The organism is Opitutus sp. sgz309028 (assembly GCF_059821195.1).
On the sequence record NZ_JCAMRR010000002.1, the window covers coordinates 632,046 to 688,623 of the forward strand.

Annotated in this window: 52 protein-coding genes and 1 tRNA gene (2 of these 53 only partly in view); 24 read left to right on the forward strand and 29 right to left on the reverse strand. The window is 64.3% G+C overall.

Annotated elements, in window-relative coordinates:
• On the forward strand, window positions 1–354 hold the 3' portion of the coding sequence (locus tag AC6RV7_RS08390) for a hypothetical protein (RefSeq protein ID WP_500093519.1). It extends 300 nt beyond the left edge of the window; only the last 354 of its 654 coding nucleotides appear in the window; its start codon lies off the left edge, out of view; its stop codon occupies window positions 352–354.
• 19 nt (window positions 355–373) lie between these two features.
• Here AC6RV7_RS08390 and dtd read toward each other — a convergent pair whose 3' ends face one another.
• From dtd to AC6RV7_RS08415, 5 genes are all read right to left on the reverse strand, one after another.
• Entirely contained in the window at window positions 374–838 is a 465-nt protein-coding gene (gene dtd / locus AC6RV7_RS08395; RefSeq protein ID WP_500093520.1) for a D-aminoacyl-tRNA deacylase, read from the reverse strand.
• Between the two features lie 76 nt (window positions 839–914).
• Entirely contained in the window at window positions 915–2,102 is a 1,188-nt protein-coding gene (fabV, locus tag AC6RV7_RS08400; protein WP_500093521.1) for an enoyl-ACP reductase FabV, read from the reverse strand.
• A 42-nt stretch (window positions 2,103–2,144) separates the two neighbouring features.
• Window positions 2,145–2,402, reverse strand: coding sequence for a hypothetical protein (locus AC6RV7_RS08405; RefSeq protein ID WP_500093522.1), 258 nt, complete (start codon window positions 2,400–2,402; stop codon window positions 2,145–2,147).
• 142 nt (window positions 2,403–2,544) lie between these two features.
• Window positions 2,545–4,173, reverse strand: coding sequence for an exosortase/archaeosortase family protein (locus AC6RV7_RS08410; RefSeq protein ID WP_500093523.1), 1,629 nt, complete (start codon window positions 4,171–4,173; stop codon window positions 2,545–2,547).
• Window positions 4,170–5,678, reverse strand: a complete 1,509-nt coding sequence (locus tag AC6RV7_RS08415; RefSeq protein ID WP_500093524.1) for a tetratricopeptide repeat protein — start codon at window positions 5,676–5,678, stop codon at window positions 4,170–4,172. Before AC6RV7_RS08415 ends, AC6RV7_RS08410 begins: the two co-directional genes overlap by 4 nt.
• A 119-nt stretch (window positions 5,679–5,797) precedes the next feature.
• Between AC6RV7_RS08415 and AC6RV7_RS08420 the strand changes: the two genes are divergently transcribed.
• Both AC6RV7_RS08420 and AC6RV7_RS08425 read left to right on the forward strand, forming a co-directional pair.
• Window positions 5,798–6,406: a redoxin domain-containing protein gene (locus tag AC6RV7_RS08420; RefSeq protein WP_500093525.1), complete on the forward strand. Its 609-nt coding sequence runs from the start codon at window positions 5,798–5,800 to the stop codon at window positions 6,404–6,406.
• A gap of 102 nt (window positions 6,407–6,508) precedes the next feature.
• On the forward strand, window positions 6,509–7,378 hold the full coding sequence (locus AC6RV7_RS08425) for a hypothetical protein (protein ID WP_500093526.1): 870 nt from the start codon (window positions 6,509–6,511) through the stop codon (window positions 7,376–7,378).
• Window positions 7,379–7,451: 73 nt separating this feature from the next.
• On the opposite strand, the gene dapF is transcribed toward AC6RV7_RS08425, so the two are convergent.
• On the reverse strand, window positions 7,452–8,312 hold the full coding sequence (dapF, locus tag AC6RV7_RS08430; RefSeq protein ID WP_500093527.1) for a diaminopimelate epimerase: 861 nt from the start codon (window positions 8,310–8,312) through the stop codon (window positions 7,452–7,454).
• A gap of 105 nt (window positions 8,313–8,417) precedes the next feature.
• Window positions 8,418–9,920 (reverse strand): TonB-dependent receptor, encoded by a 1,503-nt coding sequence (locus AC6RV7_RS08435; protein WP_500093528.1) that lies wholly within the window; start codon window positions 9,918–9,920, stop codon window positions 8,418–8,420.
• Window positions 9,921–10,080: 160 nt separating this feature from the next.
• Here AC6RV7_RS08435 and sppA point away from each other — a divergent pair, with 160 nt between their 5' ends.
• Together sppA and sufT are read left to right on the forward strand one after the other, a co-directional pair.
• Window positions 10,081–11,934: a signal peptide peptidase SppA gene (sppA, locus tag AC6RV7_RS08440; RefSeq protein ID WP_500093529.1), complete on the forward strand. Its 1,854-nt coding sequence runs from the start codon at window positions 10,081–10,083 to the stop codon at window positions 11,932–11,934.
• A gap of 1 nt (window position 11,935) precedes the next feature.
• A complete protein-coding gene (gene sufT / locus AC6RV7_RS08445) occupies window positions 11,936–12,478 on the forward strand; it encodes a putative Fe-S cluster assembly protein SufT (protein ID WP_500093530.1) in 543 nt (180 codons plus the stop codon).
• 164 nt (window positions 12,479–12,642) lie between these two features.
• Here the strand turns inward: sufT and AC6RV7_RS08450 are convergent, their stop codons facing one another.
• The 8 genes from AC6RV7_RS08450 to leuS all read right to left on the reverse strand — a co-directional run bounded on the left by AC6RV7_RS08450 (window position 12,643) and on the right by leuS (window position 24,643).
• Window positions 12,643–13,746 carry a tRNA dihydrouridine synthase gene (locus tag AC6RV7_RS08450; RefSeq protein ID WP_500093531.1) on the reverse strand — a complete coding sequence of 368 codons (1,104 nt, stop codon included), beginning with the start codon at window positions 13,744–13,746 and terminating at the stop codon, window positions 12,643–12,645.
• A gap of 13 nt (window positions 13,747–13,759) precedes the next feature.
• On the reverse strand, window positions 13,760–14,227 hold the full coding sequence (locus tag AC6RV7_RS08455) for a bifunctional nuclease family protein (protein WP_500093532.1): 468 nt from the start codon (window positions 14,225–14,227) through the stop codon (window positions 13,760–13,762).
• A gap of 86 nt (window positions 14,228–14,313) precedes the next feature.
• Window positions 14,314–15,156 carry an LpxI family protein gene (locus AC6RV7_RS08460; protein ID WP_500093533.1) on the reverse strand — a complete coding sequence of 281 codons (843 nt, stop codon included), beginning with the start codon at window positions 15,154–15,156 and terminating at the stop codon, window positions 14,314–14,316.
• Between the two features lie 116 nt (window positions 15,157–15,272).
• Window positions 15,273–17,441, reverse strand: a complete 2,169-nt coding sequence (locus AC6RV7_RS08465) for a GumC family protein (protein WP_500093534.1) — start codon at window positions 17,439–17,441, stop codon at window positions 15,273–15,275.
• A gap of 4 nt (window positions 17,442–17,445) precedes the next feature.
• The gene (locus AC6RV7_RS08470) at window positions 17,446–18,093 is read right to left on the reverse strand and encodes a polysaccharide biosynthesis/export family protein (RefSeq protein WP_500093535.1); all 648 of its coding nucleotides are present in this window, start codon (window positions 18,091–18,093) and stop codon (window positions 17,446–17,448) included.
• Between the two features lie 13 nt (window positions 18,094–18,106).
• Window positions 18,107–19,240 (reverse strand): hypothetical protein, encoded by a 1,134-nt coding sequence (locus AC6RV7_RS08475; RefSeq protein WP_500093536.1) that lies wholly within the window; start codon window positions 19,238–19,240, stop codon window positions 18,107–18,109.
• A 28-nt stretch (window positions 19,241–19,268) separates the two neighbouring features.
• Window positions 19,269–22,001: a FecR domain-containing protein gene (locus tag AC6RV7_RS08480; protein WP_500093537.1), complete on the reverse strand. Its 2,733-nt coding sequence runs from the start codon at window positions 21,999–22,001 to the stop codon at window positions 19,269–19,271.
• A 68-nt stretch (window positions 22,002–22,069) separates the two neighbouring features.
• The gene (leuS, locus tag AC6RV7_RS08485) at window positions 22,070–24,643 is read right to left on the reverse strand and encodes a leucine--tRNA ligase (RefSeq protein WP_500093538.1); all 2,574 of its coding nucleotides are present in this window, start codon (window positions 24,641–24,643) and stop codon (window positions 22,070–22,072) included.
• Window positions 24,644–24,661: 18 nt separating this feature from the next.
• Here leuS and AC6RV7_RS08490 point away from each other — a divergent pair, with 18 nt between their 5' ends.
• Genes AC6RV7_RS08490 through mdoH form a run of 7 tightly spaced genes read left to right on the forward strand, consistent with a single transcriptional unit; the run spans window position 24,662 to window position 33,357 of the window.
• The gene (locus AC6RV7_RS08490) at window positions 24,662–26,005 is read left to right on the forward strand and encodes a trypsin-like peptidase domain-containing protein (protein WP_500093539.1); all 1,344 of its coding nucleotides are present in this window, start codon (window positions 24,662–24,664) and stop codon (window positions 26,003–26,005) included.
• A complete protein-coding gene (locus tag AC6RV7_RS08495) occupies window positions 26,002–27,444 on the forward strand; it encodes a PDZ domain-containing protein (RefSeq protein ID WP_500093540.1) in 1,443 nt (480 codons plus the stop codon). The genes AC6RV7_RS08490 and AC6RV7_RS08495 overlap by 4 nt, the downstream gene beginning before the upstream one ends.
• Window positions 27,445–27,480: 36 nt before the next feature.
• Complete coding sequence (locus AC6RV7_RS08500; RefSeq protein ID WP_500093541.1) at window positions 27,481–28,074, forward strand: riboflavin synthase; 594 nt, start codon at window positions 27,481–27,483, stop codon at window positions 28,072–28,074.
• 8 nt (window positions 28,075–28,082) lie between these two features.
• Window positions 28,083–29,060 (forward strand): uracil-DNA glycosylase, encoded by a 978-nt coding sequence (locus AC6RV7_RS08505; protein ID WP_500093542.1) that lies wholly within the window; start codon window positions 28,083–28,085, stop codon window positions 29,058–29,060.
• Window positions 29,057–30,595: an OpgD/OpgG family glucan biosynthesis protein gene (locus tag AC6RV7_RS08510; RefSeq protein WP_500093543.1), complete on the forward strand. Its 1,539-nt coding sequence runs from the start codon at window positions 29,057–29,059 to the stop codon at window positions 30,593–30,595. Before AC6RV7_RS08505 ends, AC6RV7_RS08510 begins: the two co-directional genes overlap by 4 nt.
• A gap of 13 nt (window positions 30,596–30,608) precedes the next feature.
• Window positions 30,609–31,202: a hypothetical protein gene (locus AC6RV7_RS08515; protein WP_500093544.1), complete on the forward strand. Its 594-nt coding sequence runs from the start codon at window positions 30,609–30,611 to the stop codon at window positions 31,200–31,202.
• 7 nt (window positions 31,203–31,209) lie between these two features.
• Entirely contained in the window at window positions 31,210–33,357 is a 2,148-nt protein-coding gene (gene mdoH / locus AC6RV7_RS08520) for a glucans biosynthesis glucosyltransferase MdoH (RefSeq protein WP_500093545.1), read from the forward strand.
• Window positions 33,358–33,406: 49 nt separating this feature from the next.
• On the opposite strand, the gene AC6RV7_RS08525 is transcribed toward mdoH, so the two are convergent.
• The 5 genes from AC6RV7_RS08525 to AC6RV7_RS08545 form a co-directional block, all read right to left on the reverse strand.
• A complete protein-coding gene (locus tag AC6RV7_RS08525) occupies window positions 33,407–33,769 on the reverse strand; it encodes an Hpt domain-containing protein (RefSeq protein ID WP_500093546.1) in 363 nt (120 codons plus the stop codon).
• Window positions 33,770–33,839: 70 nt separating this feature from the next.
• Window positions 33,840–35,546, reverse strand: a complete 1,707-nt coding sequence (locus AC6RV7_RS08530) for a GspE/PulE family protein (RefSeq protein ID WP_500093547.1) — start codon at window positions 35,544–35,546, stop codon at window positions 33,840–33,842.
• A complete protein-coding gene (locus tag AC6RV7_RS08535; protein ID WP_500093548.1) occupies window positions 35,527–35,718 on the reverse strand; it encodes a hypothetical protein in 192 nt (63 codons plus the stop codon). Before AC6RV7_RS08535 ends, AC6RV7_RS08530 begins: the two co-directional genes overlap by 20 nt.
• Window positions 35,719–35,724: 6 nt before the next feature.
• On the reverse strand, window positions 35,725–36,111 hold the full coding sequence (locus AC6RV7_RS08540) for a response regulator transcription factor (protein ID WP_500093549.1): 387 nt from the start codon (window positions 36,109–36,111) through the stop codon (window positions 35,725–35,727).
• Window positions 36,108–37,250, reverse strand: a complete 1,143-nt coding sequence (locus AC6RV7_RS08545) for a hybrid sensor histidine kinase/response regulator (RefSeq protein WP_500093550.1) — start codon at window positions 37,248–37,250, stop codon at window positions 36,108–36,110. The genes AC6RV7_RS08540 and AC6RV7_RS08545 overlap by 4 nt, the downstream gene beginning before the upstream one ends.
• A gap of 184 nt (window positions 37,251–37,434) precedes the next feature.
• Between AC6RV7_RS08545 and metK the strand changes: the two genes are divergently transcribed.
• Both metK and ahcY read left to right on the forward strand, forming a co-directional pair.
• On the forward strand, window positions 37,435–38,601 hold the full coding sequence (metK, locus tag AC6RV7_RS08550) for a methionine adenosyltransferase (protein WP_500093551.1): 1,167 nt from the start codon (window positions 37,435–37,437) through the stop codon (window positions 38,599–38,601).
• 41 nt (window positions 38,602–38,642) lie between these two features.
• Window positions 38,643–40,067, forward strand: coding sequence for an adenosylhomocysteinase (ahcY, locus tag AC6RV7_RS08555; protein ID WP_500093552.1), 1,425 nt, complete (start codon window positions 38,643–38,645; stop codon window positions 40,065–40,067).
• 115 nt (window positions 40,068–40,182) lie between these two features.
• On the opposite strand, the gene AC6RV7_RS08560 is transcribed toward ahcY, so the two are convergent.
• Window positions 40,183–40,274 (reverse strand) — tRNA-Ser (locus AC6RV7_RS08560).
• 89 nt (window positions 40,275–40,363) lie between these two features.
• Window positions 40,364–41,050 carry a hypothetical protein gene (locus AC6RV7_RS08565; protein WP_500093553.1) on the reverse strand — a complete coding sequence of 229 codons (687 nt, stop codon included), beginning with the start codon at window positions 41,048–41,050 and terminating at the stop codon, window positions 40,364–40,366.
• A gap of 158 nt (window positions 41,051–41,208) precedes the next feature.
• Between AC6RV7_RS08565 and AC6RV7_RS08570 the strand changes: the two genes are divergently transcribed.
• Genes AC6RV7_RS08570 through AC6RV7_RS08595 form a run of 6 tightly spaced genes read left to right on the forward strand, consistent with a single transcriptional unit; the run spans window position 41,209 to window position 45,329 of the window.
• Window positions 41,209–41,484: an acylphosphatase gene (locus AC6RV7_RS08570; protein ID WP_500093554.1), complete on the forward strand. Its 276-nt coding sequence runs from the start codon at window positions 41,209–41,211 to the stop codon at window positions 41,482–41,484.
• Window positions 41,481–42,239, forward strand: a complete 759-nt coding sequence (locus tag AC6RV7_RS08575; protein WP_500093555.1) for an ABC transporter ATP-binding protein — start codon at window positions 41,481–41,483, stop codon at window positions 42,237–42,239. Before AC6RV7_RS08570 ends, AC6RV7_RS08575 begins: the two co-directional genes overlap by 4 nt.
• Entirely contained in the window at window positions 42,215–43,033 is an 819-nt protein-coding gene (locus AC6RV7_RS08580) for an ABC transporter permease (protein ID WP_500093556.1), read from the forward strand. Before AC6RV7_RS08575 ends, AC6RV7_RS08580 begins: the two co-directional genes overlap by 25 nt.
• Entirely contained in the window at window positions 43,023–43,778 is a 756-nt protein-coding gene (locus AC6RV7_RS08585) for a hypothetical protein (RefSeq protein WP_500093557.1), read from the forward strand. Before AC6RV7_RS08580 ends, AC6RV7_RS08585 begins: the two co-directional genes overlap by 11 nt.
• A gap of 22 nt (window positions 43,779–43,800) precedes the next feature.
• Window positions 43,801–44,451: a hypothetical protein gene (locus AC6RV7_RS08590; RefSeq protein ID WP_500093558.1), complete on the forward strand. Its 651-nt coding sequence runs from the start codon at window positions 43,801–43,803 to the stop codon at window positions 44,449–44,451.
• Entirely contained in the window at window positions 44,448–45,329 is an 882-nt protein-coding gene (locus AC6RV7_RS08595; protein ID WP_500093559.1) for a 1,4-dihydroxy-2-naphthoate polyprenyltransferase, read from the forward strand. Before AC6RV7_RS08590 ends, AC6RV7_RS08595 begins: the two co-directional genes overlap by 4 nt.
• A gap of 55 nt (window positions 45,330–45,384) precedes the next feature.
• Here the strand turns inward: AC6RV7_RS08595 and trxA are convergent, their stop codons facing one another.
• The 5 genes from trxA to AC6RV7_RS08620 all read right to left on the reverse strand — a co-directional run bounded on the left by trxA (window position 45,385) and on the right by AC6RV7_RS08620 (window position 50,248).
• Window positions 45,385–45,714 (reverse strand): thioredoxin, encoded by a 330-nt coding sequence (trxA, locus tag AC6RV7_RS08600; protein ID WP_500093560.1) that lies wholly within the window; start codon window positions 45,712–45,714, stop codon window positions 45,385–45,387.
• A gap of 100 nt (window positions 45,715–45,814) precedes the next feature.
• Window positions 45,815–46,066: a hypothetical protein gene (locus AC6RV7_RS08605; protein ID WP_500093561.1), complete on the reverse strand. Its 252-nt coding sequence runs from the start codon at window positions 46,064–46,066 to the stop codon at window positions 45,815–45,817.
• A complete protein-coding gene (locus AC6RV7_RS08610) occupies window positions 46,063–46,845 on the reverse strand; it encodes a segregation and condensation protein A (RefSeq protein WP_500093562.1) in 783 nt (260 codons plus the stop codon). Before AC6RV7_RS08610 ends, AC6RV7_RS08605 begins: the two co-directional genes overlap by 4 nt.
• 51 nt (window positions 46,846–46,896) lie before the next feature.
• Entirely contained in the window at window positions 46,897–48,096 is a 1,200-nt protein-coding gene (locus AC6RV7_RS08615; protein ID WP_500093563.1) for an RsmB/NOP family class I SAM-dependent RNA methyltransferase, read from the reverse strand.
• Window positions 48,097–48,148: 52 nt separating this feature from the next.
• Window positions 48,149–50,248 carry an LPS-assembly protein LptD gene (locus AC6RV7_RS08620; RefSeq protein WP_500093564.1) on the reverse strand — a complete coding sequence of 700 codons (2,100 nt, stop codon included), beginning with the start codon at window positions 50,246–50,248 and terminating at the stop codon, window positions 48,149–48,151.
• 172 nt (window positions 50,249–50,420) lie between these two features.
• Between AC6RV7_RS08620 and glgB the strand changes: the two genes are divergently transcribed.
• Window positions 50,421–52,628: a 1,4-alpha-glucan branching protein GlgB gene (glgB, locus tag AC6RV7_RS08625; RefSeq protein ID WP_500093565.1), complete on the forward strand. Its 2,208-nt coding sequence runs from the start codon at window positions 50,421–50,423 to the stop codon at window positions 52,626–52,628.
• On the opposite strand, the gene AC6RV7_RS08630 is transcribed toward glgB, so the two are convergent.
• Window positions 52,609–53,319, reverse strand: coding sequence for a hypothetical protein (locus AC6RV7_RS08630; RefSeq protein ID WP_500093566.1), 711 nt, complete (start codon window positions 53,317–53,319; stop codon window positions 52,609–52,611). The genes glgB and AC6RV7_RS08630 overlap by 20 nt on opposite strands.
• Window positions 53,320–53,667: 348 nt before the next feature.
• On the opposite strand from AC6RV7_RS08630, the gene AC6RV7_RS08635 reads away from it, so the two are divergent.
• On the forward strand, window positions 53,668–54,198 hold the full coding sequence (locus tag AC6RV7_RS08635; protein ID WP_500093567.1) for an energy transducer TonB: 531 nt from the start codon (window positions 53,668–53,670) through the stop codon (window positions 54,196–54,198).
• A 38-nt stretch (window positions 54,199–54,236) separates the two neighbouring features.
• Here AC6RV7_RS08635 and AC6RV7_RS08640 read toward each other — a convergent pair whose 3' ends face one another.
• Complete coding sequence (locus tag AC6RV7_RS08640; RefSeq protein WP_500093568.1) at window positions 54,237–54,734, reverse strand: GreA/GreB family elongation factor; 498 nt, start codon at window positions 54,732–54,734, stop codon at window positions 54,237–54,239.
• A gap of 155 nt (window positions 54,735–54,889) precedes the next feature.
• Here AC6RV7_RS08640 and AC6RV7_RS08645 point away from each other — a divergent pair, with 155 nt between their 5' ends.
• Window positions 54,890–56,041: a porin family protein gene (locus AC6RV7_RS08645; protein ID WP_500093569.1), complete on the forward strand. Its 1,152-nt coding sequence runs from the start codon at window positions 54,890–54,892 to the stop codon at window positions 56,039–56,041.
• Window positions 56,042–56,173: 132 nt separating this feature from the next.
• Window positions 56,174–56,578 carry the 5' end (the start) of a spinster family MFS transporter gene (locus tag AC6RV7_RS08650; RefSeq protein WP_500093570.1) on the forward strand. The gene runs 834 nt beyond the window's last position, so the window shows 405 of its 1,239 coding nt (coding positions 1–405); its start codon is at window positions 56,174–56,176; its stop codon lies beyond the right edge, outside the window.

A 56,578-nucleotide genomic window follows, 5' to 3' on the forward strand; every position in this document is an offset into this window, starting at 1 on the left:
GAGAACCGGGGACGCGCGGAAACGTTGCGCGTGAAGATCGCGGGCAAGCCGGTGCTGCACCGCGTGCGTCCGGGACACGCGGAGTTTCACGATCCGGTGCACAGTTTGTTTCTCGTGCCGGGCTCGGGTCCGGGGCGCGGCTTGCCGGGCAACTATTTGAGCGGGGCGCTGGTGCAGCTGGGTGCGGAGCTGAGGAACGGCGCGTGGGCGATCGATCTGCACGATGCCGAGGACAACGTGGTGTTGTTTGATGCGCCGGATCTGCGGGCGGCGGCGGAGAAGCTCGACGAGGTGCTCGCGAGCGCGCCGTTTTATTTGTGGGAGCTCGAAAGCCTCGGCTTTCGGCGAAAGTAGCGCGCCGCGCGGGCCTGCGTCACTCGCGCCGGCGGGAATCGAGGACGATCGTCACGGGTCCGTCGTTGACGAGCGCCACCTGCATCATCGCGCCGAAACGCCCGGTGGCGACCGGCGGGCCGGCGAGCGTTTCCATTTCGCGGACGAACGCTTCGTAGAGCGGAATCGCCTCGTCGGGCTTGGCGGCGTCGTTGAAGGACGGACGCGTGCCTTTGCGCGTGGACGCGAGGAGCGTGAACTGGCTGACGACGAGGACGCGCGCGTTTGCGTCGGAACGGATCTCGCGCACGGAGAGGTTCATCTTTCCGTCGGCGTCTTCGAAGATGCGGAGATTCGCGATCTTCGTCGCGAGCCACGTGAGATCTTCCGCAGTATCGCCGGTTTCCATGCCGAGCAGGACCAGCAATCCAGGACCGATTTCGCCGACGATGGCACCTTCGACGGTGACGCTGGCGGAGGAGACGCGTTGGACGACGGCGCGCATGGCGAAGGAAGTGTTGAAACAAAAACGGCGGCCGAAGCGACCGCCGTAAACGAGAGGAGCGGGCGTTGGCCGCGCGTCAGATCATCGGGACGTGCGGTTCGACGTCGGCGTCGTAGTTGACGCCCGGCAGACCGAAACCGAAGAGCCGGAGGAACTCGCTCCGGTAGCCGGCGATGTCGGTTTTTTCGACGAGATTGGCGGTGGTGACGGTCGGCCAGATCTCGCGGACGGCGGCCTGGACGTTGTCCTGCATCTCGAGATCGTCGATGCGCACGCGACCATCGTCGTCGAAGCGCGGCGTGTGGCCGTTATACATGTGCGTGGCGAAGAGTCGCTGGATCTGCTCGATGCAGCGCTCGTGCGTGCCGTTCGCCTTCATGATCTTGTAGAGGATCGAAATGTAGAGCGGGACGACGGGGATCGCGGAGCTGGCCTGCGTGACGAGGGCCTTGTTGACGGAAATGAAGGCGCGGCCGTTGCCGTGGGCTTTCAGCAGCGCGTCGAGGGATTTCGCGGCGCGTTCGAGATCGTTTTTCGCGAGACCGATGGTGCCGTTCTTGTAGATCGGCCAGGTGACCTCCGGCCCGATATAGGAATAGGCGACGGTTTGCGCGCCGGGCGCGAGGACGTTTGCGTCCATCAAGGCGCGGATCCAGAACTCCCAATCTTCGCCGCCCATGACGGCGATCGTGTCGGCGATCTCGGCCTCGGTGGCGGGCTCGATCGTGATGTCGGTGACGATGCCCTTGTCGGTGTCGACGGTCTTGTTGGTGTAGGACGCGCCGACGGGTTTGAGGACGGACCTGTGCACGGCGCCGGTGCGCGGATGGGTCCGGCGCGGCGAGGCGAGCGAATAGACGACGAGATCGATCTGGCCGAGGTCGGCTTTGATGAGATCGATGGTCTGCTTCTTGATTTCGTCGGAAAAGGCGTCGCCGTTGATATTCTTCGCGTAGAGACCGGCGGCGTGGGCGGCTTTGGTGAAGCCGATGGTGTTATACCAGCCCGGGGTCGCGGGGCGGCCTTCCTCAGAGGGGCGTTCGAAAAACACGCCGACGGTCGCAGCGCCCGTGCCGAAGGCGGCGGTGATGCGCGAGGCGAGGCCGAAGCCGGTCGACGAACCGAGGACGAGCACTTTCTTGGGACCGTCCTTGATGGGGCCTTTCGACTTCACGTAGTCGATCCATTCCTGCACGTGCGCTTCACAGCCGGTGGGATGAGAAGTGACACAGACGAATCCGCGAACCCGAGGTTTGATGATCATGAGGAGGGGAAGGTTTTCGGTGCGTCCGCGGGCTGACAAGTGTCAATTCGACGGCCGCGCCGCGCGCAGCGCGTCGGTTTCGTGACGCGAAAGGATGCGCTCGGCTTCCAGTTGTTGCCGGGTGCTGCGCAACTCGATCTCGAGCAGCGCCTGCTGGTCGCGCAGGAGGGCGTTTTGGGCGCGGAGCGTGGCGACGAGCTGGAGCAGGCCGCCGCAAGCGAGGGCAAGCAGGACGACAGTGGCCCAAGGCAGGTGTTTCCAGATCCGGAAAGGCGGGACGCGATCGGGGACTTCAGGCATCGGAAAAAACGTAAATGAGGCGAACCTTACAGGACCGCCAGCCCGATGAGGCCGAGCACGATCACGGCGCCGAGCACCGCGAGGATTTTCATTTCGAGGCGGGTGAGGTGAAGGGGCATGGTGAAAAAGCGAGGGCGCGCGATCAAAGGCCCAGCGGCTGCAGGCGGGCGAAAATCTCCTTCAACACCGGCTCGTTGGCGATCTCCGTCCAGCTGCGATTGCTCGAAACTCGCACAAACAGTTGATCGCCGCCGTGGCGGAAACCGTAACGCAGCGCGCTTTTCAGCAGCGCCGACGCCGAATAAGGACCGAGATAGGCGATGGGATGGCCGTCGTAGAGATGCCAAAACCACACGTGCTGCGGCACGACGCCGTTGGTGAACACACGGCTTTCGACTCCGGGCAGCCCGCGTCCGTCGATCGCGACTAGATCGTCGGGCTGTGCGCGCGATTGCAGCGACCAACCGGCACCCGGCCAGCACGCGTCGGGCGTGTGCGACGCCACCAGACTGACCGGCGCCTGGCCCGCGGGCCAGTAGGCGAGGTAAACCGTGATCTGGTCGACGCCGCTGGCGCTCCGACGCAGATACGTTCGCTGCGCCAGATGCGTGGTCCGCAGCGTGTCGGAGAATTGGTATAAGCTTCGCGACGTGTCGACATGCCAGCCGGGCGATTCCGCGGGCAAAATCGCTCCCAAGTTCGGTGCCGGAAAACCGCCGCGTCCTGACGGGCGGGTGTTGGCGACGAAGAATGCGGCGAGGGCGAGCGTGCCCGACAGTGCAACCGTGACCGGCCAGCGCAGCCGCCACCGGAAGGACGTGCGGGCTTCGGGAAACTCCTTCGCGGATGCGTCGGGAGCTTTGCGCGTCGCGGAGAGCCGATCGAGCAAGACCGCGAGTCCGGCCAGGATGACGGCAGTGATACCGAGCACCGCAAAACCCGTGGCATCGTGCCACGTCCCGGTGATGTCGACGCCGGCATTCGCGAGGAGCGTAAGAACAAGGGAGCGCGCGAAATTCATCGCGAGCGCGATCGGACCGGCCAGCAGAATGATCGCGGCGCGCGGCCAGAATCCGCGCACCAAGGTGGCGGAGAAAAACAGCCCGGCGAACAAGCACGAGATCAGGCTGCGCACGCCGCTGCAGGCGTCCTCGACGCCGACGCTCGTGTTGGCCAATTGGATGACGTTGCCGTGTCGCGCCGCGGCGATGCCGAGCAGGTGCAGCGCGTGGAGGACACCGTCCGTGATCGTCAGCTGCAACTGAATCGTCAGGCGCGCATACGTTCCGGGCGGGATCGGCGCGCTCAACAACCACAGCACGATCGCGGCGAACGCCGGCCAGTTGAAAGGAATTAGCCGCAACTCGCGATCTGCCGCCGAGACCCAGCACCCGCCGAGCAGCAGCGCGCCGGACAGCGTCAAGGTGAAGCCCACGAGATTGCTGCTCCAGTCGACCGCGGCGGCGTAGACGCCGCTCACACAGACCATCAGCACGCCGGCGGCGAGCAGAACCGACGACGCGGCGAACGTGAGCGGCCGCGCGGCCAGATAACGCCGCGTCCCGTGCCGGGCTTCGCGGGCAAGCAGCAGAAAAACGAGCGGCATCAGGTAGCCGTGCGAAAGATCCGGATTTTCCGACCAGTGCGGCCACAGCGCGATGCACAAGCCGAGCACGAGGACGCCGAGCAGCAGCAGGTTCACGCGGTCCAGCACGGTGAGCGCGGGACGCGCGACCTCGACGCGCGATGGCTGCGGAGTCGCGGTGCTCATGATTCCGGCGCGGGCGGCGGCGGCTCGCCGGGATACCGCTCCAGCAGCGCGTAATAAACCTCCAACGCCATCGGCAGCGCTGGCAGCAGCGCAGCGATGCGCGTCTGCCGGGTATTGCCGCGGAAAAAGGCTTCGACCAGATGCAGCGTGAACGCGCTGCCCTCGCCGTGTCCGCTGATGAAGCGGGACACCGTCTCCAATTTCGGCCAGTCGCGCGCCACGCCGGCGGCGCAACCCAAGGCCAGATACGCCTCGAGCGTGGAATCGCTCAGCGGCGGTCGCTCCTGGTCGATCTGGCGGAAAAGCGCGTGGAGCACGACCGGGCTCGGATGCCGGATCAGATGCGCCGCGAGCAGGCGCCCGGTGGGAACGTTGAACGGCCGCGCCAGCAACGTTGCAACGAGGCGGTCGCGGGCGCTGTCGGCGCCCAGCGTCGCATACGCGTCGAGCAGCAACGTCGCTCGTGCGGCGTCGTCGAGTTGCGCGCCGTAGCGGCCCAGCAGGTCCACCGCTTCGAGGCCGCGGCCGAGCTCCGTGAGTTCAGCGATCTGGTAGAACTGGCTGAACGCCGGCTCGCGGTCCCACGACTCCGACAAGCGGGCGAGCGCGGCCGGGCGATTGTTGGTGCGGACGAGCAGTTCGGTTTCGAGCAGCCTGTCCCAGTTGCGGACGGCGGGGGCGGTCGAATCGAGGATTTTTTGCAGTGGCTCGATGTGGCCGGTTTGCCGCGCGGCAAACAACAGCGCCCGCATCCACACCGGAGCCTCGGATGCGCCGGCGAGGATTTCCGCCGTGGCGAGGATTTCGATCGTCTCGAACTCGCCCCGCGCGAGGAGCGAACGGAACCAGAGTTGTTTGGTCGCCGCCGCTTGCGCCGGATGCCGCTCAATCAGCTGGCGGTAGATCTCGTCGGCGCGCGCGGGCTGGCCGAGTTGAAGTCGTTGCGCGAGCGCGAAGCCGATCCGGTAGCTGTCGGGATCGAACTGATGGGCGTTGGTCAGGTAGAGCATGCCCTCGGCGTGCCGGCCTTGGAGAAACGCGCGATTGGCGCGCTCCATGAAAAACCAGCCGCGCACCTCGGTCACGCGATGCCACGAACCCGGCCAGACGAGATGGACGATGCTGATCGGGTAGCCGACGGAGCGGAGAAAAACGAAAATCGCGAGCGCGCCGGCGAGGTAAACGGCGCCGAACGAGCCGCCGTAGGCCAGCGCGGCGCGGCCCCAGAAGGGACGGACATCGGCCGTGTCGACGGAACAACGCAGACCCGCGGGCGTGGCGACCAGGAGCGGACAAACGCGGCGGAAGTTCGCCGGTTGGTGCCAGGACAGGCAGGCGTCGCAGGCGGTTTCGAACGCGCGCCCCGAGTCGCTGGGCGACTGGCATGGACAGGGAACGCCGCCGCGCCGGAGACGGAACCACGATTTGCGGGCGTTCCAGTAGAGCAGGCCCCAAGCGAGGCGGAAAAGATCAGCGAGGCGGCCGGTCACAAATGCAGGAGTCACAGTAGATAGGGGAAATTACCGGGCCAACCGAAATCGTTTCCGGTCGGCGCGAGCGGGAAATCCTCGGAGAAGTCGCCGAATCTTCCCGCGGTGGGATTCGTCTAGGCCTTGGCACACCCATGAACACGACCAAAAAAATCCTCTTCGTCGCGGCGGTGCTGAGCGCCGCCTGGTCGACGGCCGCGCGTGCGGTTGTCAGCATCGGCGCTCCCGCGCCCGATTTCAGTGTGACGGACATCCAGGGCAAAACCCACCGCCTGGCGGACCACAAAGGGAAAATTGTGGTGTTGGAGTGGACGAATCCGCAGTGCCCGTTCGTGCAGAAGCACTACGAAAGTGGAAACATTCCCCAACTGCAAAAAACGGCAACGGGCGACGGCATCGTTTGGTTCGCGATCGAGTCCGCTCGTGGCAAATCGGGTCAGGCCGAGGACGCGAAAGCAGCCGCCTGGTTGAAGGAACAAAAGGCGGCGCCGACCGCTTATCTGCGCGACGCGGATATGAGCGTGGCGCGATTGTATGGCGCGAAGGCGACGCCGCACCTGTTCATCATCGATGCCTCGGGCGTGCTGGTTTACAACGGGGCGATCGACAGCATTCGTTCGGCGGACAAGGCCGACATCGCCAAGGCTGAGAATTACGTGACGTCGGCCCTGGCGGCGCTGAAAGCCGGGCAGCCGGTCGCCAAATCCGCCACCCAGCCGTATGGCTGCGCGGTGAAGTATTGAACCTGAAAAACCTGAGCCGCCAGGACGCCGCCGGCGCTGGCGGTTTACGCTGCTGCCACTCTCTGGCTTGAGTGGCGGCGGCTCGCGACGCAGGCTCCCCGCGTGAAACGACTGCGGCAATCGATGACGACGCTGCGGCTGCCGGTCTGCTTAGCGGTCGCGTTTTTCGCCGGCGCGGCGGGCGCGCGAGCGGCAGGCGGGTTTTTCAACACCCTGCTCGGCGAGCGCGAGGTGCACGTGATCACCGTCACGGACGTGACGAAGAAAGGGAAACAACTGCGCGAAGCGTCACGGGCGAATCCGATTTATTACGAGGCGCTCGTGCTCGGTTACCAAGATTATGGTCGCTCGATCGCGGGTCTCGAGCCGCCGGACAAAAGGGCGATGCTGAAGCTGATCATGAAGCTGCTCGCGGACCGCGGCTATTACCCCGGCTCGCCGCAGCACATGCCGGAAGTGCTGCTCGCGTTTTCGTGGGGCACGATGAACAACCGCGTGGGCATGTCGCTGCTGTTCATGGGCGGCGACAAAATGGATCTGCTGTGGCAACTCGAGCCGCTGTCGATTCACAACACGGTGAATCACATGACGCGGTTTCGTCACGGCTCGCTGGGCGATTTCATTTCAGAGGCGAGCAGCGGACGGCTCTACGTGATTTCGGTGCAGGCCTTTGATCGTGACGCGGCGATCGAAGGGCGGACGGAGTTGTTGTGGCACACGAAGGTGAGCGCGCCGGCGGACGGCCTCGATCTCACCCTCGCGCTCAAGCAGATGGCGCGCGAAGCGGCGCCATTTTTCGGGCGCGAGACGGCGCGGCCGGTTTGGACTCGTGCGCCCGAGCATCCGGTCAGAGTGGACCTGGGCGAACTGAAGGTCGTCGAGGCGATCGATCCCGACAAACTGCCGATCACGGATACCGATCGCGGCCCGGATGCCGTCGGCCCGGCCGCGGCCGCCGCGCGGCAACGCTGAATCGGAGCGCGACGTTTTCCGTTCCGCGACGACGGTTTCTGGTGATGTTCGCGAGGCGGCGGACCTGCTCCGCTCAGACCGTCACCGCGAAAAGCTCGGGGTGCATCGTGCCCTCGGCGACCTTGTTAACGGTGCCCGTCATCATGATCGAAAAGTCGGCGCCGATTTCGATGCCGATCTGGCCGCCGGGCATGTGCACAGTGACCGCGCGATCGACGAGCCCGAGCTTGTGCGCGACGGCGGCGGCGGCGCTGGAACTGCTGCCGGACGCCAGGGTGTAGCCTGCACCGCGTTCCCAAATTTCGATCTGAATGTTGGCGCGATCGAGCACGCGGAGAAACTGGACGTTCGTCTTGCGCGGGAAATTCGGGTGCGTCTCGAAGTGCGGGCCGTAGCGGTGCGCGAGCTCGGACGAGATTTCCGCGAGGGGAAGCACGCAATGCGGATTGCCGATCGTGGCGGCGCAGTAGGTGAACTCGCGGTCGAGCACGGTGATTTTCTCGTTGATGACCTCGCGCGGCGCGCCGGTGAGGTTCACGGGAATCGTCGCGCTGTCGAAGCTGACCTTGCCCATGGCCACCGTGATGAGGCGCCCGTTGTCCTTGATGACGGACTGGACCGTGCCGCCGGGCGTTTCGACGGTGAACGACGGATTCGTCACGAGCTTTTGATCCCACAGATAACGCGAAAAGATGCGGAGGCCATTGCCCGATTTCTCGGCCTCGGAACCGTCGGGGTTGAAGATGCGCAGGCCGAACTCGCTCGCGGTGGACGGGAGCGGACCCCAGAGGATGCCGTCGGAGCCGACGCCGAAATTGCGATGGCAGACGACGCGGATCTGCTCGACGGAAGGAGCGGACTTCCACTGCGGGAAGTCGCGCGGATCGCAGACGATGTAGTCGTTACCGAGGGCGTGATACTTGTGGAAACGCATGGAGGAAGAGAGAGCATTGCCCGTGCGAGCCGGCGAGTTCACGAAAAAAGTCGCACGCGGCGCGCGGGCGAGGACCTGTGCGCGGACGTAGGGCGCCGCGCGGGGTCAGAGCTTGGCGGGGGATGACGGCGCGTCGCTGTAGCCGAAAAGCTGGCGTTTCTTGATCGCCGCGACGACGCCGGGCGGGGCCATCTGCTCCCAGGAATCGTCGCCCTCCTTGATCCGCCGCAGGACGTCGCGGGAGAAAATATGCAGGATGTTCGGATCGAAGCCCACGATGCACTCGATGTAATGGTTCTCGAGAAGGTGATTGTAGAGATTACGGAGGTGATCGACGACCTGGACGTTCTTGGCGGTGATCAGCACCTGCGAGGCGAACGAGGCGGCGGCGGGGCTGCTGGGCGATACCGTGGGTTCGCCTTCGGAAAGATAATGCGAGTAGGCGTCCTGCCGCATCGGATAGATGTAGAGCTTCACCGAGTGGCGGAAGAGACGGCCGAAGGACTCGAGGATGCCGCCCTCGAGATTCTCGTAGTATTTTTCGTTGAAGATCTCGAGGAGGTTGTTGATGCCCATCGCGACGCCGATCATCTCCTTCGTGTAGCGACGAAAATAGGACGTGAGTCGGAAATACTCGGAGTAGTTCGAGATGAGAACGGTGAAGCCGATGTCGCTCAGCAGGTCGACGCGCGACAGGAAGTCCTCGGCGTCGAGCGCACCGGCGGCGAGCAGGTTGTTCATCGTGATCTCCATCAGCACGACGACCTCCTTGCCCTTGACGAGCGGCTCCTGGACGAACTGCGCGGTGGCGCAGTTGAGCATGTCGACGTTGACGTGCGTGACGGGGCGGAAGCTGCCGCGCTCGACGAGAATCGCCTTCTTGTAGAGGACTTCGGACGGCTGCATCACCTCGCCGTCGGCGCCGAACATCACGGCGTTGGTCAGGCCGAACTGGACGAGGTAAAGCGACATCAACCGGTTGTCGACGTGGCCGAAGGCCGGCCCGCTGAACCTCAACATGTCGACCTCGATGCGGTCGGCGGTGAGGTTGTCGAGGAGCGACTGGGCGAATTTCTTCGGGTCGTCGCGCAGGAAGAACGCGCCGTAGATAAGATTGGTGCCGACGATGCCGAGCGCCTCCTGCTGCAGGACGTTCTCCTTGTCCCACATCCGGACGTGGATGACGATTTCGTTCGGAGCGCCGCCCGGCTCGGTCTGGAAGCGGATGCCCATCCAGCCGTGGGCTTCGTTGGTGCCCTTGTAATTGCGGGTGGCGACGGTGTCGGCGAACACGAAGAAGCTCGTGCGATGCCCGCGCGAGTCCGCGAGCCGCTCGAGGAGCAGTTGATACTCGTGGTCGAGCATCAGGTTCAGCCGTTCGCGGGAGACGTAGCGCGGCGCTTTCCCGTAGATCGCGTCGCTGAACGTCATGTCGTAGGCGGAGATCGTTTTCGCCACCGTGCCGGAGGCGCCGCCCGCCTGGAAAAAGATGCGCGCGACTTCCTGGCCCGCGCCGATCTCGGCGAACGTGCCGTATTTCTGCTCATCGAGATTGATCGTGAGCGCCTTGCGGTTGGTGGTGAGGAGGGTCTTCTGCTCGCTCGACATGAGGAAGGACTATGGGTCGGGCCGACGGTGAAGCAACTGGTTCGTGGGTCAGCCGGCGTGATCGCGTCAGTGGTGTCGCCGTCGATGGCGCGGGCGGACCGCCGGTCCTGATTTCTACTGGAGGAAACGGCGATTCGGGGTAGGGTCGCGCTTCCTTCGTATGAAAAACTTCTTCACGTCGATGCTGGGGGCGCTGGCGGCCCTGGTCATCTTCACGGTCGGCGGCGCGTTATTGTTCGTCGGATTCGTCGGCGCGCTCGCCGCGCTGAGTGGCGAAAAAACGGTCAGCGTCGATCGCGGCTCGTATCTGGTGCTCGATCTGGCGGCGGCGGTGACCGACGCGCCGCCGAACATCGATTTCCGTTTTTTGGGCGGGCCGAGCACGCCCACACTGCAGTTGCGGACCGTGACGCGGACGCTCAAGGCGGCGGCGCAGGACGAGCGGATCGCGGGCGTGTTCATCAAGGGCGATGTGCCCGCGGGCGGCTACGGCCCGGGCTATGCGGCGTTGAAGGAGATCCGCGACGCCCTTGAGGAATTCAAGGCCTCTGGCAAGCCGGTGAAGGCGTTTCTCACCTACGCGACGACGAAAAACTATTACCTGGCCTCGGCGGCGGACGAACTCGTGCTCGATCCTTACGGGCTGATTTTCATGCCGGGACTTTCCAGCCAGCCGATGTTTCTGGCGGGCGCATTCGAGAAATACGGCGTCGGCGTGCAGGTCACGCGCGTCGGCAAATACAAATCCTTCGTCGAGCCGTTCACGCGCCGGAACATGAGCCCGGAGAGCCGCGAACAGATGCAAAAGCTGCTCGACGACATCTGGGGCGGGCTGCTCGGCGACATCAGCGCCGGTCGCAACGTGAGCGTCGCCACGATCCAGAGCACGGTCGACGCCGAGGGTGTGATTCGCGCGGAGGCGGCGAAACAGGCGCGGCTCGTCGACCGGATCGCGTATCGCGACGAAATCATCGACGAGATGAAAAAGCTCACCGGGCGTAATGGGCTAAAGGATACGTTCAAGCAGATCACGATCGTCGATTACGCGAAAGTCGCGAAGGACACCCGGATCGTGAAAAAGGAGCCGGACGCGGAGAAGGTGAAAAACGGCGAGGAAAAGAAGCCGGTCCTGAGCTCGCGGACCGGGCGGGTGGCGGTCGTTTATGCGGAAGGCGACATCGTGGACGGCGAGGGCGAGGAGCCGGGCGAGATCGGCGGCACGCGTTTTGCGCGCGAGCTGCGCCGGCTGCGCCAGGACGACAGCGTAAAGGCGATCGTGCTGCGGGTGAACAGCCCCGGCGGCACGGCGTCCGGCTCGGAGGCGATCCAGCGCGAGATGCGGCTCGCGATGGAGGTGAAGCCGGTCGTGGTGTCAATGGGCTCCTATGCGGCGTCGGGCGGCTACTGGATTTCCGCCTACAGCGATCGCATCTATGCGGAGCCGACGACGGTGACCGGCTCGATCGGCATTTTCGGCATCCAGTTCGACATCCAGAAACTCGCGGCCGATTTCGGCGTGACCTTCGACAGCGTGAAGACCGCGCGTTTCGGCGATATGTTGACGATCGCGCGTCCGAAGACCGCCGAGGAGATGGCGGTGTTTCAGCGACTCGTGGACTGGGTTTACGGCGAATTCATCGCGAAAGTGGCGGAAGGGCGGAAGCTCAAGCCGGCCTTCGTGGAGGAGATCGCGCAGGGCCGCGTGTGGTCGGGTGTCGAGGCGAAGAAGCTGGGTCTGGTCGACGAAATCGGCGGACTCGACGAAGCGATTCATTTCGCGGCGGAGCAGGCGGGCCTCGGGACGGATTATCGCCTGGTGGAATATCCGCGGAAAAAGGAGTTCGCGGAAGCGCTGCAGGAAATGATCGAGAAAATGGCGCCGCAAACGGCGCGGGCGTCGGGCTTTGCGGCCCGCGTCGCTGCGCGTTTCGAGCAGGATTTGAAGACGTTGCAGCGCTTCAACGATCCTCGCGGGCTTTACGCGCGGCTGCCTGTCGATTTGATGATCGAGTAATATGTCGAATCACACGCTTTCCAGAGAAGTTTCCGCCACGATGATCCCGGCGGGCGAGGTCGTGACGCTGCCGGCAGGCGCGCCCGTCTTCATCACCCAGACGCTCGGTGGCAATGTGACCGTGCGCACGGACCAGGGTCTCTTTCGTATCGCCGCCGCGGATGCGGGCGCGATCGAGGGTTACGAGGCCCGGCCGGCCGACGCGGCGCCGACCGCCGGAGGAAACGCCGAGTTCAGCGAACAGGCGGTGTGGGAGGCGTTGAAGACCTGCTTCGATCCGGAAATCCCGGTCAACATCGTCGATCTGGGACTGGTTTACGATCTCGTGGCGGAAAAAACGCCCACCGGCGGTCATGCCGTCGAGGTCAAGATGACGCTGACGGCGCCGGGGTGCGGCATGGGTCCGGTGATTGCGGAGGATGCGCGCGAAAAAATCGCGCAGCTGCCGCAGGTCGAATCGGCGAAGGTTCACATCGTGTGGGACCCGGTGTGGTCGCCGCAGATGATTTCGCCCGAGGGGCGAAAGACGCTCGGGCTGGAGTGACGTCGCGGCGGTGAATCGCGGCGACAACGACCGGACGAGTCTGCCCACGGACTACACGGAAGGCACGGAAGTGAACTGACGGCGGTGGACGACGGAGTCCTCACCGCGACGGCTACGCTGGTCGTCGGGCGGCTGGTTGCGACCGCTGGCGCCGCGAACGTCGCTCAGGCGGTGATGCTCTCGAGCGAGCACCCGTCGGCGGATGCGGCGTGGGGCGTCTCGCAGTTCGGGCGGGCGACGATCCCGGGAAACGGCTCGAGCGCGAAGGCGCGGTTCGGATCGGCGAGCAGGTGGCGGTCGCAGACGGCGAAAAGCGCGGCCTCGCTTTCGGTGCGCCGCATGTCGTGCAGAAACGCGCCCTGCGGGTCCACGCTCTGACCGACGAAGTTGAGATATTTCTTCATCTTGTTGACGTGAAGCCGCTCCGGCAGACCGGGCACCTGCGTGGCGCGATACAGCCGCTCGATGTAGTCGCGCACATCGGCGAGGGTCGGGCGGAAAATCGCGGACGCCGAGCCGTGCTGCGAGGCCTCGCGACACTGCCGGAAGATCCACGGATTGCGGATCGCGTGCCGGCCAATCATCACGCCGGCCGCGCGCGTCTCCGCGAGGACGCCGAGCGCCCGGGTGGCGGAGAACACGTTGCCGTTGGCGAGGACCGGACAGCGCACGCGGGCGACGGCGCGCGCGATGTAGTCGTAGTGCACCTCGCTGCGATACATTTCCTTCACGGTCCGCCCGTGAATGCTAAGCAGGTCCACGCGATGCCGGTTGACGAGCTCGAGCAGCGGCTCGAACGGCGTCGTATCGTCGAAACCGATACGCATCTTCACCGTGAAGAGGCCGGGCACGGCGGCGCGGAGGGTGGCGAGGATTTCGTCGACGCGCTGCAAGTCGCGCAGCAGACCGCCGCCGACGTTCTTCTTGTAAACCTTGGGCGCGGGGCAGCCGAGATTGAGATCGATGCCGGCGACGGGGTGGCGCAGCAGCGCCTCGGCGGTGCGCGTGAGATGCGTGAGGTCCTCGCCAATGAGCTGGGCGAAGACCGGACGTCCGGTGGCGTTTTCGTCGATGGAGCGGAGAATGTGTTTCTCCGGATGCGACTGGGCGTGGACGCGGAAGAATTCGGTGAAGAAGTAATCCGGCGCACCGTAGTGCGCGATCACGCCCATGAAGGCGAGATCGGTGACATCCTGCATCGGCGCGAGCGCCGTGAGCGGAAGTCCCGGGTGAAGCGGGGGCGGGAGGGAAACGGGAGCGGACGGCATGCGGGACCAGCGGCTATTCGTCCTCGTCGGATTCCTCCGACTGCTGCTGCTGGCGCACGCGTTCCAGGATTTCGGTCATGTCCTCAGTCGCGTCGATGACGGCGCGCGCGACGAAGATCGGACGCTTTTGTTGCAGTGCCAGGACGATCGAGTCGCTCGGGCGGGCGTCGATCTCGACGATTTTTTTGCCCAGTTCGTTTTCCATGCGCAGGAGGACGCGCGCGAAAAACGTGCCCTCGCGGGCATCGTTGACGAGGATGTGATCGAGTTGCGCGCCGAGTCCGAGGAGGATGCTGCCGATGAGGTCGTGCGTGAGAGGGCGGTCTTTTTTGACGCCGTTCAGTGTCATCTGGATCGCGTTGCCGACGGAGTGGTCGACGTAAATCACGAAGGTCTTCTCGTCGTTGCCGAGGAACACGGCACAACCGTTGGCGGTGGGCATCACGCCTTTCACGGAGACGGGGACGACGTCGTTCTGCATGGTTAAGAAATGGTCGCAGCGGGCGGAAAGCGCAAGTCGGCGGGCCGCGTCGCGCGGTGCGGAACTGGCGCGCGAGAAGTTCGCGCCTATTCGAAACCGTAGAGCGGAATGCTCCAGCTCCTGGCCTGCGCGAGCACGGCGGGACGATCGAGGATGATCACGCGATTCGCTTCGAGCGCGGCGGCTTTGATGCCCGCTTCGCGCATCGTTTCGAGCGTGCGCTGACCGAAACAGGGGACGTCGAACCGGTAATCCTGCCCGGACTTCACCGTTTTCACGAAGAGGGTCGCGTCGGTCTTGAACGTGCCCGCGCGGCGGAGCATTTCGTCGGTGCCCTCGTAGGCCTCGACGGCGAGCACGGTGCCCTTGCGGACGACGCAGCCCTGGCCGATGTCGAGTCGGGCGCATTCGCGGGCGATGTGGATCCCGTGATCGAGGTAGTCCTGGTCGATGGGGAAGGAGCGCCCGGTCATGCAGCCGGCGATGGCGAGCTGGTCGTCGATGAAGGAGCGGGCGTCGAGCAGCTTGATGCCGAGGGCTTCGATCTCGGCGGCGATGGCGCCGAAGATGGTTTCGGCATTGCGGCGTTTCAGCGACGCGAGGATGCGGATCGCCTTCAGGTCGGGATGAAGGCCTCTGAACAAGCGCCGCGGCGCAATCTGTCCGGCCATGATGACGTAACCGGCGCCGAACTCGCGCAGCGTTTTCAGCATCCGGCCGAGCTGGCCGACGAGCAGCGTGCAGCGATCCGATTCGGGAAAGGAAGCGACGAGGTCGGGCCGCGTTTCCTCGTCGAAAGCGATCAGCTTCAGCGGCACGCCGGCGCGGCGAACGGCGGCGGCGACAAGCTGCGGGTAAATTCCCTGGCCGGCGATAAGCGCGACCGGACGCTGCGGATCGAAGTCAGGAGGGAGAAACGCGGAGAGCACGGCGGAAAAAGTTGAAAAGCTGAAAGACTGAAAAGCTGAAATTGGCGAGCCGCGTTCGCGGAAGAGCGGAACACCCGCTTGGTTTCAGCTTCTGGGTTTTTCAGCGTTTCAGCTTTCTAGGACTGGGAGCCGTAATATTTTTTGTAGCTCCGGTAGTAGCGGTAATTCGAATAATACTCGATGCGGCGCGGCGAGAGACCGTTGAGCACGACGCCGAGCACCTCGTTTTTGCCGTTGCGGAGCGCCTTCATGTAAAGGCGAATGTGTTTTCGGAAAGCGCGATTAAAGCGGCAGACGTAAATGACCTCGTCGGCGCGCTCCGCGATCAGGAGACTGTCGGTGACGGCGCCGAGCGGGGGCGAGTCGATGATGACGAGGTCGTATTCCCGTTTCAGCTTTTCGAGCAGCTGTGCGAAGAGCGGATTTTCGAGGATCTCGGTCGGACTCTTCGAACGTCCGCCGGAGCAGAGCAGCGAGAGGTTCTCGCTGATCTTGATGATGCCGAGGCTGGGGCTGGTCGCGAGCTCGGTATCGAGAGCGGCGCCGGCTTCGAACCAGGTGATGAGGCCGGCGCTGTTTTGCTGCCGGAAATGGCGGTGGAGCATCGGCCGGCGCAGATCGCAATCGACGAGCAGCGTGCGCTTGGCGTGGCGGGCGAAGCTGCCCGCAAGATTGCACGAAATGAGCGTCTTGCCCTCGCCGGGGATCGTGCTGGTGACGAGGATCGATTTCGGAAAATCGAGCTTCGAGTGGATTTTCACCGAGCTGTAAACGCTGAGGAACGCTTCGATGCCGGGTGCCTGTTTGTCGTTCAGCAGCAGCGAGTATTTCTCGTCGTCTTTCATCGACGAGAGATCGGGGATGATGCCGAGGAGGTTGGCGCCTATGAAGGACTCGACGTCCCAGGCGCTCTTGATGCGGTCGTCGATGAAGCTCAGCCCGATGGCGACGCCGAGAAACACGAGGACGCCGACGCCGATGCAGCTGCGGGTGATCGCGTGGAGATTGGGTGAATACGGGGCGCCGGAGGGCACCGCGCGGTCGAGCGGGTGGAGCGGAATCTTTTCCAGGTTCTTCGTCGTCGTCGTCTGGCTCAGGCGATCGAGGATCTGCAGATAGTTTTGCTTCGTGATCTGCGCCTGGTTTTCGAGCGAGCGATATTGGACGGCGATGTCGCCAAGCTGGAGCGAATCCTTTTCCGCCCTGGCGAATTCGGCCTCGAGGCTTTTCTCCGATTCGCGGGCCTCGTCGAGGCGGGTGCGCAGGTCGGCGATCGCGAGGTCGATGGCCTTGTCGAGCTGCTTTTGGACGACGCCGATGCTGTTCTCGATGTCGACCATCTTGGGATGACGTTCGAGGTAGCGCTCGCCGAGGACGGTCTGGCTTTGGCGGAGACTGGCGAGCTGGCTGGCCAGCGACGGGACGGTGCCGTGGTTGGCGATGTATTGGATCTCGATGAGATTGCGGCCTTCCTTGCGGTAGGTTTCGACGAGATTGAACTGGTTCTCGAAATTGAGACGGACGAGTTGCGCGTTCGTGAGCGTGCTGCTGATGGTTTTGAGGCGGTCGCCGACGATGTCGCGGCTCTTGTCGAGGGAGATGAGGTTGTGGGCCTTCATGTAGGCCTGGAGCTTTTGCTCGGCGATTTCGGACTCCTTGCGCAGATCCTCGGCGCGGGTCCGCAGGAACTCGACGGCGGTCTCATTGATGCCGCTGACGCGATCGATGAGATAATTCATGAATTCGCTGACGTAGCGGTTGGCGACGAGCGCGGCCGCTTCCGGGTCGGGGTGGCGGACGGTGATGGCGATCAGCAGCGAGTTGCGGGCCGGCTCGATGGAGACGGAGCCGAGGGCGGCGCCGGCGGGCGGCGGCGGGGTGCCGGGCGGGAGCGCCTTCAGAAAGGGACGCTGGAGGATCTTCACCTCCTCGGGCGTGAACGATTCTACGACGCGGCTGCGGAGGCGGCCGCTGTTGAGGATCTGGATGTTGGTATTGAGCTCGATGTCGCTGCGGACGGCGGCATCGACGACGACTTGCGAGGTGACGACGGTTTCCGGTTTCTCGAACTGCATCGTCGCCGTGCTCATATACATCGGCGTCTCGCGGGCTTTGAAATAGCCCATGGGCACGGCGACGAGAAGGGCGAGCGGCAGCGCGATCCAGAGCCGCTCCCGCAGCATGATGTAGTAATCCCGCAGCGTCCGGCGCTCGACGGCAATTTCTTCGTCCCGCACGCCCCGGACGTGGGCGGGCGGTTTCGGAGTGGGTTCGGCGATCTGCATGGGATCAAATGATGCGCTCGGGCACGTAAACGTTGTCGCCCGGCTCGAGCAGAATGGCGCTGTTGTCGGGGATGTTCGACTTACGGCCGCGCAGAAGGCTGTCGACGTCCACGACGAAGGTGGTGACCTTGCCATCGGTTCCGGTGCGTGTGATGACGACAGCGGTGCCCTTGGCAATGTCCGTGAGGCCGCCGGCCTTGGTCACCAGCTCGAGGATGGAAAAGGTGGATTCGATCGGCAGCAGGTAGCGGCCGGGGGCCTTTACCTGGCCGGAAATGGAAACCTCGCGCGGGGCGTAGTCTTCGATCGCGATCGTCGCCTGCGGATTGCGCAGGTAACGTCCGTCGCGGTAAGCCTGCTCGATGGCGCGCTGCGCGGCGGCCACGGTCATGCCGGCGACGTGAAGGTCGCCGACGAGCTTGAGATTGATCATGCCGCGGGCGTCGATGCGCATGATGGAGGAGAGCTCCTCCTCTTGGAAGATCGAGACGCGGATGCGGTCGGTGATCGTGAGACGGTAAACGTAATTGGGCTTTTCCGTCGGAGCAGTGGCGGCTTTTTCGTCCTGAGCGGAAGCGGGGACGACGAGCGAGGCCGCGAAGGCAAGGACCGTGAGGCTGGCGTGAAGGAAACGAAGAATCGAGAGCGGCATGGCGCGGGATGGCTCAGTAAGTGGCGATCACGGTGAAGGTGAGCATCTGTCGCTCGAAATCAGCTCCCGCGAGATTGGAGCGATTGAGCATGTAGACATAGGCGAGGCTGGTGCGGATATGCGTGGTGATGGCGAGGCCGATGCTGGCGTCGAACTGGAGCATCTCGTCGCGGCGGCCGTCACCGGCCCGGCCCAGAAAATCGCTTCTTGAATAGGTCACCCCCGCATTGGCGATATATTTGCTACTGAGTGATGCGGTGCCGTGCAAGCCGGCGCTGGCGCGGTTGACGGAAATGTCGGTCGAGGTGATGGAAAAATCCTGATTCAGGTCGGCGGAAAACGAGAGCCGGCGCGAGAAAAGCCATTTCAACGAGGTGCCGGACGTGAACGAATCGAAGGTTTCGTCGGTGCCGTCCGGGAGCTCGTTGTTGCGGCGCTGCACCCCGACGCGGACCGTGCCGCTGAGCTTCGGCAGGATGCCGCCGCTGGCGCCGACGGTGAAGCTGTGATCGACGGCGGTGGTGTTCTTCGACGTGTCGCTGATGCCGATGGTATAGCCGCCGTTGAGGTCGAGCTTTGAGGTGTAGATATAGTTAACGTTGATGGAGTCCGAGAATGTATATAAGTCGCTGAACGCGCTTTTGTTGGTATACAGTTTGGTCGTGGTGCGGAAATTGTTGGTGAAATAGTAGCGATCGTTCACCGGATAACGCAGGTCGAGTCCGGCGCTGTTGTTCCAGGCGCGGGTGCGTTCGCCGGCGTCGGGATCGGCCTGGCTCTCGCGGCGCGTGGTGAAGGCGAGCACGCCGGTGGTGCGCCCGTAGCGTTTGCGGAACGCGAGCGCGAAACTCGGATCGGTAAAATCCTGGCCGCGGATATCCTTGAAACCGCCGGCGACCGTCGTGGCGTTGGCGGTGACGCTGATGAGGCCAGCCTGTCGCGAATAGTCGACGCCAAGGGTGAGCGTCTGCGTGTAGGACTGCTGCGCCACCTTGCGAGTGAAGACGTTCGTGTCCAAACCGATGCTGTAGGTGCCGCTCACGAAGATCAGCTCCTTGCCCTCGTTCAGGTTGAACAATGCCCGGGCCGGCGAGATCAGGATCATGCTTGCAAGGAGGCTGAAGCCGATGCGCAGGCGAAGGGTCATCGAGACGGCGGAGCGAGGGAGCGTCGGCCTAGCGGACAAGGTTGGCCTGGCTGCCGGTATATTCGACGGGCGGGATGTCGGGCACCGTCGGCCGCGGTTGCGGGCCGGGATCGCCGTTGTTGCCGGGATTGCCGATGCCGCCGCCGATCGGAGTTCCGGTGCCACCCGGGCCCCCTCCGGTCGTGCCGGAGCTGAACTGGACGGACGTTTGGGCGGCCTGTGCGGCGTCGAGATCCGCTTCCAGTTCGCCGAGGTCGGCGGGGTCGAACTGGGTGACGATAATAGAAGTGGAGGTGTTCTGCTCGGGATCGCCGGTGGCAGCGCCGCCGGAACCGCCACCCGCGGGCGCGGCCGGATTCGCGCCGGTGGCGCCTGGCGAGCCGCCGGCAAAGGACGAGGGCGGTGGCGACGCCGGCCCGGGATTGGTCGCGGCATTGGCGAGTTGTCCAGCGCTGGCTGCGTTTTGCGTGGCTTGGGCAACCTGTTGGGAAATCTGGGCTACGACCGGACCGGCTTGCGCTGCGGCGGCTTGCACCGAGACCAGCGGTTGGTTGGCCGCAAGCGCGACGCTCTGGGTGATGGCGGCCGCGGACGCCGGAGCGGCTTGCGCCACGGCGGCGGCGAGCACGCCTGCGGTCTGGGTCGTGACGGCGGGCGAGGCGTTCGGATAGCTCTGGACGAGAAGTTGCATGACCGCCGTGGCGACTTCCTGAGCCTGAGGCGGCACGACGACCGTCACCGCGGCGGCAAGGGTCGCGGCGGTTTGCGCCACGACCTGGGGCGACGCGTCGGCCATCGTGGGCGTCAAGGTGAGCACCTTCATCATCGTCGCGGCGATCGGCACGGCCTGAGTCGGCGCGGCGGTCGTGACCGCGGAGGCGATCGTGGCGGCAATCTGCGAATTCGCGGTCGGAGGCGACTGCGGCGAGGCTTGGGCCAGTGCTTGCATCACGGCGGCGGCGACCGGCGCCGCTTGGGCCGGCACGGAAGCGGCCACCGCGGAGGCGAGCGCGGCGGCGGTTTGGACAGTGCCCGGAGTGGGCGTGCCCTGCGGCGTCGTTTGCACAAACGTCTGGGTCACGGCCGAGGCAATCTGGGCGGATTGAGCGGGAGCGGCTTTGGCGGCGCCCGCGGCGATCGCGATCGCGTGCGCCGGCGCCGAGATGGCGGCGGAGGTCGCGATCTGCGAGGCTTGATCGGGCGCGGTGCTGACCACGGCGTTCAGCAGCGAGGAGACCGTCGGGCCCGCGATCGTCGAAGTGGCGGCGAGTGGCGACGTGAGGGCGACCACGGCCTTGCTGGCAATCGCGCCGGCTTCAGCGGGGAGCGCGGCGGCGGCGGTTTGGGCCACTTTCGTGATCAAATCGGCCGCGGACGAAGGCGGCAGCCCGCCGAGATTGTTCTGCACGACGTGGGTGACGGCGTCCAAGGCCGTCTGCACGACTCCCGCGAAACTGCTGGAGCTGGCCACGGCGCTGGCGAGCGAGATCGGCGGCTGCGGCTCTCCGCCGGGCGGCGTGATGGTGACGTTGCCGGCGGCGATGGAGTAGTTGGTGCCGTTGGGCGTGGTGAAGACCACCGTGTCGGCCGTCGTCGCGACGAGAAAGCCATCCTCCTCCACCGAGACGGAAAACGAGGTGCCCTTCGCGCTGGCGATGCCTTTCGGAGTGCGCACGCCGTAGTCGTTGATGCCCGATTTGGCGGGATCGATCGTCGAAACGAGGGTGCCGGCTTGCAGCCCGAGCAGGGTGGACTGCTTTTTAACCACGCCGCCCTCGGTGACGACGGACAATTTCTCGATCCGGACGGTGGTTTTCGGGCGGAGGGTCGCGATCGTGCCCTCGAAGGTTTGCAGGTAAAGTTCCGCACTGTCGTTGGTGGAGAGCACCGCGCCGGCGGGGACCGATTCTCCCTCGGCGATCGCGCGCGAGACGTTGTTGTTTGGAAGCTTGACGGTGGCGGGACCGGTCAGCCGCAGCACGATCGCTTCGGTTTCACGGGTAAGCTCGCCCGTCGCGACGGCAGTTGGAATCGGCAGTGCCGCGCCCGGCGCAATGGATGCCGTGGCCGGGACGTCGGCGGCGGATTTCGCGGCGGCGTTTTCCTTCGAGGCCACAAATTCCTCCTCCGTGATCGCGGCGCCGCCGATCGTGTATTTGACGAAGGCCTCCTGTCCGGTGGTGAGCCGCTTGCCGATCGAAACGAACGAGCCGTCGGGCGCGCGCGGATTAACGGTGGCGGTGCCGTTGATCATCGCGACGTGCGTCTGTTTCTCCTCGGCTTCGATCAGGACGCGTTCGCCGCGGATGCCGACCATCGCATGCGCCGTTTCGTAAACCATCGTCGTGCCGCTCAACAGCCGCGGCGTGCTCAGCACCACGCGCCCGGTCGCCAGCTTGATGATGGTCGAGGAGTTGGACGGCTCGACGCGGAGATTGTTGTTCGGGGCGAAAAACTCCTGGTCGAACTTCACGATTTCGAACCGGGTTTTTTCGTCGAGCACCGTGCTCGTCTGGTTGGAAAACAGGATCGAAACCTTCGACCCGGGCGCCGTCTCGAGCGTGGCGCCGCGCGCGCGGATCGTGTCGCCTTTTTTCAGTTCGAGAATCCGGCCGTCGCTGACGCATGTCGCCGTGCCGGTGACGCTCACGACCGTGAAGCGGCCGAGCACGTTGTTCTGTCGGCTGAGTGCCGCCTCCAGCCAGGACGAGGCGCCGAGCGTGAGGACGACGAGCAGAACAATGCGCAGAGATGCTTTCATGGCGGGCCCCGGGACAGCGGTGAGAATTCTAGGGGAAATTACCTAGATTTCCTGGGGGTGAAAGCAAACTAATTCTCGACGACCAAATTCAGGATTTTACCTGGGACATAGATCGTGCGCTTGAGCTTTTTTCCGGCGGCAAATGGCGCCACGCGTTCGTGGGCCAAGGCCAGGGCGACGGCGTCGGATTCGGCCAGTCCCACCGGGACCAAGGCATCGCCGCGGTGTTTGCCGTTTACTTGAAACACCAGCTTGACCTCGCTCGCGACGAGCTTGGCGGGATCGAAAGCCGGCCAGGTCGCGTGTTGGACGGACGGCTTTTGGCCCAGCCGCTCCCACAGCTCTTCGGCGAGGTGCGGCGCGAAAGGTGCCAAAATTTGGACAAACGCGAGCGCGCTGTCGCGGCGAACGGCGGGCGCTTTCTGCAGCGCGTTCGCAAAGATCATCATTTGCGAGATCGCGGTGTTGAAGCGCAGGCCGGCGATGTCCTCGCCGACTTTCTTGATCGTTTCATGCAGCAGCTTCGTGAGCTCCGCGGGCTCGGCGGCGTCGGCCGAAATTTTTGCATTAATCTCACCCTCCGCTCCGATGTATTCGCGCCAGACTTTTTGCAGGAAACGGTGCACGCCCTCGATGCCGCGCGGATTCCACGGCTTCATGGCCTCGAGCGGCCCGAGGAACATCAGATACAGGCGCAGCGTGTCGGCACCGTGCGACGCGATCACGGTGTCGGGGCTGACGACGTTGCCGCGGCTCTTCGACATCTTTTCGCCGTCCTCACCGAGGATGATGCCTTGGTGAAACAGTTTCGTGAACGGCTCGCGTTGCGGCACGGCGCCGAGATCGAAGAGGACCTTGTGCCAGAAACGCGCGTAGAGCAGGTGCAGCACCGCGTGTTCGGCGCCGCCGATGTAGAGATCGGGCACGCCCCAGTAGCGCAGCGCTTCGGGCGAGGCGAACGCGTCGGCGTTGCGCGGATCCAGGAAGCGCAGGTAATACCAGCACGAGCCCGCCCACTGCGGCATGGTGTTGGTCTCGCGATGCGCGCGTATCCATTTTTCCCCGTCGGGCCGCGGCTGCGACGCGGGGACGCTGGCGCCGGTCTCGTAATTGAACCAGATCTCGAGCCATTCGGTGACGTTGGCCAGGGGGCTTTCGCCGTTGCCGCTCGGCAGATACGACTGCACGTCGGGCAGCTCCAGCGGCAGCGCGGCGGGCGGAAGCGGCAGCGCGTAATGCGTGACGCCGCCGTTCAAAAACGTCACCGGCTCGGCCGGCACATCGCCGTCGCGGGCCGCCGCGGCGCGGCGGTAATCGGCCTCGCCGACCCACACGATCGGGAACGGCTCGCCCCAGTAGCGCTGACGCGAGAACAGCCAGTCGCGGAGCTTGTAGTTGACGGTCGCCTGCCCGACACCGCGGGCGGCGAGATCGGTCGTGATTTTCTTCTTCGCCTCGGCCCACGGCAGGCCGTCGTAGCCGGGTGAGTTGATCAGCCGGCCTTCGCCGGTGTAGGGCAGCTTTTGCTCGCCATCGTCGTTGGCGATGACCTGAACGATCGGCAGATTATACTGCTGCGCGAACTCGTAGTCGCGCTCGTCATGCGCCGGCACGGCCATGATCGCGCCGGTGCCGTAGCCCATGAGCACGTAGTCGGCGATCCAGATGGGCACGCGCGCGCCGTTGACCGGATTGATCGCGTAACTGCCGCTGAAAACGCCGGACTTGTCCTTGGCGAGATCGGTGCGCTCCAGATCGCTCTTAGCGGCGGCCTTTTTCTTGTAGTTTTCGACGGCGTCGCGGTGCTCGGGCGTGGTGAGCGCTGCGACGAGCGGGTGCTCGGGCGCAACGACCATGTAAGTGCAGCCGAACAGCGTGTCGGGCCGCGTGGTGAAAATCTTCAGCTGGCCGAGCGTTTTATTTTCGAGGTCGAACAGGAGTTCGGCGCCTTCGCTGCGGCCGATCCACGCTTCCTGCATCCGTTTCGTGGATTCAGGCCAGTCGACGTCCTTCAGGTCGGAGAGCAGGCGCTCCGCGTAAGCGGTGATACGCAGGACCCATTGGCGCAGGTTGCGGCGCTCGACGGGGAAACCGCCGACCTCGCTCTTGCCGTCAACGACTTCCTCGTTGGCGAGAACCGTGCGCAGCTCGGGACACCACCAGACGGGCCGCTCGTCGACGTAGGCGAGGCCGCGCTTGAAGAGCTGCAGGAAAATCCACTGCGTCCACCGGAAGTATTTCGGGTCCGTCGTGTCGATCTCGCGATCCCAGTCGTAGGAGAAACCCAGCGCTTTGATCTGCCGGCGGAAATTGGTGATGTTGTTTTGCGTGTTGGTGGCCGGATGCGTGCCGGTTTTCACCGCGTGCTGTTCGGCGGGCAGGCCGAAGGCATCCCAGCCGATGGGGTGCAGGACGTTGTAGCCCTTCGCGCGCATGAAACGCGAAACGATGTCGCTGGCCGTGTAACCTTCGGGATGACCGATGTGCAGCCCTGCGCCCGACGGGTAGGGAAACATGTCGAGCACGTAGTATTTCGGCTTCGACGAGACGTTGTCCGCGCGGGCGGTGTGGTTTTGCTCCCAGAAAGTTTGCCAGTGCGGCTCAATCTCTTGGAAGTTGTAGTCTTTGCTGCAGGTAGCCATTCGCGTGAACCCGCCACTGTGAAACCTTTCCATCTCCGGTCAATCTTCGCCCTTGTCCTCGTAGTTTTCACAGCGGTTTCGCGTGCGCCGGCGGCGGTCAGCCGCGGATTTACGGAGTTGCTCGACGCAGTCGTGCGCATCGACGTGCGCGAGCAGGCGTTCGAAGCGGGCACGAAGCGCCTGTCGTCCAGCATCGGTTCGGGCGTGATCCTTTCCAAAGACGGCCTCGTGCTCACCAACGCCCACGTCGTCAGCCCGCGCGCGGTCGAGATCTCCGTAACGCTCGCGAGTCTCGAGCGCGTCGGCGCAAAGCTTGTCGGCTGGGATCACTGGACCGATCTCGCGCTGCTGCGGTTGGATATGACGGAGGCGAAGCGCCGCGGGCTGCGTTTCAAACCCGCGGAGTTTGGTGACAGCAGCAAACTCTCGGTCGGCGACACGGTGTTCGCGGTCGGCACGCCGTTCGGCCTCACGCGCACGGCGACGCGCGGCATCGTGTCCAACACCAACCGCTACTTCGAAGATTCGCGCGGCGTGAACGGCTACGAGACGGGTTCGTTCAACACCTGGCTGCAAACCGACGCCGCGATCAATCCCGGCAATTCCGGCGGTCCGCTCGTGGCGGAAAACGGCCGCGTCGTCGGCATCAACTCGCGCGGCTATTCCGGCGCGGACAATCTCGGTTTCGCGATTCCCGCGAACATCGCGAAGAAGGTCGTCGCCGCGCTCGTCCGCGACGGCGCCGTGACGCGCAGCTACGTCGGCCTCGTGCCGCGCGATCTGCAGGATTTCGAAAGTTTTTATGCGCTGTCGCTCAACACCGGCATGTTGATCAACACGGTCGATCGCGATTCGCCGGCGGCGCGCGCGGGCATTCGCGGCGGCGACATTTTGCTCGCGATCAACGGCGTGCAGGTCGACGGACGTTTCCCGGAGCAGCTGCCGCCAATCCAGAACACGATCGCGAGTTTTCCGGTCGGCTCGACGTTGAAGCTCACCATCAAGCGTGGCGCGGAAACGCACGTTTACGATGTCGTCACCGAGAAACTCGAAAGCCGCGTTGGCGAGGAGGGGGCGTTCGATCAGTGGGGGATCAGCGTCCGCAAAGTTTCGCGCACCTACGCCCGCGAAAACCAGCTCGCCGATGCGCGCGGCGTGATCGTCATCGGCGTGCAACCGGGTTTTCCCGCGGCGGTCGCGGGCGTGAATCGCGGCGACGTGATCACCAAGATTGGCCAGCAACCGGTAGATTCGCTCGATGTCGTGCGGCGTGCGCACACGGCTTACGCGGAGAAACCCGAACCGGTGCTCGTCGAGGTTCTGCGCGACCGGCAGGTGTCGCTGTATGTTTTAAAGCCATGATGACTTTGTTTTGGAAAAACGGGCCCGCGGGCGGAGCGGAAATGAAGCGCTTTCGCGCGCGCAACGTCGGCGTGATTTGGGTCGCGACGCTGCTGGCGTTGTCCGCGCGCGCGGCGGATTTGCCGACGCTGTGGGCTGAGCGGTTGAAGGCCGTGGTGGCGGTGGAATTTTATATCGAAACCGAAACCGAGCGGCGTCCGAACATCGCTTACGGGATGGTCATCGATACGCAGGGCACAATCATCCTGCCGCCGGTTGCGGTGAGTCCGCGCACAACGCCGTCGCAGTTGAAGGAGTTCAAAGTGCACCGCGCGGGCGAGGCCGAGAGCGTGGCCGGCGAGTATCTTGGACAGGATGCGTTGACGGGCTGGCATTTCGTGCGCGCCGCGGAGCCGCTGCGCGGCGACCTCGTGCCGATCACGAAATTCGCTGCGGCGAAATCCGCGGAACTGCAGCTGGCGGACGACGTGTGGGGCATCGGACTGCGCAACAAGGACGAGGATTTTCTGCCGTATCTGCTCACGAGCCGGATCGCGTTGATCCAGTCGCTGCCGCAGCGCACGGCGATCGCGCAGCAGGAAGTCGCGGGACCGGGGCTGCCGGTCTTCAATGGCGCGGGCGAATTCGTCGGGCTCGCGCTGAGTTCGTTCGGACAAAGCTTCGTGCAATTCTCGCGCAGCGCGCCGGGCGGCGCGCCGGTGATTCAGGTCAACGTGGAGGAGAGCGGGGCGGTGCTGGTGGCGAGCGAAGTGCTGCCGTATCTCGGACGCGTGCCGCAGAATGTTTTCGGGCGTCCGCTGGCGTGGCTCGGCGCTTATGGTCTCGAGCCGGTCGATCCGGAAGCGGCGAAGTTTTTGAAACTCGAAGGTCAGTCCGCCGCGGTGATCAGCGAGGTGCTGGAAGGCAGTCCGGCGGAGGCGGGCGGGTTGAAGGATCGCGACATCGTCGTCGGCGTCGCGGGCCAGCCGCTGCCGCGTTTTCGTCCGGATCGCGCGGTCATCGGTTATCTGCGACGCGAAGTGTTGAAACGCCGGCCGGGCGAGCCGCTGGCGTTCACCGTGCTGCGCGACGGCGCGCGGGTGGAGACGACCGTCACGCTGGGCGAACAGCCGAAACTGGTCGGCGAAGCGGAGCGGAAGTATTTCGAAAATCTCGGATTCACGGTGCGCGAATTTGTTTACGACGACGCGGTCGACCGGCGCGCGAAGTCGTCGGAGCTCGGCGGCGTGGTCGCGCATTTCGTGAAACCCAACAGCCCGGCGGCGGTCGCGGGCTTGCGACCGGACGACTGGATCAAGGAGATCGATCGCGTCGAGGTGAAGTCCTTCGCCGCGGCGGTGTTTCAACTCTCGGCGATCGAGGCGGACAAGACGCGCACGGAAGCGGTGCTGCTCGTGAACCGCGGCGGCGAGACCGCGGTGCTGCGGCTGAAGTTGTGAGGCGACGCGAACGGAAGCATTGTTAACCGATTTTCTATGTTCACTGGCATTGTCGAAGAAACGGGGCGGGTGGTGGCGTTTCGCCCGGAAGCAGAAGCGTGGTCGCTCACGATCGCGGCGGACGTCGTGCTCGCCGACGCGGCGCTGGGCGACAGCATCGCGGTCAACGGCTGCTGTCTCACCGTCGCGCAGCTCGAGGGAAAAACGGTGCGCTTCGACGTGCTGGAGGAGACGCGGCGCCTGACGAATTTCGCGGCGTTGAAAACCGGCGCGCTCGTGAATCTCGAACGCAGCCTGCGTTTCGGCGGGAAGGTCGGCGGGCATTTCGTCACCGGCCACATCGATGCGGTCGGCACGGTGGACGTGTTCGAGCTGCGCGGGAAGGATCACTATCTGCGCGTGCGGATCCCGGCGGAGTATGCGCGCTACATCGTGCACAAAGGCAGCATCGCGATCGACGGAATCTCGCTGACGATTGCGGAGACCGCGGACGACGCGTTCGCGGTGTGGCTGATTCCCACGACGATGGCGGTGACGAATCTCGCGGAGAAACACGTCGGCGATCCGATCAATCTCGAATTCGATCTTCTCGGCAAACACGTCGAGAAACTGATGCTCACCCGCGTTTAGCTTTTGCCATGAACCTTGCGCTTGCGGCCCTGACGGAGGAACTGCGCCGGCTGAAATCCGCCGGCGTGAAAAACGTGTCGGTGAGCGAGGAGAGCCTCGCGGCCCTGCGTCGCGCCGTCGGAAAACGCGCGGCGGATCGCCCGGCCGAATCCGCCGCGACGTCGGCGGCAAGTGCGTCAGAGAAGACGCCCGCGAACGAATCGGCATCAACGCCGGCGGCTCCCACCGCGGCGCCGGCACTTGCTGCCGATCTGCCGGCGTATGTGCCGAAAGCGAAAGCGGCGGAAGAGAAAGTGGCGGAGACGCCCGCGATTCCACCGCCGCAGCCGTTCACGTTGCCCGACGGCGACAAGGCGGCGCGCATGGCGGCGCTGAAAGCGCATGTGTTGGGCGACGCGGTGTGCTGCGCGAATGTGCGGCCGGGCAAGCAGGTTGTGCTCGGCGTCGGCACGCTCGACGCGCGGATCATGTTTGTCGGCGAGGCGCCGGGCGCGGAAGAGGAAGTGCAGGGGGAACCGTTTGTGGGACCCGCGGGACAATTGCTCACGAAAATGATCGGAGCCATGGGTCTGAAGCGCGAGGAGGTCTACATCGGGAACATCATGAACTGGCGTCCGCAGATGCCGGTGAACGCGAGCGGCGTGCAGTATGGAAATCGTCCGCCGACCGCGGACGAAATGGCTTACTGCCTGCCGTATCTCCGCGCGCAGATTGAGATCGTGAATCCCGATCTGCTCGTCGCGCTCGGCTCGACGGCGGCGCAGGGCCTGCTCGGCCCGGGTTCGTTCAAGGCGCTCGGCGAAGTTCGGGGAAAGTGGAAGGAGTTCGCCGGGAAACCCCTGATGATAACGTATCATCCGAGCTACATCTTGCGAAATCAGTCGAACCGGTCGAAGCGGATGATTTGGGAGGACCTGCTGAAGGTGATGGAAAAGGCGGAACTCCCGATTTCGGAAAAACAACGCGGATATTTTCTCGATAAATGAAAACTTCGAACGACTGCGCCGGTCGCGCCGGAGCGCTGGGGCGAAATCTGGGATTCGGTTTCGCGATCGTGGGTTTGCTGTTGGGCGCCGCGCGCGCGGCGGAGCCGACCTTCAATTTCGACACGGTGCGTTTCCGCGCGAAGGTGCTCGCGGAGCGGCCGTATGTCGCGCCGGCGAGCCGCGTGCCGGAGTGGCTGACGAAGCTCAGCTATGACGAGCATCGCCTGATCCGTTTCGATCCCGGCCACACGTGGTGGCGTGACGAGAAGCGGCCGTTCGAGCTGCAGTTTTTCCATCCCGGTTTCGTGCAGAAACAGACGGTGCAGATCGCGCAACTCGTCGACGGCAAACCGGAGCTGATCCCGTTCGACCGGCAGTTGTTCGATTACGACCGACTGAAGATCGGCGAACTGCCGCCGACGATGGGCTTCGCGGGTTTTCGGATCTTGTATCCGTTGAACAAAGCCGGCGACGAACTCGGCGCGTTTCAGGGCGCGAGCTATTTTCGGCTGCTCGCGCGCAACACGATCTACGGACTCTCGGCGCGCGGTCTCGCGCTCAATACCGCCGAGCCGGGCGGCGAGGAGTTTCCGGTGTTTACCGATTTCTGGATCGAGCAGCCGGCGAAGAACGCGAAACGCATCACGATCTACGCATTGATGGACAGCCCCAGCGTCGCGGGCGCGTATCGGTTTATCATTACGCCGGGCGACCAGACGCTTTCCGAAGTGAAGGCGGCGCTCTTCTTCCGGAAATCCGCGAAGGTGGTCGGCATCGCGCCGCTCACGAGTATGTTCTGGCACGGCGAAAACACGAACAACGTGACCAACGATTTTCGGCCGGAGGTGCACGATTCCGATGGCCTGCAATTGTTCACCGGCGCGGGCGAATGGCTTTGGCGTCCGCTCACGAATCCGGGCGCCGTGCGCGTCGCGGCGTTTGGTGACGAGAATCCGCGCGGCTTCGGGCTGATGCAGCGCGACCGGAATTTTGAAAACTATCAGGACCTCGAAGCGGCGTATCACCTGCGGCCGAGCGTGTGGGTCGAGCCGATCGGGAAATGGGGTCGCGGCACGGTGCGGCTGGTAGAGCTGCCGACTCCGGATGAAACGAACGACAACATCGTCGCCTTTTGGGTGCCCGAGAAGAACCCGAAGCCCGGCGAAGCGCTCGAGCTGGAGTATCGTTTGCACTGGGCGACGGATCAGATCCGCCCGCCGGCCGGCGTCGTCGTCGCGACGCGTCATGGCCGCACGGTGACGCACGAATCCGATCTCGAACGTTTCTTCGTGGATTTTGGCGGGCCGGCACTTACGAAAGAGTCCGCCGAGTCGAAGGTCGAAGCGGTCGTTACTGTCGGCCCCGGCGCGAAACTCGTTCACACCACCGTGCAGAAAAACCCTTACAACCAGACCTGGCGCGCAGCGTTCGCGATTCGTCCGGACGGCTCCGGTCAGCCGATCGAGTTAAGGTGTTTCTTGCGCCGCCCGGATCATGTGCTGACGGAAACGTGGAGCTACCTGTGGCAACCGTGATGCCGCGGCGCGCATGAGCGACACGTCCGCCATTCCCCCGCTGATCACGTTTCGCCCCACGACTGGCACGATGGAGGCGTGGAACGCCGCTTACGTGCGGGTGGAGGATTATCTGCGCGCGCACCGTATTCACAATCGCCTGCACTCGAGCCGGCTGATCCTGCGGATTCTCGAGCGCGCCGCGCGGCGCCACGAAGCGGATCCGTCGCAGGATCCGACTGTGCTCGCGGCGGAAGAGGCGGAAGCGATGATGGACCGGTGGTTCGCCGATGTGCTCGACGAACGCGATCAGCCGCACGAACGCATCGCGGTCGACGGACGCGTCGCGCTGCTGCTGTGCGACGGCCCGCAGAAATGGCCGTATGCGTTTCTGGAAACGGAAAGCGTGCCCACCGATTTTGTGCAGGCGATGCGCGCGGGGGCGTTGACCGCCGGTCCGGACATGGCGGTGTCGAGCATGGTGCCGCGACCGATCGATCTGGGACCGATTCCGGAAGCGGCCGGCGAAACGCTCGAGACCTTCGAGCGCCTGCCAATTCTGCGCACGCTGTTTCTCTGGCTGATCTTCGCCGGCGTGCTCGCGGCGATTTTCTACGCGACGCGCTGATTACGTCATGGCGATTTCCGTTCACGACCGAATGACCATTGCGCGGCTCAACCGCCGGCGGTTTTCCTTTTTCTCGTCGATCTTCGGACTGACCAGCGTCGCCACGTGGTTCATGGCCGACCTGTTGTGGCGCGGCGGACTCACGGGCATGGAGCTCGTGCTGCTGCTGTTGTTCGTCGTTTTGTTTTTCCAGGTCGCGGTGGGATTCTGCACGGCGCTCGCGGGGTTTTACGTGATCAATCGCGGCGGCGACAGCCGGCGGATCACGATGACGGTCGCGCGCGGCGAGGACGTGCCGCTCGCTTCGACGGCGATCATCATGCCGATCTTCAACGAGGACGTCAGTCGCGTCTTCGAAGGTTTGCGCGTGGTGTTTCGCTCGGTCGAGGAAACGAAGAAACTCGACTACTTCGATTTCTTCATCCTCAGCGATTCGAATCAGCCCTCGCAGTGGATCGCGGAGGAGACCGCGTGGGCCGAGCTCTGCAAACAGGTCAACGGCTTCGGGAAAATCTTTTATCGGAAGCGGCTGAATCAGATTAACAAGAAAGCCGGCAACGTCGCCGACTTCCTGCGCCGCTGGGGACGCAACTACCGCTACATGGTCGTGCTCGACGCCGACTCGATCATGACCGGCCAGGCGCTCGTGCAACTGGTGGCGTTGATGGAAAAGAATCCCGGCGCGGGCATCATCCAGACCGCGCCGCGCATCGTAAACGGCGAGACGCTCTACGCGCGGATCCAGTCGTTCGGGAATCGTGTTTACAGCCCCCTGTTTCTTGCCGGGTTGAACTACTGGCAGCAGCACGAAGGGAATTACTGGGGCCACAACGCGATCATCCGCGTGCAGCCGTTCATGGAACATTGTTCGCTGCCGGATCTGCCGGGCAGCGAGCCGTTCGGCGGACGCATCCTCTCGCACGATTTTGTCGAGGCCGCGCTGATGCGGCGCGCGGGCTGGGCAGTGTGGCTGGCGCACGAGATCGATGGCAGTTACGAGGAAGGCCCGCCGACACTGATCGACAGCGCGAAACGCGACCGCCGCTGGTCGCAGGGCAACATGCAGCACGCGTGGCTGTTGACCGCGCGCGGCTTCCGGCCGGCGAACCGGTTTCATCTCTTCATGGGCGTGATGGCGTATCTGTCGTCGCCGCTCTGGCTGCTGTTCATGCTGATCAGCACGATCTACGTGTTTGCCACGCTGCGGTCGCCGCCGACGGGAGCGACGCGGCCGGAGGATTATACGTCGCTGTTTGGTTACACGATTGAAGTGCCGGAGGCGCTGACGCTGTTCGTGCTGACGATGCTGCTGCTGTTCCTCCCGAAGATCGTGAGCATCGTCGCGATGCTCGGGCAACGGGAGGAGGTGGAGCGCTATGGCGGACGCGTGCGTTTCGTGCTGAGCGCGCTCGGCGAAATCGTGATCTCCGCGCTGCTCGCGCCGGTGAACATGATGTTCAATTCGAAGTTCGTGTTGTTCACGCTGCTCGGGCAGGGCGTTTCCTGGGTGCCGCAGAAGCGCGGCTCCGACGACGACGGCACGGACTGGCGCGAGGCGATCATCACGCATGGCGGGCAATCGCTGTTCGGTTTGGTCTGGGGGCTCTCGGCGCTGATCTTGTTGCCCACGTTTTTCTGGTGGTTGAGTCCGGTGCTGCTCGGATTGCTGGTCGCGATCCCGGTTTCGATTCTGCTCAGCAAGGCGAGCTTCGGCCGGCGCGCGCGGGAGTTGGGGCTATTCCTCACGCCAGAGGAATCGCAGCCGTCCTACGAACTGCGCCGGCTGCGGCAGAATCTGGCGGAGTGTTACCGGCATCTGCCGCCGCTCGAGCCGCTGCGCGCCGACTACGGTTTGATGCAGGCGGTGCTCGATCCCTACGTGAACGCGATGCACGTGGCGTTGCTGCGGCAACGCCGCTCGACCGAGGAAGCGCGGGAGTGGTTCGCGCAACTGCGGCAGCGGCTGCTGCACGACGGGCCGGAAGGGTTTTCGACCAAGGAAAAAATGGCGCTGCTGCTCGATGCGGAATCGATGATCTGGCTGCACCGCGAATTGTGGAGCCGGCCGGCATCGTCGCTCGCGGAATGGTGGCGACTCGCGATGCGCCAATACAACGTGCTCACGACGGCGCCAACGACGGCGCTGTATCGTTAAAATGGTTACGCGTCCGTGGCGATCGCCGCGCGGGCGGCGCGGACGGGGCTTACGAAGCGGACAGCAGCTTGGACAACTCGGCCTGCGCGCGCGCGAACTCGGTTTTGAGCTCGGCGAGCAGCGCGGCGACGTTATCCAAACCCTCGCGAGCCGATTGGTGCTCGAGCTTTTCGGCGACGCTGCGGACGACGGAGGCGCCGAGGTTGGCGGAGCTGCCCTTGACGCTGTGGGCAGCGCGCGTGAAGCGCGGGATGTCGCCGTTGGCGAGACTCTGGTCGAGCTCCGCGATACGTTGCGGCGTGTCTTCCAGATAGATGGTTACGATTTCGCGCAGAAACTCGTCGTTGTCGCCTGGATTCAGCGCCCGCAGATTTTCGATGGATTGGGAATCGATGATGGTGGGTTCGGGCATGGGGGCAGTGTTTCGGGCCACGGCCCGGGTCGGCAAACAGATTGTGGGCCGGCGGTTGGGCGATCGCGGTTCACACCGACCATTCGAACGAGCTGTTGCTTTCGATCTCCTCGATCGTCGTGAGTCCGAGCAGCACTTTTTTCAGGCCGTCGTAACGCAGCGGCCGGTAGCCGACCTTGGTGGCGGCGCGTGTGATCTCCTGCGCGCTGCGGCCTTCGGAGATCAACGTGCGGATCTCCTCGGTGATCAGGATCAGCTCGTGAAACGCGATGCGCCCCTTGTAGCCGGTGCCCCGGCAGGCGGCGCAACCGCGTCCGCGGTAGAACGGCACGTCGCGCAGGCCTTCGTCGACAAAGTAGCGCTGGAGCACCTCGCGCGTCGGGTGATACGGCTCCTTGCAGTGGTCGCAGATCCGCGCGGCGAGTCGCTGCGCCAGCACGCCGATGACGGACGGGGCGACCATGTAAGGTTCAACCCCGATCTCGATCAGGCGCACGATGGCTTGCGCGGCGGTGTTGGTGTGCAGCGTGGCGAAAACGATGTGGCCCGTGAGCGCGGCCTCGGTGGCGATCTTGGCGGTTTCGAGATCGCGGATTTCGCCGATGAGGATGACGTCGGGATCCTGCCGCATCAGCGCGCGGAGGATGGTGGAAAACTTCAGGTCGATGTGGCTGTTGACCTGGCTCTGGTTGATGCCGGCGAGCTGGATTTCGATCGGATCCTCGATGGTGGAGATGTTCACCGCGGGCGTGTTGATCTCGTGGAGCGCGGCGTAAAGCGTCGTGGTTTTACCGGAACCGGTCGGGCCGGTGACGAAGATGATGCCGCTCGGATTCTGGATGAGCCGCTTGAACGGCTGCAGGATCGTCTGCGAGATCATCATCTTATCCAGCGTCAGCATCGATTTCTTGCCGGTCATCGCGAGGATGCGGATGACAGCTTTTTCGCCGTAGGCGGACGGGATCGTGGAGACGCGGAAGTTGGCGGTCTGGCTGCCGATCGGCATCGAGAACCGGCCGTCCTGGGGGAAACGCGATTCGGCGATGTTGAGACTGCAGAGAATCTTGAGCCGCGAGATCATCGCGCGGTGAAGCTTGCGCGAGTAGGTGAGGACCTCGCGGAGATTTCCGTCGATGCGGAAGCGGATGCGCGACTGCGTCTCGAGCGCTTCGATGTGCAGGTCGGTCGCGCGCTCGCGGAGCGCGAAGTAGATGATCTCGTCGAGGATCTCGCTCAACGAATTGTGATCGGCGAGCGAGGCGAGTTTGTCGCCGGCCTGATCGGGATTGTCGAACAACGTGGAGCGCTCGAGCTCGCCGAGGCTCTCCTCGAGGTTTTTCTCGGTGCTGTAGTGGATCGCGATCGCGTCCTCGACTTCGCGGGGCAGACCGAAGACGGGACTGATGGGAACCTGCGCGATCTGGCTGAGACGCTTCACGAGATCGGCATCGTCGGGCGAGGCCATCGCGACGGTGAGCACGCCGTTCAGCAAGTAGAGACCGATGGCTTTCGTTTTTCGTGCGATCTCGAGCGGGATTTTTTCGATCGCTTCGTCGGTGATCACGGAGGCGAACGGATCGACGTAGGCGACGCCGAGCGAATCGGCCCAGAGTTTGCAGGCGTCCTCCTTGGGCAGGATCTTCTGCTGGATGATGGCCTGCAGCAGATCGACGCTGCCGCCGTGGCGCTCGGCGAGGACGGCGAGCTCCTGGATGTAGTCGAAATTGGGCCGACGGCGGACGCTCTGCAGGAACTGGCTACTTCTTGGGTTTAACACGGCGGGGTGGCGTGCGGGTTTTGAAGAGTTTGCCGATCTCGTTCTGGTCGAGCTTCTCCATCGCGAACGAGGCGGCGGCGCGCTCGAGTTCGATCTCCTGCAGGATCTGCGGGAGCGAATAACGCACTTCGCCGATCATGATCGGCGGCGTCGGGGTGAGGGGGCGGCTCATGAAGGATTACTCGGTTTCGAAGCAGCGCTCGATCGTTTCGGAAAGGGCGCGGGCGATGTCCTCCTTGGGCGTGTCTTTCCGGATGTAGTTTACCGCGCCCAACGCGAGGGCTTCATCGATGCTCTGGCGGTTGACGATCGAAGTGAGCATGATCACGAGGCAATCCGGATCGATGGCCTTGAGCGCTCGGAGCGTGGTGAGGCCGTCCATGACGGGCATGCTGATGTCGAGCAGCACGAGATCGGGTTGCTCGCGCTCGTAAGTGGCGAGTGCTTCCTGGCCGTTGGCGGCTTCGAGGATGGCCGGAGCGCCGAGTTGCTTGAGGATCAAGCCGACGAATTTGCGGATATGGGGTTCGTCGTCGACGAGCAGGAGCGTGCCGGAAAAATTCATGAACGGTGGGGAAGGGTGACGCGAAACTCGCAGCCGCCGGCGGGGAGGTTTTGCGCGGCGATGGACCCGTGGTGAGCCTCGACGATGTTGCGACAGATGGCGAGGCCCAAGCCCGTGCTCTTCTCGCCTCCGGTGGGTTGCACGGAAAGGCGACCGAAATCCTTGAACAGCTGATCGCGCTCGTTTTCGGGAATGCCCGGGCCCTGGTCCAGCACCGCGAAACTGCAGTGGCCGTCGCGACTCTCGAGCGTGACGGTGATCGTCGAGCCCGGCGGCGAATACTTCACGGCATTGCTGAGAAGATTGTTGACGACCTGCTGAATCTTCGGGCCGTCGATCGCGATGCGAATCGGCGTAGCGTGCGGGGCGATCGCGAGCGAGGTCTGTTTTTTCGCGGCGTCGATATTCGCGAGGTAAACCGCCTTCGCGATGAGCTCGGCCAGGTCGTGGGGCTCGGGCTGAAGCTTCAACTCGCCCGCCTCGATCGTGGCGACGTCGAGCAACTCGTTCACGAGCGAAAGCATCGACTGGCTGGCGGCATGAATCGTGTTCACGAGGTCGAGTTGATCGGGCGTGAGCTCGCCGACGACGCCATCGCGCAGGAACTCGGCCAGGCCGCGGATCGACGCGAGAGGGTTGCGCAGGTCGTGGGCCGCCATGCCGAGAAAACGGTTCTTGGCGGCGTTGGCGCTGCTGAGCTGTTCCACCAGCGATTTCTGCTGCTCGGCCAGCAGCTGGCCGACGAGGTGCGTGCGGATCCGCGCGACGACCTCGCGCGGCTGAAACGGTTTCGGCAGATAATCGACGCCGCCGGCGGACAGGCCCTCGACGACGGCCTCCGCTTCGTTTTTCGCGGTGATGAACACGATCGGCGCGCAATCGGCGCCGTAACGCTGCTTCAGCGCGCGGCACGTATCAAAGCCGTTGATACCCGGCATCATCACGTCGAGCAGGACGAGGTTGGGCCGGAACGCGGGATAGACCTCGAGCGCCCCTTCGCCGGAGTCGGCCTCGGCGAGCGCATAGCCCTGTTTCTTCAGAATGCCGCTCAGGATCCGGATGTTCATCCGGTCGTCGTCGACGATTAAGATTTTCCTTCCGGTAAGGTCCGGGGTCGGGGTCTGGGTGATGGGCGCCATCGAGCGAGCCGCTGCTTGCAAGTAAAATGACAATGGCGAGGGCGGCCGCCGGCATGCAAGCCGCCGTTCCGTGGCGGCCGCGCCCGGCGGGATGCGGCTGGCGAGAGTTTTACATCACAAGATCGCGATGTGTTGATATTCAACTTGCCTGGGGGTGATCGCGTGATTTCCTGAAACCCACTCTATGGCCAAATCTTTCGTGTTTTCATCGGAGTCGGTGGGCGAGGGGCATCCGGACAAAGTCGCGGACTTCATCTCCGACAGCGTGCTCGACGCCTGCCTGGCGCAGGATCCGGGCAGCCGCGTGGCATGCGAGACGCTCGTGAAAAGCAATCACGTGGTGATCGCCGGCGAGATCACGACGAAGGCGAAGCTCAACTACGATTGCGTGGTGCGCGATGCGGTGCGCGAGATCGGCTATGTCAACGACGACGATGTGTTTCACGCCGAGCGCGTCTTCATCACCAACCTGATCACGCGGCAGTCGCCCGACATCGCGCAGGGCGTGGACGCCGCGGCCGCCGACGGCAAGGACACGGCCGAACAGGGCGCGGGCGACCAGGGCCTGATGTTCGGCTACGCGTGCAACGAGACGCCCGAGATGATGCCGACCGCCATCATGTTCGCGCATCGCCTGGGCCGCGAGCTCACGAAGCTTCGCAAGTCCGGCGTCGTGTCCTGGCTGCGCCCCGACGCGAAATCGCAGGTTTCGATCCGTTACGAGAACGATCGCCCCGTGAAGGTGGAGAACGTCGTCATCTCCACGCAGCACACCTCGAATGTGAAGCACGGCGCGATCCGCGAGTTTCTCGTCGAGAACGTCATCAAGCGGGTGATCCCCGCGGAGCTGATGGACGCCGCGACGAAGTTTTACATCAACCCGACCGGCCGCTTCGTGGTGGGCGGCCCCGAAGGCGATTCCGGCCTCACCGGTCGTAAGATCATTGTGGATACGTATGGCGGTTGGGGCCGGCACGGTGGCGGTGCCTTCTCGGGCAAGGACCCGTCGAAGGTCGATCGCTCCGCCGCCTACATGTGCCGCTGGGTCGCGAAGAACATCGTCGCCTCCGGCCTCGCCGACATCTGTGAACTCCAGGTCGCCTACGCGATCGGCCATCCCGAACCGGTTTCCATCTGGGTCGACGCGATGGGCACCGCGAAAGTCCCGGAGGCGAAGATCGCCGCCGCCGTGCGCGAGGTGTTCAGTTTCAAACCTGCGGCCATCGTGGCGCAACTCGACCTGCTTCGTCCCATTTACCGGCAGACGACCAACTACGGCCATTTCGGCAAACCCGATCTGCCGTGGGAGCAGACGAACAAGATCAACGAACTTCGCGCCGCCGTGAAATAACGCCGCGCGAACCCAACCCAGCCCTCAAGTCTCCAATTCTCATGGCCGCTGCCGCCGACGCCAAAACTCTCCCTCATCTTGTCAAAGACCTCTCGCTCGCCGATTGGGGTCGTAAGGAAATATCGATCGCCGAACACGAGATGCCCGGCCTGATGGCCGTGCGCAAAAAGTTCGGTCCCGCCAAGCCGCTCGCCGGCGTGCGCATCACCGGTTCGTTGCACATGACGATTCAGACCGCGGTCCTGATCGAAACGCTGCGCGAGCTGGGCGCCGACGTCCGCTGGGCGTCGTGCAACATCTTCTCGACCCAGGACCACGCCGCGGCCGCGATCGCGCAGGCCGGCGTGCCGGTCTTCGCCTGGAAAGGCGAGACGCTCGAGGAATACTGGGACATGACGCTGCACGCGATTTCGTTTCCCGGCGGCAAGGGTCCGCAACTCGTCGTCGACGACGGCGGCGACGTGACGTTGCTCATTCACAAGGGCTGCGAGCTCGAGGAGGGTAGCGATTGGGTGAATACGCCGTCCGCTTCGCACGAGGAGCAGGTGATCAAGAATCTCCTCAAGCGCGTCCATGCCCAGGATCCGCTCCGCTGGACCACGCTGGTCAAGGAGTGGCGTGGCGTTTCCGAGGAGACGACCACCGGTGTGCACCGCCTCTACCAGATGCTCGAGAAGGGCAAGCTGCGCGTGCCCGCGATCAACGTGAACGACTCCGTCACGAAATCGAAATTCGACAATCTCTATGGCTGCCGCGAATCGCTCGCCGACGGCCTCAAGCGCGCCACCGACGTGATGATCGCCGGCAAAGTCGCGTGCGTGTGCGGCTACGGCGACGTCGGCAAGGGCTCCGCGCACTCGCTGAAAGGCTTCGGCGCGCGCGTCATCGTGACCGAGGTCGATCCGATCAACGCGCTGCAGGCCGCGATGGAAGGTTTCGAGGTGAACACGGTCGAGAGCACGCTCGGCGTGGCGGACATTTATGTGACGACGACCGGCAATCGCGACATCATCACGCTCGAGCACATGCGAAAGATGAAGGATCAGGCGATTGTTTGTAACATCGGCCACTTCGACAACGAGATCCAGGTCGAGCGCCTCAACCAATCCGACGCGAAACGCGTCAACGTGAAGCCGCAATACGACCAATACACGTTCCCCGGCGGTCCGAGCATTTATCTGCTCGCGGAAGGCCGGCTCGTGAACCTCGGCTGCGCCACCGGCCATCCGTCGTTCGTGATGTCGAACAGCTTCACGAATCAGACGCTCGCCCAGCTCGATCTCTGGAAGAACCGCGACCACTACAAGGTGGGCGTGTATCGCCTGCCCAAGCACCTCGACGAGGAAGTCGCCCGGCTGCATCTGGAGAAAATCGGCGCGAAGCTCACCACGCTTTCGCCCGAGCAGGCGGCGTATCTCGGCGTGCCGGTGGAAGGTCCCTACAAGCCCGACCACTACCGTTACTGAGGCGAATCGCTTCGCGACTTTCAGACGCGCTTCCGTTGCACCAACGGAGCGCGTCTTTGTTTTTCAGCTTCCGAATTCGAGCCCGCCAGACGCTCCCGGCGCGGCGAAGAAAGACTGGCGGAGAGGGGGGGATTCGAACCCCCGGATGGCTTTTACACCATCAACGCTTTAGCAAAGCGCCGCTTTCGGCCACTCAGCCACCTCTCCGGAGTCAGGAGGGCGAGGCAAACGCTGCTGCCCGAAAGTGCAAGGCGGATTTCTAATTTCCGCCCGGCGCGGGCGCATCGGCCGCCCGCTCAGCTTTCGCCGTCGCTCGGCCGCTCGAGTTCCTCACGGCACTCGTTGACGACGCGCAGCCAGATTTCGCGAAGATCGAAGAGCCTCGGCAGCGCCATCTCGCGGTAAGTAGCCACGGTTTTGCGCGCGATCGCCGCATGGTCGTTGAGCAGCGCAAGCGTGCCGTTCAACGCGCTCAGCGCACGTTTGAACAGGCTCACCGCCATCGCGTAATCGCCAAAATCGAGCGCGTGAATCGCCTGCGTCGCCTGCTCCTCGCCGCGATGCAGCGATGACAGCATCGCCAGCGCCAGCGGTTGCGGCACGCGGCTGTTGTCGGACGCAGTCAGTTCCCACTGGCGGCGCAGACCGAGATAAAGCGCCTTGGTGGAAATGTAGATCGGGTTCTTGTGCAGCGTGTAGACGTCGTCCCCTCCGGCGAACTCGTCGGAGTCGTCGTCGTCATCATCGTCGTCATCATCGTCATCGTCAGCGCCGTCGGAGTTTTTGGTGCCCCAATTCATCAGCTCCGCCACATCGTCGATGCGATCGGCGCTGTCTTTGCACGCTTCGTAAAATCCAAGATATCGGTGAACGGCGTCGTCCTGTTCGCGGAGATAGCGCTCCCAATCGAACTCGTTCCAAGCCAGGTCACCGCGATCTTCCCATTCGTTTTCCTGGCCCCCGTCAGAATCGAAATTGCTCATTCGGTTGTGCGGAAACTGAGCCCGCGGCAGACGGAAACGCAAATAGAAATTCCCCTGCGGCTGGCGGGGGCCGCGGCGCGCAGAAAGCTAAAAGCCCGGGCGTTTCAACTTTGCGTGTTGATGCGAACCAACGACAGTTCTTCACTTCCCTTCGCCCCATGCCAGACGTGCGTCACGAAACGGTTTTTTTCTCCGGTCGCGTGCAAGGCGTCGGCTTTCGTTTCACGACGCTGCAGGTCGCCAAGGAGTTCGAAGTCGCGGGCTATGTGCGAAATCTGGTCGATGGACGCGTGCAGGTCGAAGTGGAGGGGCGGCTGGCCGAAATCGATGCCTTTGTCTCAGCCATCGAGGAGCGGATGCACGGCTACATCCGCAAAACCGAGCGCAGCGGCGGCATGCGTCCGGCACAGTTCAGCGGTTTCTCGATTCGATGACCGGCGGCCCGGCAATCGATTGTCGCGGCTTGGTGAAGGATTTTTCGGTCGGATTGCGCGGTGTGCGCGTGCGGGCACTCGACCGGCTCGATCTCAGGGTCGAGGCGGGCGAGATCTACGGACTCCTCGGCGCCAACGGCTCCGGCAAAAGCACGGCGTTGAAGCTCATCGTCGGTTTGCAAACTCCGACGGCGGGCGAGTGCCGCCTGTTCGGCCGCCCGTCGGGCGCAACGGCCGCGCGCGCGTCGCTTGGCTACTTGCCCGATGCGGTGGAGTTTCCCGATTATCTGACCGGCCGTGAGCTGGTGCAGTTTCATGCCGCGCTCGCCGGCGTCGATCGGCGCGAAAGGGTCCCGCGGACGGCGGCAGTGTTGCACGAAGCGGGAATGGCGGCCGCCGCCGACCGGCGCGTCCGGCACTACTCCCGCGGGATGAAGCAACGCCTCGGTCTCGCGCAGGCGCTGGTGCACGATCCGGAGCTGCTGGTCCTCGACGAACCGATGGCCGGCCTCGATCCGCTCGCTGCGGCCGAATGGGAGGCTCTTTTGCTGCGGCTCAAGGCGGCGGGGAAAACGGTGCTGCTCACGTCCCACCTGCTCGCGGGGGTGACGCGGATCTGCGATCGCGTGGGCCTGCTGCATCGCGGCCGGATGCTGCGGGAGGGGCGCGTGGACGCGCTGCTGGACGAACGCGACGGAGGCCCTCGCTCGCTCGAAGAAGTGTTTCGGGAATGCGCCACGTCGGCGGCACCATGAACGTAAACGGGCTGCGGCAGCGTGCGACACGCGTGCGGCTCGTGGCCGCGAACACCGTTCGCGCGGCGGTGAGGCGGAAAACGTTTCACGCGATCCTGCTGCTCGCGGCGGTCTGGGTCGTCGGCGCGCAGGGTCTGCGCGAACTGAATTTTGCCGGCAACGATGCGAGGTTTCTCGCGGAACTCGGGCTAGGCGCGCTCGCGCTGTTCGGCGCGGCGTTGACCATCGTGTTAACGAGCCAGCTCTTTTTCGCGGAAATCGAGCGGCGGACGATTCTGCCTTTGCTGGCGCGACCGTTGGGGCGGGGCGAATATCTGCTCGGACAATGGCTGGGAATCGCAACGGTGATCGCGATCTATGGCGCGGTCATGACGACGCTGCTCGTGCTGCTCGTGCGCGGGCCGGCGAGCGTTTCGACCGACAACGGATGGGTGGCGGCCATTCTCATCGCGGGAGCGGCGCAGGGATTGAAGTTGTGGGTGCTGGCGGCACTCGTGCTGCTGATCGCGAGTTTCGCTGAATCGCAGATTTTCACGGTGCTGGTCGCGGCGCTCGTGTTGGTCGGTTGCGAACTGCAGGGATTTGCGGCGGAGGTGGCGGCGCGGGGAGGTTCATCCTGGGTCCGCGCCACCTGCGAAGCGGTGAGCCTCTTGCTGCCAGACTTCCGGCGCTTCGGATTTTCGCTCGAGAACGCGGCGGCTTCCCGGCTGCCGCTGCTCGGATTGTATGCGCTCGTTTATGTCGCGGTGATCCATGGCCTGGCGGTCCTCAGTTTCCGGCGTCGTGATCTTTAGTTCGCGGACGGTCCTGGTGCCGATCGCACTCGCCGGGCTCGCCCTCGCCGGCGGTGCGACGCGTCGGATCGACGACGGATCTTCTCGCCCGGAGTCCGCCGCAGCGGCGAGTTGGGGCAACTGGCGGCCGCTGATCGCGAATGTTCTCTGGCTGCAGGGCTATCTGGCGTGGGAGCGTCGGGATGCGGAGGCCACGGAGCGTCTGGTGCACTGGACCGTGACCGTGAACCCGGCGGCGAAGACGCTTCGCCTGAACGCCGCTCGCATCCTGGCGTATGACCTCCCTCATTGGTCGCTGAAAAATGGATACGACGCGAATCCTGAGAGGCGGATCGTCCGTCGGCAGGCGCAGCGGGCGATTATGCTGCTGATGAGCGGCCTGCCGCCGGAAATGCCGGCAGCGGACATCTGGCTGGAGCGCGGCAACATTGAGCTGCATCGGCTTGGCGATCTCGCGGCCGCGGCGGAGAGTTATCGCCGCGCGGCGCTGGAACCCGACGCACCTCAGGTCGCGGCGCGGTTGCACGCGGAGATGTTGCATCGGCTGGGACGGAACGCGGAGGCGCTTGCGTGGCTCGAGCGCATCCTCCCGACGCTGCCGGCGGACGACGCCGCGGCGGCGCGCGACGTGGTGGTGGAACGCATCCGACGCTGGCGGAGCGAACTCGAATCGCGCGGCGGACCGGATGCGACTTTGACACCGACGGCGCTTCCACCTTCGATGCGTTCCTTCCGTGACGATTGACTGGCTTCCATTTCTCATTGCGGTGCTTCTGCTTTGGCTGCCGCGACAGGTGTTGCGGTTGGGCGGCAAGGTGCTGCGTTTCGGCGGGCGTCGCCGAAAAATCCGCGATACGAATCCGGCCCATGTGCGCGAGCACGGGGATCCGGCGGTGAGCTTGCGCGAGGAGATCGCCAAGCCGCGAAACACGATCGATCTTTTGCGCGCCACGCTCGGCAGCGTCGTGGTCCTCGGGACCTTCGAAGGGATCGAGCCGGCGTTGCGAGCGGGACCCGGTGCGGATGCGGCGGAGTTGCAACGCGTGTTTTTTCTCCAGATTGCGGTGCTGCTGGCCGGCGTGCTGATCCAGACTTTCCGTTACGAGGGCCGGCTGACCCTCTTTGCGCCGATCTTTTATTTGTCCGGGCTGACGTTTGGCATGTGCGGCTTTTATCCGGCGCTGTTCGCGCTCGTGCTGGTGTGGACGATCAACCTCGGACTGCCGAACGCGGCCGCGTTCTTGAGCGTGTATGCGCTGCTGGTCGGAACGTTTGGCCTGATGTTTGACGGACTGGCAAACCCGCTGCCGCTGATCGCGACGGGGCTTCTGATCCTGCCGGTGTTTTTCAGCCTGCTCCTGCGCCGGCGGCTGGCTCAGTTTTCGAAGCGCCTCAAGGTGCCGGGTTCGGCGGCATGAAGGAAGCCGCGGCGAGCATCTGGTGGGGGGCGGCCCGGCCGCGAACGTTGCCCGCCGCGATCGCGCCCGTGATGGTCGGGTCGGCGCTGGCGTGGCGTGACGGTGTCTTCGACGCGCCAGCCGCCGCGCTATGCCTCGGTTTCGCGTTGCTCGTGCAGATCGGCACGAATTTCGCCAACGACTATTACGATTTCGTGCACGGGGCCGACACGGCGGCGCGGGTCGGTCCGCGGCGCGCGGTGGCGGCGGGCCTGATCGCTCCGGCGACGATGAAACGCGTCATGTGGCTGACCTTCGGCGCGGCGTTCGCGTGCGGGCTCGGGTTGATCGCGTGGGGCGGGCCGTGGCTGATCGCGATCGGGGTGGCGAGCATCCTCAGCGGCATCGCCTACACCGGCGGGCCGTGGCCGCTGGCTTATCACGGATTGGGCGACGTCTTCGTGTTCGTTTTCTTCGGACTGGTCGCCGTCGGTGCGACCTTTTTCGTGCAGGCGGGCTATTTGACCGCCGATGCGCTTCTCGTGGCGGTCCCGATCGGACTGCTGGCGACCAATATTCTCGTCGTGAACAACTATCGCGACGTCGAGACCGACGCGGCCGCGGGCAAGCGCACGCTCGTCGTGCGGCTCGGCCGCCGCGCGGCGCGCGTCCAGCATGCGGCGTCGCTCGCAGTCGCGTTCGCCGTGCCGGTGTGGTTGCTGTGGCGAGATCAGGCGGGCTGGCGGGTGTTGCCGCTGCTGCTGGTGCCGCTCGCGGTGCGGCACGTCCGGCGTTTGCGTGACGCGCAAAATCCCGGGGAGCTCATAGCGCTGCTCGGCGATACGGGCAAGCTGCTCGCGTTTTACGCGGTGCTCGCGAGCGCCGGACTGGTGTTGTAACGGCAAAAAAAAGCCGCGCCCCTTGAGAGGCGCGGCGGGAAAAGCGAGCGGTGCGTCAGGCGACGTGCGCGGCGAGCTTTGCCTTCAGCGCGGCCTTCGGCATCATGCCGACGAGCTGTTCGGCGACCTGGCCGTTTTTGAACAGCAGCATCGTCGGGATGGCGCGGATGCCATACTCCGTGGCGATTTCGCCGTGGTCGTCGATGTTGACCTTGGCGATCTGGAGTTTGCCGTTCAGCTCGGTGGCGAGCTCCTCGAGGATCGGGGCGATCGCCTTGCAGGGGCCGCACCAAGGGGCCCAGAAGTCGACGAGCACGGGCGTGCTCGCGGAATTGACGGTCGTCTTGAAACTCTCGGTGGTGAGTTGAGCGATTTGGTCGGACATGTTGGTCAGCGGATTAGAAACGAATGATGAACGAAAGGGATGCAGTTCGCGCGAATGCGCAAATCGGGCGGGTGTGCGCCGGCGGGGGCGACCGCCGAACTCAGCGCGGCGTCGCGCGATGCAGGATCTCCGCCAGCTCCTTCGGCTCGACCTGCTGCAACTGTTTGCCGCGCTGCTTCAGCTCCTCGAAGGTCTTCACCACCGTCTCGGTCATGCGGCTGTGAGTCTCTTCCGAGCCGCCGACAATCGCGAACTGTTCACCCGTGGTGATGCGCTTGTGGCCGTCCTCGTTGTCGAACCCGATGCCGAGGAGTCCGGCGGCGGGCTTGGTCGCCTTTTTCTTTTTGCTCACACGGTCACCGTGCTGGGGTTCTCCGGGCTTTCAAGCGGGATTTCCTCCTCCACGGCGGAACAGACGATGTCGGCAAACGCCTCTTCCTGCCTGACCCGCAAACGCTTGAGACGGGTGAGCTCGAGCACCGCCAGAAAGGTCGCCACCAGCTGCTTCACGGTGATCGGGCCGTCGAACAGCGAGGTGAAGATGAAGCTTTTCTCCGTTTTGATCTTCTCCAGCAGAAATTCCATCCGGTCCGACACGGTCACCTGCTCGTCGTGGATTTCGCCGACGACGAGTTTCTCGGCGAGGCGGCGGAGCACGATGTTGAACGCGTTCCACAATTCGATGCGGTCGACGTTCTTCAACGGCCGGTCCGACTCGGTCAACGCGAGCTCCGAGACGTAGCGCTCCATCAAATCCTGCTGGAGCGAAGCGAGTTCGTTGAGCTTGGCCGCGGCTTCCTTGAACTTCTTGTATTGGAGCAGTTGGTGAACGAGGTCCCAGCGCGGATCGATTTCCTCGTCGTCGGCGTTGGGATCGACCGCGCTCTGGCCCTTCGGCAGGAGCATGCGGCTTTTGATTTCCATCAGCGTCGCCGCCATCACGAAAAACTCGCCGGCGACGTCGAGGTCCAACTCCTGCATCGTCTTGAGCACCTCGACATACTGCTTCGTGACCGACTCGATCGGGATGTCGTAGATATCCAGCTCGTTCTTGCGGATAAGGAAGAGCAGCAAATCCAGCGGGCCTTCGAAAACCCGGAGCTTGATGCGATACTCGGAATCAGGAACCACGGCGGGATGGTTGTGGGCGACCGGGACGCGGCAATGGAAAAATCGCCGGCCTCAGTCGCGGCGAAGCGCCGCCACGAAAAACCCATCGGTGTCGTGGCGTGCCGGCAGAATCGTCAGGCCCAACTCGCCGCCGGCGAAGCCGATATTCCGGCGCGGCGGCTCCGCACGAAAATCCGGGTGCGTCGCGAGAAACGCCCGGATCACGTCCTCATTTTCGCGGTGGCTCAGCGAACAGGTTGCGTAAATCAATCGCCCGCCAGGTCGGACGTGGACGGCAAAACGCGCCAACAATTCACGCTGCGTCGCCGCTGCGGCTTCGATATGCTCGGGCGTCGTGGTCCATTTGAGGTGAGGCGCGCGTCGCCAGGTGCCTGAGCCGCTGCACGGCGCGTCGACGAGCACGCCATCGTAGGTGTCGGCGACTGGCGGGCGGAGAATGCGAATGCTGTCCAGCTGCCCGCGTCGCGCGCGCGCGGCGAGTTCGTCGAGTGCGGCGGGACGAATGTCGTGAGCGTCGACGCGGCCGGGTGCGCCGAGGAGACGTGCGAGTTGCAGCGTCTTGCCACCCGCTCCCGCGCAGGCGTCGAGCCAGCGTTCCCCCGCCGCGATGCCGGCCGCTTCAAGCAGCAGCTGCGATCCGAGATCCTGGATTTCGACGCGGCCGCCGAGATAGGCGGAGGTTTTCGTCACGTCGACGTCGCCCGCGAGGCGCAGCGCTGTCGGAAGAATGGACGATGTTTCCCAGCGCCAGCCGAGTTGGTCGAATTCGGCGGTGACGTCCGCCGGCGCATTGGTTTGCAGCCGCAGCCAGAGCGGAGCGCGGGCGAGGAGGGCGTCGGCTTGTTCCGGCTCGAAGGCGCCGGGGCACTCGTCGCGAAACCACTCCGGTAGCGGCAACGCAGTTTCGCCGAGCTGCGCAGCTTTGTCCGCGAGGCGCGGTGGGGTGGGGGGCCAATCGCCGACGAGTGCGGCGCGAAAACGTTCGGTCGCGGGCGAATCGGCGGCGAGCCACGCGACCCGCCGCGCGGCTTGGTCCGGATCGCGATCGAGCCACGGCTCGATCCAGGGGAGATAACGCAGCGTCGTGTAAAGAAGTTCTCGATACAGCCGCCGGTCCCGCGAGCCGAACGCCCGCCGCGACGCGAGCAGCGACTGCAGGCGCGCCGGCAGATTGCGATCGCGCCGCCAGTGCGGCCGCAGCTGCGCGGCGAGTTCGAGAAAGGTGCGTTGCTGGCTGCCGGCGACGTTCATCGGGCGGAGGCGCGCGGACGGGACCGGCGTTTGCTCGCGGACCAGGTCGCGCTCAGTAGCGGACGACGTCGACGCGGATGTTGAAGCCGAAGTTGCTCTCGCGGCGGCGGCCGTCGTAGAGCGTGATGAGATATTCGACGCTCCAGGTGTTGCCGATGTTTTGGCGGACGCCGTAGGCCTGCTCGTTGAAGCGCTGGCGGCGCGCGTCGTAGCGGAGATGGACGATCGCTTCGAGGGCTTCGTTGATCTGCTTCGTGCCGCGGAACAGGTAATCGTTCAACTCGCCGCGGAGAAAATTGCTCGCGAAGCGCACGGCCCAATCGTCGCGGTCGCGCAGGGTGATGCCGGTGTTGAATTCCTGCAGCGTGAAATCCTGCGGCGTGAAGCTCTGGTAAACGCCGAGCTCAAGCCAGCGGGCGGGCATGATCGCGAGTTCGCTGTGAATCGCGGACACCTTACGCTCGCCCGGCCGGCGATCGAAGAGGAAATCGTTGGCGACGTTGAGCACGACGAGATCGCGCGAGCCATAAACGGGATCGCGGGTTTGGAGCGTTTGATCGAGGCCGAGGCGGAGCGTATTTGTGCCTCGCAGTTCGTCGAGGTTGCGGATGTCGCCGAGCCCGAGCGGCTGCAGGTAGGTGGAGAAACTGCGGTCGTCGATCGAAGGAATGTAGCGCGCGCCTTTTTCGGCCTCGGGAATATAACGATACGAAAGCCGCGGCGTCACGAGGTGGCGGAGGCCGTCGATTTTCCAGCGCTCGTTTTTGTAGTCCCATTTGCCGCTGGCGCGCAGTTCGGAGTCGAACCCGACTTCGCCGAGCACGCGCGTGTAGTCGCCCCGGCCGCCAGTCGCTTTGGCGTAGTGCGTCACGCGACCGCCGGCCACGGGCGTGAACGCAAACCAGTTCGTCGGCGCGATCGGACGCGAGAGTCCGTAATAGGCATCGAAGCGATCGCTGCGGAGCTGCGGATCGGCGATGGGATGGAGCGGACCGACGGGCAGCGAATCCTGTTTCAGGACGGCGATGCTGGCGTTGAAGCGCTGGTTGATGCCGGCGCCCAGCGGCGTGGGCAGCAGGTCGAAACGCAGCTCGGGCAGACGTTGTTGGACGACTTGAAACGAGTTCGGCTGGAAACGCGTGAAGAGCGAGACGTGAAAATTATCGCCGGCGTAGACGGACTCGAGAAACGTGTCGGGTTGCTGGACGTTGTAGAAATCCGACGGGCGGAAATCGCGCACGACTTCCGAATCGCTCCAGTAGTTGAGTTCGCCTGCAATGCTGAGACGTTCGCCGATGGTCTGGAGGTGCTCCCATTCGACGAAACCGCGTTCGCGGGGAACGCGCCGGCCGATCAGGTCGGTGTAGCGCGTGCCGTAGTCGCTGATGAAACCGGAGCGGAATTGTCCGAAGAAGGTGTTGTCACCGTGCGTCGCGCCGTAAGTTCCGGACGGCCCGGCCATGATGCCGCGATTCGTGTAGAGGCCGAGATCGCCGCCGAGCCGCAGCGCGGGCGTCACCGGAATCTGGAGACTGCCCTCGATATAAACGCCGAGCGTGCGTCGGTAACCGCCGCTGACGGCGACGGACGGAAGCAGGGCGTTGCGGACGTTGTGCGAGAGGCCGGGGAGCGCGATCGGGTGAACGCGGCCGAGTCCGAGCGCGGCATCCTCGGCGCGAACCTGACGGTTTTCGGTGAAGAAAACGCGGGCGGCTTCCAAGGTCGGGACGAGCGCGCCGGGTTCGGGCAGCGTGACGATGGCGTTGTTGACCACGAGCGAGTCGGGGGTGCCGGTGGCGCTGGAGCCGGATGCGTAAACAGGAAACTGACCGATGCGAAGTTCGCCGACCTCGATCGTGCGGGTCTCGGCGTTGAAGCTGATTTGGTCGGCGACGAGGCGGCGCGGTCCGCGCGTGAGGGTGGCGTGACCCGTGGCGACGGCGGTGTGCGTTTGCGGATTGATCCGAATCTCGTCGGCCGTGAGCCGGATATCCCCGTAATCCGCGTAGGGATGGCCGGTGAGGATCGATTCGCCCGTGCGCGTGGAGGTTTCGAGATGCTCGGCGTAGACCGAGGTCGGTGCGGCAGGATCGTCCGACGCCGCGAAGGCGGCACCGGTGAGCAGGAGAGAGGCGAACAGGCGGCGGGTCACAGCCGCGGAGCAAAGGCGTCGCCGCTCCCGCAAGCAAGCTCTTGGGCGCGGGCGCGGCGGCGGGTGCACGATCGGGAGTTTGCCGGAGGTGGCGGTGCGCGCCGCCTTCTCGTATTCCGACTAGACGGAGCGGAAAGCTTGGGACAGGTTTTGCAAAGAACTCATTCCCCGCGTGATCATTTCCAAACCGGATCTCACTGCCCTGCTTCACGCCAGCCATACGTCGCCGCATTCGGTGCTGGGCATGCACCCTCACGTGCGTGGGCGCGGCAAAGGCGTGGTGGTTCGCGCGCTGCTGCGCAACGCCGTCACCTGCGCGGTCGTTGACGTCGCGTCGGGAGAAGAATGGCCGATGACGTCGATCGCGGAGAATCTCGTTTACGAGGTGTTCATCCCGAAGCGGTCGGAGGTGTTTCGTTACCAGTTGAAAGTGACCACGCCGCGAGGCGAGATGCGGCAGTTTTTCGATCCGTATGCGTTTCTGCCGACGCTCGGCGACCAGGATTTATATCTGTTCAACGAAGGGAACGAGCACCGCATCTACACGAAGCTCGGCGCGCACGTGCGGACGATCGACAACGTCCACGGCGTGACGTTTGCGGTGTGGGCGCCGGCCGCGAAGCAGGTTTCGGTCGTGGGCAACTTCAACCACTGGGACAACCGCTTCCACCAGATGCGGCCGCTTGGGTCGTCGGGCGTGTGGGAGTTGTTCGTGCCCGGGCTCGAGGAAGGCGAACTATATAAATATGCGGTGCGCGATCAGCGGGACAATGTCCGCCTGAAGACCGATCCTTACGGCACGTATTTTGAAGGTCCGCCGGGCAATGCCTCGATCGTCTACAACACGCGGCGTTTCCAGTGGAGCGATGCGGCCTGGATGGACCGGCGTCGCTCCGAAGCGGACCGACTCGACCGGCCGATTTCGATTTACGAGGTGCACCTCGGTTCCTGGCGGCGCAAATCCGACGATCCCGGCCTGCCGCTCGATTACCGCGAGGCCGCGCGCCAGCTCGCGGACTACGTCACGGAGATGGGCTACACGCACGTGGAGTTCATGCCGCTGGCGGAGCATCCGTTCACCGGCTCGTGGGGTTATCAGGTCACGGGTTTTTTCGCACCGACCCATCGCCATGGCACGCCGGACGATTTCGCGTGGATGGTCGATTATCTGCACCAGCGCGGGATCGGCGTGATCCTCGACTGGGTGCCGGCGCATTTTCCGCGCGATGCGTTTGCACTCGCGGAGTTCGACGGCTCGCATCTTTACGAGCACGCGGATCCGCGGCTCGGTGCGCACATGGATTGGGGGACGTTGATCTTCAACTACGGCCGCAACGAAGTGCGCTGCTTCCTCATCGCCAACGCGCTTGCGTGGATGGACCGTTATCACATCGACGGGCTGCGGGTGGACGCGGTGGCGTCGATGTTGTATCTCGATTACTCGCGTCAGGAAGGGCAGTGGATTCCCAACAAATACGGCGGTCGTGAAAATCTGGAGGCGATCGATTTCCTGAAGCGGGTGAACGATCTCGTGCACCATTATTATCCGGGTGCGTTGATGATCGCCGAGGAGAGCACGTCGTTTGGCGGCGTGTCGAAGCCGACCGCGCAGGGCGGACTCGGTTTCGACTTCAAGTGGAACATGGGGTGGATGCACGACACGCTCCGCTATTTTTCGAAGGATCCGATCCACCGCAAATGGCACCAGAACGACCTCACGTTCGGCATGCTTTACCAATATGCGGAGAACTTCGTGACGGTGTTTTCCCACGACGAGGTCGTGCATGGAAAAGGCTCGATGCTCTTCAAGATGGGCGCGTGGCACATCCCGGAAAAGGCCCGGCAACTGCGGGCGCTCTACGCGCACATGTGGGGTTACCCCGGCAAGAAGCTGCTGTTCATGGGCAGCGATTTTGCGCAGTCGCACGAATGGAACTACGACGCGCAGCTCGACTGGCACCTTTGCCAATACATGGATCACGAGGGCGTGCGCCTGCTCGTGCGCGACTTGAACAAACTCTACACGCACGAGCCCGTGCTCGGTGAGAACGACCTCAATCCACACGGCTTCCGCTGGGTTTCCTGTCAGGACGCGGACGCCAGCGTGATCGCGTATCTGCGCACCGACGCGAACGAGAAAACCCTCTTCATCGTCGTCGGCCATTTCTCGGGCGCGACACGCGACTACCGGATCGGCGTGCCACGCCAGGGTTTGTGGCGCGAGATGCTCAACACCAACAGCGAATTCTACGGCGGCACCGGCCTCGGCAACGACGGCGCGCGGCACACCGAGGACGTGCCGCACGACGGCTACAGCCAGTCGATCTCACTCAAGCTGCCGCCGCACACGACGTTCTTTTTCAAGTGGACGGCGGAGTAGCCACGGCGTCGGACCGGCGCCATGCGTTCTCGTAATCGCTGAACGTCACGGTCAGGTCGGCATCGAGCGACTTGAACAAAAATGCCCGGCCGCGCACGCGCGTCGTGATCTGCTGCAACAGGCTGGGACGCTCGCCGGCCGGCAAACTGTAGCGCATCACCGTGCGCATCTCGGCGATCTTCACGCCCGTCACCGGCGAGAACGCTTCGCGCGAGGCGATCTCGAACGACTCGATCGTTTTCGTGGATTTGTGAAACACGAGCGAGGCCACGAGATGAGCCGCGGTGGCGTCGCCCTGTTCGCCGGGCAGGAGGCGCGCTTCAAAAGTGCTGCGCTCGGCGGAATCGGCGACGCGCCGCAGCGTCGCGAGATCGAGCTGTTTCGTGATCGGCGGCGCGGTGTCGTTGCTGGAACGTTGCGTGGCTTTCTGCCGGTATTCGCGGCGCTCGGCTTCGGTGGGCGCGCGTCCGTCCTGCTGAATCAGACTCCAGCGCGCGGGCGTCGGCTGCGAGGCGTCGTAGCGTTCCACGCGGCTGTGGCCGTCGCCTTCGGTCGTTTGCGTGAACGACCAGCCCTTCGGTCCGTCGGCGCGAAAGGCCTGCAGCGCCGCATCGAACTCGGGATCGAGCGACGGCGCCGCGGCGGCCGTGAGGGCGATCGCGACCGAGCAGGCGAACAAAAACAGACGCATCGTCCGGAGAAAACGTAACCGCCCGCGCGGCGCAACGCCCATCACTCCGCCCTGCAGCATGAGCCCACGGAAACCACGGAAGGCACGGACGAAGGATGAAGGCCGGGCGGTGGGCGTGTTCGGCGAGACATTTTTTCATCCGGCCCAAGGACCGCTAAGAAATGCCGGTTTCGCACGTAGTTCTCAGCGAGAAGCCAACCCCGAAAACCAGGAGGAAACATGGAAACGCGTTTTGTGCTCCCTGCTTCGTTTGCGACCGCGCTGCACCTGTTCGCTTTGTTCGGCAGCGGACCCGGTGCTCCGCCTCCGGCTCGCCCGAAACCGCCACCGGAACCGATTTTGCCCGCCGTGCCGCTTGTTTGGGTCGTGCAGGAATTGCCGGCGGAGTCGTATCCGGAAGAGACTGACACGCCGCGCCGCGGGAATCCTGATGTGCCGCGCCCGACGCTCGCCGAGCGGCCACCGGTGCCGACGCTTTTCCCACAGTTCGCCGAGCCCGGGCCCGCGACCGTGGCGGTGCTCGATCGGATTCCGGCAGGTCCGCTTGGGATTCCGGAAGGCGTGGAGGAGGGGACGCTGCGTTCCGCGGTGTTGAGCGTTCGTCAGCTCGACGCGATCCCGCGGGCCCGTGCCCGCGTGGCGCCGGCGTATCCGGCGTCCGCCCGCACGGCGGGACTGAGCGGCGATGTCCTGGTGGATTTCATCGTCGACGAAACCGGTCACGTGTCCGCGCCGCGCGTCGTCGAATCGAGCCATCCCGAATTTGAGGAGCCGGCGCTCCGCGCAGTGGCGAAGTGGGTCTTCGAACCGGGCAAGAAGAACGGCCGGCCGGTGCGTTTCCGGATGCAGGTGCCAGTGACCTTTCGCTTGGCCGACTGAACGGCGCGGAAGCGGAGTCGTCGCGCCGCGACTCCGATCTAGAACACCCCTGCGACGACGCCGCGCGAGCCGCCGCCGGCGCCGGGCAGGCGAACGGCGTCGCCCGGCCGTTTGCCGAGCAACTCGCGGCCGAGCGGCGATTGCGGCGTGAGCACGAGGAGGTTTTGGCCGGCTACTTGCAGTTCCAGTCCACCGGCGCGCGGTCCGAGAAAATACCAGGCGTGCTTGCGACCGTGTTCGACCGCGACGAGCGCACCCACGGCGGCGGCGCTGCCCGGCGCGAAGTCCGTCACCGGCAGCGAAGCATAGAGTTCGATGCTGGCGGCGATCTCCGCGGCGAGCCGCGCCTGGCCTTCGGCGAGGTAGGCGGCCTCCTGGCTGTGCATGTCGTATTTGTTTTCCGGACGGCTCTCTTCGTCGATGGCCTCGTCGCGCGAGGCCTGCGCGGCGCGAAGCTGCACCGCATGATCGGCGCGCAACGCGGCGAGGATCTGTTCACGGACGATGCTTTTATCGGGCGGAGAGGGCGGAACCATGCGGCGAAAACGGGCATGTTCACGGCGCGAACGGCGCGGTTGTCAACGCACGGCCGGCGGCGGAATCTCGCGTTGACTGCGGGAATGGCGCTCGCGAATGTTTCCGGAAACATTTTCCCCCCGCGCCCGTCCCAGACTCCGCTCTCAACCACGTTATGAATTTTCTGCCCCGCGCCTTGTGCGTGTTTCTGCTCGCGGCGTCCGCCGCGTCAGCCCAGCGAATCTCGGACCCGAATCTGGACGATTATGTGCCTACCGTGGAGGACGAACTCGTCATTTACGTTCCGAAGAACGCGGTGCGGGTGGGTTTCCGGGCATTGAGTGGCGCGAGCGCGGGCTTCAGCGGCCAGGGCGTGATTTCGTCGAAGAGCGTGCTCGGTTCCGACAGTGGCGTGCAGGAGCGGATTTATCACGATGGCGCCGTGGGCCTCGATCAGCGCAAGGTGGCCGATCCCAGCGGGGTGCTGGTGCCGATCACTCCCGACGGCTACACGAACAACTGGACCTTTGCGGAGCAGTCGCAGGCGGAGGCGGAGCCGGGCTTTATCGCGATGCACGCTTACACGGCGACGATCACCGATACGGCGTTGCGCAACAAGGATCCGGGCACCGCGCTCGGCATCGAAGTTTCCACCGAGCGCGAGATGGGCAGCCTGTTCAATTCCCGGCTGAAGTGGGGCCTCGTCGGCGGCGTCAGCGTCAATCAGATCCTGTCGGAAATGAAGGCGAACGTCACCGCGGACGTGGAGACGATCACGGATTTTTACTCGCTGGACGGTCAGGCCGCGCCGACCGCCCCCTACACGGCGCCCACGGCGACGCTCGGCGTCGATAATTCGGTGCTGTTGAGAAGCCAGCTGCTGCAGCGTCTGCGTTCGACTGCTGCCAGTGAAGTGGCGGTCGAGAACCGCTGGAAGCTTCGCGGCGCCTACCTGACGCTGCGCGCGGGTCCGACGCTGCTGCTGCCGATCACCTCCCGGTTCAGCGCGTCGGTGAGCGTCGGTGGTGTGCTGGTTTATGCCGGCACGAGCTTCGAAGTGGAGCAAAGTTTCACTCCCGAAACGGGCGATACGCTCGTCGAGAGCGTCGCGAGCAACGACTACGCGTTGCTGCCCGGTTACTACGTCGACGCGAACCTCCAATACGATTTCACGGACAACGCCGGACTCTATCTCGGTGCGATTTACCAAAGCAGCGGCAGCTACGACCATCAGGTGTCGAGCAGCGACGAATTGAGCAATTACAAGGCGCGCGTCGATCTCGCCAGCCTGCAGGGCATCCGCGCCGGCATGACGTTCAAGTTCTGAGCAGCATCGCGCTTCGCTTGATGAGCCGGCCTCCTACGGGCCGGCTTTTTCTTTGGGCACTCGGGCGATGAAGGGCGTGTATTACGCGCTCGAGACTTTTCTTGGCCGCCGCAGTTGCTTTGCTGCCCCCGCGTGAACGACCGGAACCCTTATCGCCCCGTCACGTCGCTCCTGATCCTGACCGGGCTCAACCTGCTCGACTATCTCGACCGGCAGCTGCTTGCGTCGGTGCTGACGCCGGTGAAGGAGGAATTGCAGCTGAGCGACGGCGAACTGGGGGTGCTGCTCAGTGCGTTCATGTGGGGCTATTTTCTGACGTCTCCAATTTTTGGTTACCTGGGCGATCGCGTGCCGCGGCGCTGGCTGATCGCGGCGGGCGTGTTCGTGTGGAGCATCGGCACCCTCATGACCGGGCACGTGAGCGCGCTGGCGGCGCTGATTTTCTTTCGCGTGCTCGTGGGGCTGGGCGAGGCGAGTTTCGGCACGATCAGTCCCGGCTGGATCGCGGATCTGTTTTCCGGCCCGCGCCGCAACACT

What these genes read in the sequence shown, in the direction of transcription:
- dtd (WP_500093520.1), bottom strand. Translation starts at nt 838, where the DNA reads ATGCGCGCCGTCGTCCAACGCGTCTCCTCCGCCAGCGTCACCGTCGAA.
- fabV (WP_500093521.1), bottom strand. Translation starts at nt 2,102, where the DNA reads ATGATCATCAAACCTCGGGTTCGCGGATTCGTCTGTGTCACTTCTCAT.
- AC6RV7_RS08405 (WP_500093522.1), bottom strand. Translation starts at nt 2,402, where the DNA reads ATGCCTGAAGTCCCCGATCGCGTCCCGCCTTTCCGGATCTGGAAACAC.
- AC6RV7_RS08410 (WP_500093523.1), bottom strand. Translation starts at nt 4,173, where the DNA reads ATGAGCACCGCGACTCCGCAGCCATCGCGCGTCGAGGTCGCGCGTCCC.
- AC6RV7_RS08420 (WP_500093525.1), top strand. Translation starts at nt 5,798, where the DNA reads ATGAACACGACCAAAAAAATCCTCTTCGTCGCGGCGGTGCTGAGCGCC.
- dapF (WP_500093527.1), bottom strand. Translation starts at nt 8,312, where the DNA reads ATGCGTTTCCACAAGTATCACGCCCTCGGTAACGACTACATCGTCTGC.
- AC6RV7_RS08435 (WP_500093528.1), bottom strand. Translation starts at nt 9,920, where the DNA reads ATGTCGAGCGAGCAGAAGACCCTCCTCACCACCAACCGCAAGGCGCTC.
- sppA (WP_500093529.1), top strand. Translation starts at nt 10,081, where the DNA reads ATGAAAAACTTCTTCACGTCGATGCTGGGGGCGCTGGCGGCCCTGGTC.
- sufT (WP_500093530.1), top strand. Translation starts at nt 11,936, where the DNA reads ATGTCGAATCACACGCTTTCCAGAGAAGTTTCCGCCACGATGATCCCG.
- AC6RV7_RS08450 (WP_500093531.1), bottom strand. Translation starts at nt 13,746, where the DNA reads ATGCCGTCCGCTCCCGTTTCCCTCCCGCCCCCGCTTCACCCGGGACTT.
- AC6RV7_RS08455 (WP_500093532.1), bottom strand. Translation starts at nt 14,227, where the DNA reads ATGCAGAACGACGTCGTCCCCGTCTCCGTGAAAGGCGTGATGCCCACC.
- AC6RV7_RS08465 (WP_500093534.1), bottom strand. Translation starts at nt 17,441, where the DNA reads ATGCAGATCGCCGAACCCACTCCGAAACCGCCCGCCCACGTCCGGGGC.
- AC6RV7_RS08470 (WP_500093535.1), bottom strand. Translation starts at nt 18,093, where the DNA reads ATGCCGCTCTCGATTCTTCGTTTCCTTCACGCCAGCCTCACGGTCCTT.
- AC6RV7_RS08475 (WP_500093536.1), bottom strand. Translation starts at nt 19,240, where the DNA reads ATGACCCTTCGCCTGCGCATCGGCTTCAGCCTCCTTGCAAGCATGATC.
- AC6RV7_RS08480 (WP_500093537.1), bottom strand. Translation starts at nt 22,001, where the DNA reads ATGAAAGCATCTCTGCGCATTGTTCTGCTCGTCGTCCTCACGCTCGGC.
- leuS (WP_500093538.1), bottom strand. Translation starts at nt 24,643, where the DNA reads ATGGCTACCTGCAGCAAAGACTACAACTTCCAAGAGATTGAGCCGCAC.
- AC6RV7_RS08495 (WP_500093540.1), top strand. Translation starts at nt 26,002, where the DNA reads ATGATGACTTTGTTTTGGAAAAACGGGCCCGCGGGCGGAGCGGAAATG.
- AC6RV7_RS08500 (WP_500093541.1), top strand. Translation starts at nt 27,481, where the DNA reads ATGTTCACTGGCATTGTCGAAGAAACGGGGCGGGTGGTGGCGTTTCGC.
- AC6RV7_RS08505 (WP_500093542.1), top strand. Translation starts at nt 28,083, where the DNA reads ATGAACCTTGCGCTTGCGGCCCTGACGGAGGAACTGCGCCGGCTGAAA.
- AC6RV7_RS08510 (WP_500093543.1), top strand. Translation starts at nt 29,057, where the DNA reads ATGAAAACTTCGAACGACTGCGCCGGTCGCGCCGGAGCGCTGGGGCGA.
- AC6RV7_RS08515 (WP_500093544.1), top strand. Translation starts at nt 30,609, where the DNA reads ATGAGCGACACGTCCGCCATTCCCCCGCTGATCACGTTTCGCCCCACG.
- mdoH (WP_500093545.1), top strand. Translation starts at nt 31,210, where the DNA reads ATGGCGATTTCCGTTCACGACCGAATGACCATTGCGCGGCTCAACCGC.
- AC6RV7_RS08525 (WP_500093546.1), bottom strand. Translation starts at nt 33,769, where the DNA reads ATGCCCGAACCCACCATCATCGATTCCCAATCCATCGAAAATCTGCGG.
- AC6RV7_RS08535 (WP_500093548.1), bottom strand. Translation starts at nt 35,718, where the DNA reads ATGAGCCGCCCCCTCACCCCGACGCCGCCGATCATGATCGGCGAAGTG.
- AC6RV7_RS08540 (WP_500093549.1), bottom strand. Translation starts at nt 36,111, where the DNA reads ATGAATTTTTCCGGCACGCTCCTGCTCGTCGACGACGAACCCCATATC.
- AC6RV7_RS08545 (WP_500093550.1), bottom strand. Translation starts at nt 37,250, where the DNA reads ATGGCGCCCATCACCCAGACCCCGACCCCGGACCTTACCGGAAGGAAA.
- metK (WP_500093551.1), top strand. Translation starts at nt 37,435, where the DNA reads ATGGCCAAATCTTTCGTGTTTTCATCGGAGTCGGTGGGCGAGGGGCAT.
- ahcY (WP_500093552.1), top strand. Translation starts at nt 38,643, where the DNA reads ATGGCCGCTGCCGCCGACGCCAAAACTCTCCCTCATCTTGTCAAAGAC.
- AC6RV7_RS08565 (WP_500093553.1), bottom strand. Translation starts at nt 41,050, where the DNA reads ATGAGCAATTTCGATTCTGACGGGGGCCAGGAAAACGAATGGGAAGAT.
- AC6RV7_RS08570 (WP_500093554.1), top strand. Translation starts at nt 41,209, where the DNA reads ATGCCAGACGTGCGTCACGAAACGGTTTTTTTCTCCGGTCGCGTGCAA.
- AC6RV7_RS08575 (WP_500093555.1), top strand. Translation starts at nt 41,481, where the DNA reads ATGACCGGCGGCCCGGCAATCGATTGTCGCGGCTTGGTGAAGGATTTT.
- AC6RV7_RS08580 (WP_500093556.1), top strand. Translation starts at nt 42,215, where the DNA reads ATGCGCCACGTCGGCGGCACCATGAACGTAAACGGGCTGCGGCAGCGT.
- AC6RV7_RS08595 (WP_500093559.1), top strand. Translation starts at nt 44,448, where the DNA reads ATGAAGGAAGCCGCGGCGAGCATCTGGTGGGGGGCGGCCCGGCCGCGA.
- trxA (WP_500093560.1), bottom strand. Translation starts at nt 45,714, where the DNA reads ATGTCCGACCAAATCGCTCAACTCACCACCGAGAGTTTCAAGACGACC.
- AC6RV7_RS08615 (WP_500093563.1), bottom strand. Translation starts at nt 48,096, where the DNA reads ATGAACGTCGCCGGCAGCCAGCAACGCACCTTTCTCGAACTCGCCGCG.
- AC6RV7_RS08630 (WP_500093566.1), bottom strand. Translation starts at nt 53,319, where the DNA reads ATGCGTCTGTTTTTGTTCGCCTGCTCGGTCGCGATCGCCCTCACGGCC.
- AC6RV7_RS08640 (WP_500093568.1), bottom strand. Translation starts at nt 54,734, where the DNA reads ATGGTTCCGCCCTCTCCGCCCGATAAAAGCATCGTCCGTGAACAGATC.
- AC6RV7_RS08645 (WP_500093569.1), top strand. Translation starts at nt 54,890, where the DNA reads ATGAATTTTCTGCCCCGCGCCTTGTGCGTGTTTCTGCTCGCGGCGTCC.